Source organism: Corynebacterium lipophiloflavum DSM 44291 (genome assembly GCF_000159635.1).
In the GTDB taxonomy this organism is placed as follows: Bacteria; Actinomycetota; Actinomycetes; order Mycobacteriales; family Mycobacteriaceae; genus Corynebacterium; species Corynebacterium lipophiloflavum.
This window is the reverse complement of the sequence record NZ_GG667192.1, coordinates 317,003-374,545: the sequence shown is the minus strand read 5'-3', so window position 1 is coordinate 374,545 and position 57,543 is coordinate 317,003. Positions and strand designations below refer to the sequence as shown.

General features: G+C 65.5%; 52 protein-coding genes (1 of these 52 running past the window's edge). 17 read left to right on the top strand and 35 right to left on the bottom strand.

The window, feature by feature from the left end:
- The 5 genes in view from HMPREF0298_RS04915 to HMPREF0298_RS04895 are tightly spaced (at most 11 nt apart) and all read right to left on the bottom strand, a layout consistent with a single transcriptional unit that may run on beyond the window.
- Nucleotides 1-9, bottom strand: the 5' end (the start) of a protein-coding gene (locus tag HMPREF0298_RS04915) for an urease accessory protein UreF (protein ID WP_006840013.1). 675 nt of this gene lie to the left of the window's left edge; the window shows 9 of its 684 coding nt (coding positions 1-9); its start codon is at nt 7-9; its stop codon lies off the left edge, out of view.
- Entirely contained in the window at nt 9-500 is a 492-nt protein-coding gene (gene ureE, locus HMPREF0298_RS04910; protein ID WP_006840012.1) for an urease accessory protein UreE, read from the bottom strand. Before ureE ends, HMPREF0298_RS04915 begins: the two co-directional genes overlap by 1 nt.
- Nucleotides 501-511: 11 nt before the next feature.
- Complete coding sequence (gene ureC, locus HMPREF0298_RS04905; protein WP_006840011.1) at nt 512-2,227, bottom strand: urease subunit alpha; 1,716 nt, start codon at nt 2,225-2,227, stop codon at nt 512-514.
- Between the two features lie 5 nt (nt 2,228-2,232).
- On the bottom strand, nt 2,233-2,643 hold the full coding sequence (locus HMPREF0298_RS04900; protein ID WP_006840010.1) for an urease subunit beta: 411 nt from the start codon (nt 2,641-2,643) through the stop codon (nt 2,233-2,235).
- 9 nt (nt 2,644-2,652) lie between these two features.
- The gene (locus tag HMPREF0298_RS04895; protein ID WP_006840009.1) at nt 2,653-2,955 is read right to left on the bottom strand and encodes an urease subunit gamma; all 303 of its coding nucleotides are present in this window, start codon (nt 2,953-2,955) and stop codon (nt 2,653-2,655) included.
- Between the two features lie 240 nt (nt 2,956-3,195).
- On the opposite strand from HMPREF0298_RS04895, the gene pabB reads away from it, so the two are divergent.
- The 3 genes from pabB (at nt 3,196) to HMPREF0298_RS04880 (ending at nt 7,170) form a co-directional block, all read left to right on the top strand.
- Nucleotides 3,196-5,088 (top strand): aminodeoxychorismate synthase component I, encoded by a 1,893-nt coding sequence (gene pabB, locus HMPREF0298_RS04890; protein ID WP_040422517.1) that lies wholly within the window; start codon nt 3,196-3,198, stop codon nt 5,086-5,088.
- A complete protein-coding gene (locus HMPREF0298_RS04885; protein ID WP_006840007.1) occupies nt 5,085-5,783 on the top strand; it encodes an aminotransferase class IV in 699 nt (232 codons plus the stop codon). Before pabB ends, HMPREF0298_RS04885 begins: the two co-directional genes overlap by 4 nt.
- A 205-nt stretch (nt 5,784-5,988) precedes the next feature.
- The gene (locus HMPREF0298_RS04880; protein WP_006840006.1) at nt 5,989-7,170 is read left to right on the top strand and encodes a zinc-binding dehydrogenase; all 1,182 of its coding nucleotides are present in this window, start codon (nt 5,989-5,991) and stop codon (nt 7,168-7,170) included.
- 76 nt (nt 7,171-7,246) lie between these two features.
- Here HMPREF0298_RS04880 and pyk read toward each other — a convergent pair whose 3' ends face one another.
- From pyk to HMPREF0298_RS04860, 4 genes are all read right to left on the bottom strand, one after another.
- Nucleotides 7,247-8,668 carry a pyruvate kinase gene (pyk, locus tag HMPREF0298_RS04875; RefSeq protein ID WP_040422516.1) on the bottom strand — a complete coding sequence of 474 codons (1,422 nt, stop codon included), beginning with the start codon at nt 8,666-8,668 and terminating at the stop codon, nt 7,247-7,249.
- A gap of 25 nt (nt 8,669-8,693) precedes the next feature.
- Nucleotides 8,694-9,659, bottom strand: a complete 966-nt coding sequence (gene lgt / locus HMPREF0298_RS04870; protein WP_083789523.1) for a prolipoprotein diacylglyceryl transferase — start codon at nt 9,657-9,659, stop codon at nt 8,694-8,696.
- A gap of 49 nt (nt 9,660-9,708) precedes the next feature.
- Nucleotides 9,709-10,536, bottom strand: coding sequence for an indole-3-glycerol phosphate synthase TrpC (locus HMPREF0298_RS04865; protein ID WP_040422515.1), 828 nt, complete (start codon nt 10,534-10,536; stop codon nt 9,709-9,711).
- Nucleotides 10,537-10,603: 67 nt separating this feature from the next.
- On the bottom strand, nt 10,604-11,284 hold the full coding sequence (locus HMPREF0298_RS04860; RefSeq protein ID WP_006840002.1) for a TIGR02234 family membrane protein: 681 nt from the start codon (nt 11,282-11,284) through the stop codon (nt 10,604-10,606).
- A 318-nt stretch (nt 11,285-11,602) separates the two neighbouring features.
- On the opposite strand from HMPREF0298_RS04860, the gene HMPREF0298_RS04855 reads away from it, so the two are divergent.
- Both HMPREF0298_RS04855 and HMPREF0298_RS04850 read left to right on the top strand, forming a co-directional pair.
- Nucleotides 11,603-12,121, top strand: coding sequence for a chromosome partitioning protein ParB (locus HMPREF0298_RS04855; RefSeq protein ID WP_157464381.1), 519 nt, complete (start codon nt 11,603-11,605; stop codon nt 12,119-12,121).
- Nucleotides 12,109-12,330 (top strand): hypothetical protein, encoded by a 222-nt coding sequence (locus HMPREF0298_RS04850; protein WP_040422514.1) that lies wholly within the window; start codon nt 12,109-12,111, stop codon nt 12,328-12,330. Before HMPREF0298_RS04855 ends, HMPREF0298_RS04850 begins: the two co-directional genes overlap by 13 nt.
- A 258-nt stretch (nt 12,331-12,588) precedes the next feature.
- Here the strand turns inward: HMPREF0298_RS04850 and hisI are convergent, their stop codons facing one another.
- From hisI to hisD, 10 genes are read right to left on the bottom strand one after another with little or no spacing between them, the layout of a single operon-like run.
- On the bottom strand, nt 12,589-12,942 hold the full coding sequence (hisI, locus tag HMPREF0298_RS04845; RefSeq protein ID WP_006839999.1) for a phosphoribosyl-AMP cyclohydrolase: 354 nt from the start codon (nt 12,940-12,942) through the stop codon (nt 12,589-12,591).
- Nucleotides 12,939-13,712 carry an imidazole glycerol phosphate synthase subunit HisF gene (hisF, locus tag HMPREF0298_RS04840; protein WP_006839998.1) on the bottom strand — a complete coding sequence of 258 codons (774 nt, stop codon included), beginning with the start codon at nt 13,710-13,712 and terminating at the stop codon, nt 12,939-12,941. The genes hisI and hisF overlap by 4 nt, the downstream gene beginning before the upstream one ends.
- A gap of 16 nt (nt 13,713-13,728) precedes the next feature.
- Entirely contained in the window at nt 13,729-14,520 is a 792-nt protein-coding gene (locus tag HMPREF0298_RS04835; RefSeq protein WP_006839997.1) for an inositol monophosphatase family protein, read from the bottom strand.
- 44 nt (nt 14,521-14,564) lie between these two features.
- The gene (gene priA / locus HMPREF0298_RS04830; RefSeq protein WP_006839996.1) at nt 14,565-15,308 is read right to left on the bottom strand and encodes a bifunctional 1-(5-phosphoribosyl)-5-((5-phosphoribosylamino)methylideneamino)imidazole-4-carboxamide isomerase/phosphoribosylanthranilate isomerase PriA; all 744 of its coding nucleotides are present in this window, start codon (nt 15,306-15,308) and stop codon (nt 14,565-14,567) included.
- A gap of 11 nt (nt 15,309-15,319) precedes the next feature.
- The gene (gene hisH, locus HMPREF0298_RS04825; protein WP_006839995.1) at nt 15,320-15,970 is read right to left on the bottom strand and encodes an imidazole glycerol phosphate synthase subunit HisH; all 651 of its coding nucleotides are present in this window, start codon (nt 15,968-15,970) and stop codon (nt 15,320-15,322) included.
- A gap of 33 nt (nt 15,971-16,003) precedes the next feature.
- Entirely contained in the window at nt 16,004-17,290 is a 1,287-nt protein-coding gene (locus HMPREF0298_RS04820; protein ID WP_006839994.1) for an MFS transporter, read from the bottom strand.
- A 3-nt stretch (nt 17,291-17,293) separates the two neighbouring features.
- Nucleotides 17,294-17,482 (bottom strand): hypothetical protein, encoded by a 189-nt coding sequence (locus tag HMPREF0298_RS04815; RefSeq protein ID WP_006839993.1) that lies wholly within the window; start codon nt 17,480-17,482, stop codon nt 17,294-17,296.
- 2 nt (nt 17,483-17,484) lie between these two features.
- A complete protein-coding gene (gene hisB, locus HMPREF0298_RS04810) occupies nt 17,485-18,087 on the bottom strand; it encodes an imidazoleglycerol-phosphate dehydratase HisB (RefSeq protein ID WP_006839992.1) in 603 nt (200 codons plus the stop codon).
- The gene (locus tag HMPREF0298_RS04805) at nt 18,068-19,177 is read right to left on the bottom strand and encodes a histidinol-phosphate transaminase (protein WP_040422695.1); all 1,110 of its coding nucleotides are present in this window, start codon (nt 19,175-19,177) and stop codon (nt 18,068-18,070) included. Before HMPREF0298_RS04805 ends, hisB begins: the two co-directional genes overlap by 20 nt.
- 34 nt (nt 19,178-19,211) lie before the next feature.
- Nucleotides 19,212-20,516 (bottom strand): histidinol dehydrogenase, encoded by a 1,305-nt coding sequence (gene hisD, locus HMPREF0298_RS04800; RefSeq protein WP_040422511.1) that lies wholly within the window; start codon nt 20,514-20,516, stop codon nt 19,212-19,214.
- A gap of 486 nt (nt 20,517-21,002) precedes the next feature.
- Between hisD and HMPREF0298_RS04795 the strand changes: the two genes are divergently transcribed.
- Nucleotides 21,003-22,070: a YbjN domain-containing protein gene (locus HMPREF0298_RS04795; RefSeq protein ID WP_245527444.1), complete on the top strand. Its 1,068-nt coding sequence runs from the start codon at nt 21,003-21,005 to the stop codon at nt 22,068-22,070.
- Here HMPREF0298_RS04795 and HMPREF0298_RS11570 read toward each other — a convergent pair.
- Together HMPREF0298_RS11570 and HMPREF0298_RS04785 are read right to left on the bottom strand one after the other, a co-directional pair.
- Entirely contained in the window at nt 22,024-22,581 is a 558-nt protein-coding gene (locus HMPREF0298_RS11570) for a hypothetical protein (RefSeq protein WP_006839988.1), read from the bottom strand. The genes HMPREF0298_RS04795 and HMPREF0298_RS11570 overlap by 47 nt on opposite strands.
- Nucleotides 22,581-23,276: a nuclear transport factor 2 family protein gene (locus HMPREF0298_RS04785; protein ID WP_040422509.1), complete on the bottom strand. Its 696-nt coding sequence runs from the start codon at nt 23,274-23,276 to the stop codon at nt 22,581-22,583. The genes HMPREF0298_RS11570 and HMPREF0298_RS04785 overlap by 1 nt, the downstream gene beginning before the upstream one ends.
- A 170-nt stretch (nt 23,277-23,446) precedes the next feature.
- Here HMPREF0298_RS04785 and HMPREF0298_RS04780 point away from each other — a divergent pair, with 170 nt between their 5' ends.
- The 6 genes from HMPREF0298_RS04780 (at nt 23,447) to HMPREF0298_RS04755 (ending at nt 32,041) form a co-directional block, all read left to right on the top strand.
- Nucleotides 23,447-24,043 carry a TetR/AcrR family transcriptional regulator gene (locus HMPREF0298_RS04780; protein WP_006839986.1) on the top strand — a complete coding sequence of 199 codons (597 nt, stop codon included), beginning with the start codon at nt 23,447-23,449 and terminating at the stop codon, nt 24,041-24,043.
- A 72-nt stretch (nt 24,044-24,115) separates the two neighbouring features.
- The gene (gene glgX, locus HMPREF0298_RS04775) at nt 24,116-26,299 is read left to right on the top strand and encodes a glycogen debranching protein GlgX (RefSeq protein ID WP_006839985.1); all 2,184 of its coding nucleotides are present in this window, start codon (nt 24,116-24,118) and stop codon (nt 26,297-26,299) included.
- A gap of 22 nt (nt 26,300-26,321) precedes the next feature.
- The gene (locus tag HMPREF0298_RS04770; protein WP_040422507.1) at nt 26,322-27,707 is read left to right on the top strand and encodes a 3'-5' exonuclease; all 1,386 of its coding nucleotides are present in this window, start codon (nt 26,322-26,324) and stop codon (nt 27,705-27,707) included.
- A 35-nt stretch (nt 27,708-27,742) separates the two neighbouring features.
- Nucleotides 27,743-28,363, top strand: coding sequence for a hypothetical protein (locus HMPREF0298_RS04765; RefSeq protein WP_006839983.1), 621 nt, complete (start codon nt 27,743-27,745; stop codon nt 28,361-28,363).
- A 71-nt stretch (nt 28,364-28,434) separates the two neighbouring features.
- On the top strand, nt 28,435-30,993 hold the full coding sequence (gene treY / locus HMPREF0298_RS04760; RefSeq protein WP_006839982.1) for a malto-oligosyltrehalose synthase: 2,559 nt from the start codon (nt 28,435-28,437) through the stop codon (nt 30,991-30,993).
- 19 nt (nt 30,994-31,012) lie between these two features.
- Complete coding sequence (locus HMPREF0298_RS04755; protein ID WP_006839981.1) at nt 31,013-32,041, top strand: GTP pyrophosphokinase; 1,029 nt, start codon at nt 31,013-31,015, stop codon at nt 32,039-32,041.
- Nucleotides 32,042-32,140: 99 nt separating this feature from the next.
- On the opposite strand, the gene HMPREF0298_RS04750 is transcribed toward HMPREF0298_RS04755, so the two are convergent.
- The 3 genes from HMPREF0298_RS04750 to HMPREF0298_RS04740 are packed head-to-tail and all read right to left on the bottom strand — an operon-like array spanning nt 32,141 to nt 33,441.
- Entirely contained in the window at nt 32,141-32,518 is a 378-nt protein-coding gene (locus HMPREF0298_RS04750) for an RNA-binding S4 domain-containing protein (protein WP_006839980.1), read from the bottom strand.
- 9 nt (nt 32,519-32,527) lie between these two features.
- Complete coding sequence (locus tag HMPREF0298_RS04745; protein ID WP_006839979.1) at nt 32,528-32,770, bottom strand: hypothetical protein; 243 nt, start codon at nt 32,768-32,770, stop codon at nt 32,528-32,530.
- Between the two features lie 11 nt (nt 32,771-32,781).
- Nucleotides 32,782-33,441 (bottom strand): IMPACT family protein, encoded by a 660-nt coding sequence (locus tag HMPREF0298_RS04740; RefSeq protein ID WP_006839978.1) that lies wholly within the window; start codon nt 33,439-33,441, stop codon nt 32,782-32,784.
- Nucleotides 33,442-33,472: 31 nt separating this feature from the next.
- Here HMPREF0298_RS04740 and treZ point away from each other — a divergent pair, with 31 nt between their 5' ends.
- The gene (gene treZ, locus HMPREF0298_RS04735; protein WP_040422691.1) at nt 33,473-35,224 is read left to right on the top strand and encodes a malto-oligosyltrehalose trehalohydrolase; all 1,752 of its coding nucleotides are present in this window, start codon (nt 33,473-33,475) and stop codon (nt 35,222-35,224) included.
- 44 nt (nt 35,225-35,268) lie between these two features.
- Here the strand turns inward: treZ and ilvA are convergent, their stop codons facing one another.
- Nucleotides 35,269-36,552 carry a threonine ammonia-lyase IlvA gene (gene ilvA, locus HMPREF0298_RS04730; protein ID WP_006839976.1) on the bottom strand — a complete coding sequence of 428 codons (1,284 nt, stop codon included), beginning with the start codon at nt 36,550-36,552 and terminating at the stop codon, nt 35,269-35,271.
- 181 nt (nt 36,553-36,733) lie between these two features.
- Here ilvA and HMPREF0298_RS04725 point away from each other — a divergent pair, with 181 nt between their 5' ends.
- The gene (locus HMPREF0298_RS04725) at nt 36,734-38,512 is read left to right on the top strand and encodes a choice-of-anchor I family protein (RefSeq protein WP_006839975.1); all 1,779 of its coding nucleotides are present in this window, start codon (nt 36,734-36,736) and stop codon (nt 38,510-38,512) included.
- Between the two features lie 50 nt (nt 38,513-38,562).
- Here HMPREF0298_RS04725 and dnaE read toward each other — a convergent pair whose 3' ends face one another.
- The 7 genes from dnaE to lspA all read right to left on the bottom strand — a co-directional run bounded on the left by dnaE (nt 38,563) and on the right by lspA (nt 47,930).
- Nucleotides 38,563-42,123, bottom strand: coding sequence for a DNA polymerase III subunit alpha (gene dnaE, locus HMPREF0298_RS04720; RefSeq protein ID WP_006839974.1), 3,561 nt, complete (start codon nt 42,121-42,123; stop codon nt 38,563-38,565).
- 68 nt (nt 42,124-42,191) lie between these two features.
- Nucleotides 42,192-43,469 carry an ABC transporter permease gene (locus HMPREF0298_RS04715; protein ID WP_040422687.1) on the bottom strand — a complete coding sequence of 426 codons (1,278 nt, stop codon included), beginning with the start codon at nt 43,467-43,469 and terminating at the stop codon, nt 42,192-42,194.
- On the bottom strand, nt 43,466-44,182 hold the full coding sequence (locus HMPREF0298_RS04710; protein WP_006839972.1) for an ABC transporter ATP-binding protein: 717 nt from the start codon (nt 44,180-44,182) through the stop codon (nt 43,466-43,468). The genes HMPREF0298_RS04715 and HMPREF0298_RS04710 overlap by 4 nt, the downstream gene beginning before the upstream one ends.
- A 22-nt stretch (nt 44,183-44,204) precedes the next feature.
- Entirely contained in the window at nt 44,205-45,860 is a 1,656-nt protein-coding gene (locus HMPREF0298_RS04705; RefSeq protein ID WP_006839971.1) for an efflux RND transporter periplasmic adaptor subunit, read from the bottom strand.
- A 108-nt stretch (nt 45,861-45,968) separates the two neighbouring features.
- Nucleotides 45,969-46,505, bottom strand: coding sequence for a hypothetical protein (locus HMPREF0298_RS04700; protein ID WP_006839970.1), 537 nt, complete (start codon nt 46,503-46,505; stop codon nt 45,969-45,971).
- Nucleotides 46,502-47,428, bottom strand: a complete 927-nt coding sequence (locus HMPREF0298_RS04695; protein WP_006839969.1) for an RluA family pseudouridine synthase — start codon at nt 47,426-47,428, stop codon at nt 46,502-46,504. The genes HMPREF0298_RS04700 and HMPREF0298_RS04695 overlap by 4 nt, the downstream gene beginning before the upstream one ends.
- Nucleotides 47,418-47,930 carry a signal peptidase II gene (lspA, locus tag HMPREF0298_RS04690; protein WP_006839968.1) on the bottom strand — a complete coding sequence of 171 codons (513 nt, stop codon included), beginning with the start codon at nt 47,928-47,930 and terminating at the stop codon, nt 47,418-47,420. Before lspA ends, HMPREF0298_RS04695 begins: the two co-directional genes overlap by 11 nt.
- A gap of 43 nt (nt 47,931-47,973) precedes the next feature.
- On the opposite strand from lspA, the gene HMPREF0298_RS04685 reads away from it, so the two are divergent.
- Entirely contained in the window at nt 47,974-48,939 is a 966-nt protein-coding gene (locus tag HMPREF0298_RS04685; RefSeq protein WP_157464379.1) for a DUF6263 family protein, read from the top strand.
- A 1-nt stretch (nt 48,940) separates the two neighbouring features.
- Entirely contained in the window at nt 48,941-50,626 is a 1,686-nt protein-coding gene (locus tag HMPREF0298_RS04680; RefSeq protein ID WP_006839966.1) for an ABC-F family ATP-binding cassette domain-containing protein, read from the top strand.
- Nucleotides 50,627-50,953: 327 nt separating this feature from the next.
- On the opposite strand, the gene HMPREF0298_RS04675 is transcribed toward HMPREF0298_RS04680, so the two are convergent.
- Complete coding sequence (locus tag HMPREF0298_RS04675) at nt 50,954-51,556, bottom strand: WKL family lipoprotein (RefSeq protein WP_006839965.1); 603 nt, start codon at nt 51,554-51,556, stop codon at nt 50,954-50,956.
- 86 nt (nt 51,557-51,642) lie between these two features.
- On the opposite strand from HMPREF0298_RS04675, the gene HMPREF0298_RS04670 reads away from it, so the two are divergent.
- Entirely contained in the window at nt 51,643-52,578 is a 936-nt protein-coding gene (locus HMPREF0298_RS04670; RefSeq protein WP_006839964.1) for an asparaginase, read from the top strand.
- On the opposite strand, the gene HMPREF0298_RS04665 is transcribed toward HMPREF0298_RS04670, so the two are convergent.
- Together HMPREF0298_RS04665 and ileS are read right to left on the bottom strand one after the other, a co-directional pair.
- Nucleotides 52,564-53,931, bottom strand: a complete 1,368-nt coding sequence (locus HMPREF0298_RS04665; protein WP_006839963.1) for a DNA polymerase IV — start codon at nt 53,929-53,931, stop codon at nt 52,564-52,566. The genes HMPREF0298_RS04670 and HMPREF0298_RS04665 overlap by 15 nt on opposite strands.
- Before the next feature lie 123 nt (nt 53,932-54,054).
- A complete protein-coding gene (gene ileS, locus HMPREF0298_RS04660; protein ID WP_006839962.1) occupies nt 54,055-57,243 on the bottom strand; it encodes an isoleucine--tRNA ligase in 3,189 nt (1,062 codons plus the stop codon).
- Nucleotides 57,244-57,543: the final 300 nt, after the last annotated feature.

Below are 57,543 nucleotides of genomic sequence, written 5' to 3'. Positions count from 1 at the left end.
ATCCGCCATCAGTGGGTGTGCTCCGCGTGGCGGAAGGGCACTTCCATGACGCGCTCGCGGCGCTCGTACGCGACGCCGTGGTGGGCGAGGAAGTCCTCCACGGTGTGGTCGTAGAGCACCACCATGACCTCGGCGCCGAACTCGCTCTCAGCGCCGAAGAACTGGGCTTGCAGGTGGCGGTTTCCCAGCGAGTGCGCGACAAACCCCATCTGGCGGATGGAGTCGGGGCGGATGACGATGACGTCGCTCGGAAGCGTCGCCACCACCACCGCGTTGAGCCCGCCCTCGTTTTCCTCGAGAAGCAACACGTCGCCGTCTTTCAGGTCGGGCGCGCCCGGCACCAGCCGGATGCCGAGCTCGCGCCCGTGGTCCGTACTCACCCGCTGGATGCGCTTGACCAGGTCCTCGCTCGGCAGCGAGACCTTTTCCACGTGCGCCCCCTCGAGGCGACGCGCCATCTCGGGGTCGTCGATGGTGCCTGCAATCTCGGTGATGATCATGAGACTTCCTCCTAGAACAGCATGTAGCGCTGGGCCAGCGGGACCGTCGCCGCCGGCTCGCAGGTGATCCGCTCGCCGTCGACCGTGACCTCGTAGGTCTCCGGGTCCACCGCGATCGTGGGAGTGGCGTCGTTGAGCTTCAAATCCGCCTTGGTCAAGTTCCTGATCCCGTGGACGGGGCGCACCTTTTTGCGCAGCTGCAGGATCTCCGGCACGCCGCGCTCGATGGCGGCCTGGGACATGAACGTGATCGACGAGCGGTAAAGCGCAAGCCCGTGGGCGCCGAAGGATTCGCGGTACATGTTCGGCTGGGGCGTCGGGATCGAGGCGTTGGGGTCGCCGAGTGCGGTGTAGACGACCTGGCCGCCCTTGATCACGGACTCGGGGCGTACGCCGAACATCTGCGGCTCCCACAGCACGAGGTCGGCGAATTTGCCCACCTCGACCGAACCGACCCAGTCATCGATGCCTTGCGCGATGGCCGGGTTAATCGTGTACTTGGCAATGTAGCGGCGGATGCGGAAGTTGTCGCCGAAGATTCCCTCGTCCTCGGCGAGCTTGCCGCGCTGCTTCTTCATCGAATCAGCGACCTGCCAGGTGCGGATGATGACCTCGCCGACGCGCCCCATCGCCTGGGAGTCGGAGGAGGTAATCGAGAAAATCCCCATGTCGTGCAGCACGTCCTCCGCAGCGATCGTCTCGGGACGGATGCGCGAATCAGCAAACGCAACATCCTCCGGCAGGTTGGGGTTGAGGTGGTGGCACACCATGAGCATGTCGAGGTGCTCGTCGGCGGTGTTGACGGTGTATGGAAGCGTCGGGTTGGTCGATGCCGGCAAGATGTTGGATTCCCCGGCGAGTTTGATGATGTCCGGCGCATGCCCACCGCCGGCGCCCTCGGTGTGGAAGGTGTGGATGACGCGGCCCCCGATGGCGTTTCGGGTGTTTTCCACGAAGCCAGCCTCGTTGAGGGTATCGGTGTGCAAGGCGACCTGGATGTCGAACTCGTCGGCGACCTTGAGCGCGGTATCGATCGACGCCGGTGTCGCACCCCAGTCCTCATGAACTTTCAGGCCCGCAGCACCTGCGCGCACCTGCTCTGCGAGCGGGGCGACGGATGAGCCGTGCCCTTTGCCGAGGATGCCGAAGTTCATCGGGTAGTGCTCGAAGGAGCGCAGCATGTTGAAGATGTTCCACTCGCCCGGGGTGATCGTTGTGGCGCGGGTGGATTCGCTCGGGCCGGTGCCTCCGCCGAACATGGTGGTTATCCCCGATGCGAGTGCGGTGGGGATCTGGTCCGGGCTGATGAAGTGAATGTGGGTGTCGATTCCGCCCGCGGTGAGGATTTTGCCCTCGCCGGAGATGATGTCGGTGGCCACGCCGATGGTGATGTCGACACCGTCCATCACGTCCATGTTGCCGGCCTTGCCGATCTGCGAGATGTAGCCGTCGCGCACCGCGACGTCGGCCTTGTACACGCCGGTGTAGTCGATGACCAGCACGTTGGTGATTACCAAATCGGGCACGTTGTCACCGCGCACGTGGCGGGAGTTTTGCCCCATGCCGTCGCGGATGACCTTGCCGCCACCGAAGGTGGCTTCCTCGCCGTAGGTGGTGTAGTCGTGCTCGACGGTGGCGAACAGGTCGGTATCCGCCAAACGGACGGAGTCCCCGGTCGTCGGGCCGTAGAGTCCCGTGTAGTTGTCGCGGTCCATTGTGAAGCTCATGGGCTCTAAGCCTCCTTATCGACGATCTTCGGATCCGAGAGGTCGGCCCCGTACTCGGCGAAACCGTATCCGGCTTCCCCCATCACGTTGACGCGCGCGGGCTTGCGCACGTCAAGCGGCCCGTTGACCAGGTTGTGGAAGCCGTAAACCTTGCGCTTGCCGCCGAGTGCAATGAGCCGAACCGTCCTGGTGTCACCCGGCTCGAGGCGCACGGCGGTGCCCGCCGGAATGTCGAGCCGGTGTCCGAGCGCGCGATCCCGGTCGAAAACCACGCATGGATTGATCTCGGCGAAGTGGTAGTGGGACCCGACTTGCACGGGACGATCTCCGGTGTTGGTGACTTCTAGTTCGATTGCCTCCCGGCCAGCGTTGCACTCAATGGGCTCGCTGTCTAGGACGTATTCTCCTGGGCGCATCGTGACTCCTTAGCGGATCGGGTTGTGGACGGTGACCAGTTTCGTTCCGTCGGGGAAGGTCGCCTCCACCTGCACGGATTCAATCATTTCGGGCACCCCTTCCATGACGTCGTCGCGGGTGAGGATCGTTGTTCCCCAGTTCATCAGCTCGGCGACGCTGCGCCCGTCCCGCGCGCCTTCGAGAAGCTCGTAGGTGATGATCGCCGTCGCCTCCGGGTAGTTCAGTTTTAGCCCGCGCGCTTGTCGACGCCTGGCCAGATCTGCCGCGACAACAATCAGCAGCTTCTCCTTGTCCCGTGGCACCAAGTACATCCAGCGTCACACTCCTTTTCACGTGATTCTTCGGAACTTCAGCGGCGCGTTTGTTCACTGCGGTGCGGGGAGCAAAAGCGTCGTGCGAATGCGTTAGAAAAAACCCTACTCCTCCCCGCCCGCTCTAAGGCGCCTGTGCTGCTGTCTCGCTGGGCAACTGGGCTACACTTTCCACCCAACCACGGACGGCGCACGGCGAGCTGCGCTGCCGCGACGTCAATGAAAGGCGCGTGCCCGCATTTGATCCTGCTTATCGACAACCGCGACTCCTACACCTTCAACCTCGCCCACCTCATCGCCAAAGTCTCCGGGAGCGAGCCGGTGGTCGTGCGCGCGGACGATGTCACGGTCCTCGACCTCCCCCGCCGCATAAAGGCGGGTGAGTTCTCGCACATCGTCATCTCTCCCGGTCCGGGGACCCCTTCGTGCGAAGCCGACTTCGCGGGCTCGCGCGCCGTGATCGAGGCGGCGGGCGGGATTCCCGTCCTCGGGGTCTGCCTGGGCCATCAGGGCCTCGCCCACCTCGCCGGGGCCGAGGTCGGGCGCACCGACCCCAGGCACGGATACACCAGCACGATCACCCACTCCGGCGAGGGCATCTTCGCCGGGCTGCCGCAAGGTTTCACGGCCGTGCGCTACCACTCGCTGCACATCGACAACGTCTCGGACGGGGTGGTTGTCCACGCCCGCAGCGAGGACGGTGTGGTCCAGGGCCTCGAGGTGGCAGGCCAGCCTCACTGGGGTGTGCAGTTCCACCCCGAGTCGGTGCTGACCGAGTACGGCGCGGAACTGCTCCGCAACTTCCTCGCCCTCAGCGCGTGGAGAGTGCACCACGAATGCGTCGCTGAAGCAATCGACACTGAGGCCACCGCGCGAGCGCTCATGGGATCGAGCGGAGACGCCTTCTGGCTCGACTCCGCAACCGGCGACGGATTCAGCATCATCGGCTCGACGGCTGGGTCGCTGTCGAAAACGCTGAGCTACCGCCTGACGGATCCAGGAGCAGACGTGTTGAGCCTGCTTGCCGACGAGCTCTCCGCCGGCGTGGCTGCCAGTACGCTCCCCGACCTGCCGTTTCGCGGCGGCTGGGTCGGCTTCATCGGCTATGAGTGCGCCGCGCTGACCCTGCCGGGGCTTTCCCCGAGCCACGCCAGAGCGCACCCGGACGCGTACTTTATCCGGCCGCAGTCCTTCATCGTCTACGACCATGTCCAAGAACGCGCTCACCTCATGGTCTGCACCCGGGGAGACGAGAAGACGGCTGAGGTTGAACACCTGATGGCCGCTCTGCGCAACGCGGTGACAACCCGGTCCGCGCACCGCGGGCGGGCGTCGATAAGCGAAGGCTCGTGGCGGCTCGCGGGTGGCGAGTACGACGCGCGCTTCACTGAGGTCAAGCGGGCGCTGGAGCGCGGCGACTCCTACGAGGTGTGCCTCACCGACACCTACGAGGCCCGCGTTGAGGGTCGAGGAATCGACCTGTATTCGCGGCTGCGCACAACCAACCCCGCGCCCTTCGGGGCGTACCTGCGCCTGGGCGACATCGAGGTGCTCTCCAGCTCGCCCGAGCGTTTTCTTCGCGTGCGCGGCGACCGGGTGGAAACGAAACCGATCAAAGGCACTCTGCCGCGCGAGCGCCGAGCCCAGGAACTGCAGGAAGACGCCAAGACGCGGGCGGAAAACCTCATGATCGTCGACCTGCTGCGCAACGACCTCGCGCGCGTGTGCGTCCCCGGCACCGTGGACGTTGCGCAGCTCATGGCCGTGGAAACGTATGCCACGGTGCATCAGCTCGTCTCCACGATTACCGGGCGGTTGCGTCCCGACCGCGGGCTGATCGACCTGGTGCGCGCGACGTTTCCGCCGGGTTCGATGACGGGGGCACCGAAGGAGCGCACGTGCGCGCTTATCGACGCCCTCGAGCCCGGCCCGCGCGGGGTGTACTCGGGCGCGATCGGTTATTTCGGTTTCGACGGCAACGCGGAGCTCAGCGTCGTCATCCGCACCGCGGTCAAGCAGGGTGAGCGGCTCACAGTGGGCGCCGGGGGCGCGATCGTGTGGGAATCTCGCGCCGCTGCGGAATACGCCGAGCTGCAGCTCAAGGCCAACGCTGTGATCGCGGGGCTGACGTGACGTCCTACGTGTGGCAGGGCCGCTGGGTTCCCGCAAGTGATACGCCGCAGGGTTTCGACTGCGCGGACTCGTGGCGCCACGAATATGGCCGCGCCCGCGGGCTCGAGCTGCACCGGATGCGCTTCGCCGCAGGGGCTGGCCCGCTTCCGGCCGGGATGTGGGAAAGCGCGCTCGCGCTTCTCGACGCCTCCTCCGATCTGTTCCCCCGCATCTCGGTGTGCGAGGAAAGATTCCGCCTCGACATCCGCCCAGCGCCACCGGTGCGGGAAACAACTGACCTGACTCTGGTGTCCGCACCGGATCCCAGAACGATGCCGCTGCTCAAGGGCCCCGATCTGATGCGGCTAGCCGAGCACCGGCGCGCGCACGCCATCGCGGGGACGGACGACGTCATTCTCGGAGACTTCGCGGAAACCACCACCGGCACGCTCGTCGGCTGGAATGGCCGGACCCTCGTGCTACCCGAAGCCACGCGCCTGCCCAGCACGACCGAGGCGCTCGTCGTCGAGCGAGCCAAAAAGCTCGGCTGCGATATCGCGCACGGTGTCCTCGATCCGGCCAAACCGATGTGGTTTCTCAACGCCCTGCACGGGATCAGCCCGGTGCGCAGGATCGTCTCGCACACCGCGACAACACTTCTTCCCCGCCACCCCGGTGAGGCGGCGTGGCGCGGCTGGTGGCGGTTCGAACTATAGCGTTTTCTGAATGCGTCGGCGCCGAAACATAATTTTTTTGTAACTTTTAACGGGTCGCTGAGCAGCGGAAATGGCTTAGAGAGCGCGTTCGGCACCCCTAATTGAAAACGATTACTGACACGTCACACACATCGGCGGTAGCGTCACTTACATACCCAGCGGGCGCACCGACCACGCGCTTTGCCAACGACGAAAGGATCAACAAATGAAGGCATTGACATGGCAAGGGGCCGACAAGGTCTCGGTTGAAACAGTCGACGACCCCACGATTGAGCAACCCACTGACGTGATTATCGAGGTCACCTCGAGTGGCGTCTGCGGCTCCGACCTCCACCTCATCTCCGTTTTGGCCCCGTACATGAACGAAGGCGACATCATGGGCCACGAGCCGATGGGCCGCGTCGTTGAGGCCGGATCGGAATCCGGACTCAAGGTCGGCGACCGAATCGTCGTGCCGTTCAACATCTCCTGCGGCCACTGCTGGATGTGCGACCACAGCCTGTACTCCCAATGCGAAACCACACAGGTGACCGAGAAGGGCACTGGTGCCTCCCTGCTCGGGTTCTCCGAACTCTACGGTTCGGTCCCCGGCGGTCAGGCCCAGTACCTGCGCGTGCCGCACGCCGACTTCGGCGCCATCAAGGTCGGCAACGAGCATGAGGATCACCGCTACGTGTTCCTCAGCGACGTCCTCCCCACCGCATGGCAGGGCGTCAAGTACGCCGATGTGGGCGAAGGCGACACCATCGCCGTCTACGGCCTCGGCCCGATCGGCCAGATGGCGGCCCGCATGGCACGGCACATGGGTGCGCGCGTGTTCGGCATCGACCCTGTCGCGGAGCGCCGCGAGATGGCCGCACGCCACGGAATCGAGGTCTACACCGACGGCGCGGATACAATTGCCGAGCTCAAGGACCTCACCGGAGGCCGCGGCCCCGATGCGGTGCTCGACGCTGTCGGCATGGAGGCCCACGGCTCCCCGGTTGGAGGTGCCATACAGACCGCGGCCGGGTTCCTCCCCGACGCTGTGGCGCAGAAGGTCATCGAGACCGCGGGCGTTGACCGCCTCAGCGCGCTGCACGACTCCATCGACCTGGTGCGCCGCGGTGGCACCGTCTCCATCAGCGGCGTCTACGGCGGCGCCACCAGCCCGATGCCGCTGATGACCATGTTTGACAAGCAGATTCAGATGCGCATGGGCCAGTGCAACGTGAAGAAGTGGATCTCCGACCTCATGCCGCTGGTGGAGGATCCTTCCGATCCGCTCGGTGTCGACGACCTGGTGACCCACCGCGTGCCGCTGTCCGAAGCGCCAGAGGCGTACAAGAGGTTCCGCGACAAGGAGGACAACTGCATCAAGGTCGTCCTCGACCCCGTCGCTGGATAGCACCCTTCATCCGACGTCAATAGTTCCCGGCCCCTGATGGGTGCCGGGAACTGTGTTTATGGTGCGTAAACGCCCGCTACGGGTTGCGCGTGTCCTCGCCCAGCTGGTGGACGTGGATCGTGTTCGTCGTGCCACTGACTCCGGGCGGGGTGCCGGCGACGATCACCATCGTGTCGCCCTTGCTGTAGGTTCCGATGCTGAGCAGGTACTCGTCGACCAACCGGACCATCTCATCAGTGCCGTTGGTCTGCGGGCACAAGAAGGTCTCCGCGCCCCACGTCAGCGCCAACTGCGAGCGCACCTGTTGCACCGGGGTGAACACCAGCAACGGGTGGTCCGGGTGCAGGCGAGCGACGCGGCGCGCGGTGTCGCCGGACTTGGTAAACGTCACGATCGCGCGCGCGTTCAGGCGCGTTGCGATGTCGTGCGCGGAGTACGCGATCACGCCGCGCTTGGTGCGCGGGATGTGGTTGAGCGGGGGGACGGTGCCCATCGACTCCGCCACCCGCACGATGCGGCTCATCGTGCGCACGACGTTGTGCGGGTCGACACCGACGGAGGTCTCGCCGGACAGCATCACCGCATCTGCGCCATCGAGCACGGCGTTCGCCACGTCGGAGGCCTCCGCGCGAGTCGGGCGGGAATTCTCGATCATCGAGTCGAGCATCTGCGTTGCGACGATCACCGGCTTCGCATTCTCACGCGCAATCTGGATCACGCGCTTTTGCACGAGCGGCACCTGCTCGAGCGGGATTTCCACACCCAGGTCGCCGCGAGCCACCATCACCGCGTCGAACGCCAGGATGATGGACTCGAGCGCGTCGACAGCCTCGGGCTTTTCCAGTTTCGCAATCACCGGTACGCGACGACCCACCTCGTCCATCACCTCGTGCACGAGGTCGACATCGGACGGCGAGCGCACGAACGACAACGCGATGAAATCGACGCCCAGGTTGAGCGCGAACTTGAGATCGTCGATGTCTTTCTCGCTCAGCGCCGGAACAGAGATGTTCATCCCCGGCAGGGACACGCCCTTGTTGTTGGACACCGGCCCGCCCTCAGTGACGCGGGCGACGACGTCGTTGCCGTCGACCTCGGTGACCACGATTGCGACCTTGCCGTCGTCGACAAGCAGGCGATCGCCCGGCTTCGCGTCCTCCGCGAGCTGCTTGTACGTGGTGGAGACGCGGTCGTGGGTGCCCACGACGTCCTCAACGGTAATGCGGACCTCTTCGCCGGCGTCCCACTGCGTGGAGCCCTCCTCGAAGCGGCCGAGGCGGATTTTCGGGCCCTGCAGATCGGCGAGGATCCCGACCGCGTGGCCGGTTTCGTCGGTGGCCTCGCGCACCCACCGGTAGTTGCGTTCGTGGTCCGCGTGGTCGCCGTGGGAGAAGTTGAGGCGGGCGACGTTCATCCCATCACGGACGAGACCGACGATGGCTTCCTTGCTGGCCACGGCTGGGCCAAGCGTACAAACAATTTTGGTTCTTCTATCCACTTCGTGCACCAGCTTCGCTCGAGGTTCAATAAGTGCGCGGCTTAGAGCCGTCGTGCGCTTCCCCACCGTACCGCGTCGCGGGCGGGTTCGCTGAGTCGGAAACGGCGCTGGTCGGCTCTCCCTCCCGGTCGTTGCGGGGGTCAACCTCGTCCGCCGTTTCCTGCCCCCGCGGCAGCCGCAGAAAGACAATCAGCGCGATGACGAAGAGGATTCCGGACACCCACGTGTTCACGCGCAGCCCCAGGATGAGGTTGGCCTCGTCGGCACGCATGAGCTCGACGAAGAAGCGCCCCAGGGCGTAGCCGGCCAGGTAGAGAGCGAAAACGCGCCCGTGGCCGAGGCGCCAGGCCCGCTCTGCCCACAGCAGGAAAGCAAAGACGGCGAGGTTCCAGAGCAGCTCGTAGAGAAATGTCGGGTGCACGCTGGCCACGATCTCACCGGTGGAACGCCCGGTCAGCGGAGCGTAGTTGCCGGCTTCGTCGACGCGGTAGTAGATGTCGAGCGCCCACGGCACATCCGTGGGGCGACCGTAGAGCTCCTGGTTGAACCAGTTGCCCAGCCTGCCGATGGCCTGCGCAAGAATAATTGTCGGCGCGGCCGCGTCGGCGAACGGCGCCAGCGGAACCTTCTTGAAGCGAAACAGCGCCGACACAGCGAGCGTGCCCAGCGCCACCGCACCGAGGATGCCCAAACCTCCGCCGGCCACGTTGAACGCCTGCCAGGGATCCCGGCCCGGCCCGAAGTACTTGTCGTAGTCCGTGATCACGTGGTACAGGCGCCCGCCGATAATCCCGGCAGGAATCGCGACGATCGCCGCGTCCCACACCACGTCCGGGTCCCCGCCCTTCGCCTTGTAGCGCTTGAGCGTCAGCCACAGGGCGATGATGATGCCGGTGATGATGCACAACGAATAGGCGCGGATGGGCACCGGCCCAATGTGCCAGACGCCCTGCGGCGGCGAAGGAATGTTGGCCAAGATCATGGTTTCCACGCCCATTAGTGTGCCCGATAAGGCCGCCGAAGGGGAAACGGAAACGCGGTTAGCTGCGCGAAGGGCAGGCCGGGTGTTGGCCCGCCGCCGCGAGTCGGCGCGTGGCCGCCGTGACATCTTCCGAGCTCATCACGGCCTCGGCGGCTAAGACGGCGTCGGCGCCGGAGGAGGCGGCGTCGATGAGGTCGCGCGCGGTGCGCACCCCGCCGAGGCTGATCTTGATCACAGCAGACGGCAACCCCGGTGCGATCTCAGCGAAAGCAGCGGGGTTGAGGGAGTTGGTATCGAAGGTCCAGGAGTTGACGGCGATGACGGTGGCACCGGCGTCCAGCGCCCTGTCGGCCTCCTCGCCGGTGCGCACTTCCGCCATCACCACCATGCCTAAGGACTCAGCGCGGTCTATCAGCGCCTCGAGCCGGTTTTGGTCGAGGATGCCTACCTGTAAGGGGATCATGTCCGCACCGAAACAACGCGCCTCGTGGATTTGGTACGGGTCGACGATCACATCGCGGCACACCATGGGAAGCTCCACGGCGTCGCGGGCCTTCGCCATGTCCGTCAGGGAGCCGTCGAAACGCAGCCGCTCCGTTTGGCAGGCGATGAGGTGAGCGCCACCAGCCTCGATCGCGCGGGCCACATCCTCGACAGGGGTTTCGCTCTGGGCGAACGGGGCCGTCGGGCCGAAAACGGGCGAGTTGCGCTTGATCTCGACGATCACCCCGCAACCGTGGCGCAACAGCGCGGCGCGCACATCACGGGTCGGCTCCATCTCCCGCGAGCGCGCCTTGATGTCTTGAAAAGGAATGACGGCTTCACGCTTTTCGACGTCGCGCAACACGGCGGCGACAACGCCGTTCGCGACTTTTGCCGTATGCATAACCGTCTCCCTTCCGCTGCGCATAAGGGTAACCGCCCAAGCGCGCCGACAAAAAATCGGGCGCGCGCTAACGCTGCTTATCGACGCCCTCCCCAACACCACCGGCCGGATCCGTCGGGTCGATGTCCGCGTCCAACGCATCCCACAACACTCTGCCCGAATCCGGGTTCTCCTCGAGATCGGAACCGATCTTCTGCCTGCGCACCGCCTCGGTTTCGTACTTGTTCTGCTTCGCGGAATCCACACCGGGGCGCGCCGCCACCGCCACCCCGCCCGCCGCGGCGAGCAGAAAACCGAGCAGTGTCAACACCAGATACACGGGGTTGACCTGGATGGAGGTTATCTCCGCCATGGCAGAGATCGTGCCCTCGCGCGCCTGCGCCTCCCCGGCGCCGGCGGTAAGCAGGGTGCGCACCCGCTCGGGGTCCGCGCCGGAAACAAGGAGGTTCAGCGGAGATAGTGCCGCGCCCACGGCGGCAACGGCCGCGATTGCGCCGATGATGCGTCGGGGGAGGCGTCGTAAAGCAAGCGCGGCGACTCCCGCGGCCAGCAGAAGAAGCGCAACCGCCGAGGCTTCGGTGGACCACTGCGCCCCCGACAGAGCGCGGACCCCGCCGCCGACGCGGTCGTCGAAGTAGCTGACGTGCATCCACGGCGCGCGGGCGAAAGCCGCCACGATGATCCCGCCTAAACCGATGCCGGCTGCGCCGATACGCGACAGGCCCTTATCCGCTGATCGCTGTGCCATGAGCTCGATCCTAGAGCAGAGGCTGGGAGGCGACGTGCGCGGGTTTGTTGTTGTTGGCGTCGAGGATGGAACGAAAGTACCGAATTCGTTGAGGACCCATGAAGCTCACGAATGGCTTAGATAGCGTCCGCAGTGGAGATGGCAGTGTAGATGACCGACGTTGAAGTTGTGATGGCTTGACAGGCTCATTGCGAGCCTCAGCTGTCGCCTCAGTCGATCCCTCTGTTGATTGCCCCTATTCCATCGAATCCCTTGAGCTCGAGAACGCTAAGAGAAGTAACATTGTGCAAAGCACGCTCCGCTATAACCTCGCTCGCTGTGGACGCGTCTTTCGCTCTTCCGCATATCGCACCCTCACCGTTAGCCCAGGCACACGAGCAGCATCAGAATCCCCACATCAAGGGCCCACTAGTACTGGCAGAATCGATGTACTACGATGCATTGGCCGACGAGATCCGCCTCGACACACGGGGGCTCGATTACGAGCGCGTCACTCCTGCCGAGGTTGAACAAATCCGCTCTGGGCTGGAAAAACCGTCCGACAACGGCTACAACCCTAAAGAACTTCGCGAATCCACTAACTCAAGAGTTTCCTTCCGGATCGCACCCGCGATCATCTGGGGCGGCGTGGCCATCTTGGGAATTATCACTGGCGGTGGGCTGATCTTCTATGCGATGTACACCTCCCACGCTGAAAAGCAGAATCCCATACATCAGTGTTTTGCCAACGGCGGGAACCCGGTTGTAGATAGTCGAGATTCGGCCGGTGTGGAAGGAACAACAGATTCCGGAGCCGCAAGCCGGGAAGGAGGGTACCGGTTCGAATGCCAGAAGTAAACGAAGCAAAAGCAGCAGCACCAACGCTGTTCGTCGCGATTCTTGTAGTGGGAATATTTCTTCTACTGCTGCTATATCTAGAGTTGACCCGTTACTACAACGGCCAAGAGCTAAAGACTTTCGTGGAGGGCGCGGAAGCCACTGGGCAGAGCTACTCCGTTATCATTCACAACGGCCTGACCGGCCGGTATTCGTTCAACGTAGGTTAGAAAATGGTTTGAATGATAATCGCGTTCGGGCAACCCCGGTTTCCTCAACTGCTCCCTGTGAGAAGTTTGGCTGATTTCTCAGCCCCACTTCCGGGGAGTAGCTCACTTTTTCAGCGGCGGTTCGGTCGCTGAGGTATAGCTACTAGACCTCAACGCGACACCCCCGCAAAACCCCAGGTCGCTTGTGACGCATGGGACGCCCCACCCGCTGAGGTATAGCTACTAGACCTCAGCGATCAGAAAGTAAGTGCAAGAAGCTCACAGCAACTCGTCGTCATCGAAGCAGGTGCGATCCCCTGTGTGGCACGCCCCGCCGACCTGCTTGACGGTGACCAACAGGGTGTCCCCGTCGCAATCGAGGCGAACCCCCGTGACTTCCTGGGTGTTTCCTGAGGTCAGACCTTTGATCCAGTACTCCCCCCGCGACCGCGAGTAGTAGGTGCCCTGGCGTGTGGCCAGGGTGTGGGCCAGTGCGTGGTCATCCATCCAAGCCATCATGAGCACCTCGCCGGTGCCGTGGGCCTGCACGATCGCGGGCACAAGGCCCGCGCTATTGCGCTTCAGCCGCGCCGCAATCGCGGGGTCGAGAGTGAAATCGGCGGGGTTTGTCACCGGACCTCCTGTCCCTCAGCACGCAACGAATCTTTCACCTCAGCAATGGAAACTTCCCCGAAGTGAAAAATCGAGGCCGCCAAGACCGCGTCGGCGCCGGCTGCAACGGCGGGTGGGAAGTGCGCCGCTTCGCCGGCACCTCCGGAGGCGATGACGGGAACGGTCACTGCCGCGCGGACCTTCTCGATCAGTTCGATGTCGAAGCCAGCCTTGGTGCCGTCGCCATCCATGGAATTCAGCAGAATCTCGCCCGCACCGAGCTCCTCGCCCCTGCGCGCCCACTCGATCGCGTCGATGCCCTCCGAGCGAGTGCCGCCATGCGTCGTCACTTCAAAACCGGATGGTTGGGGCGTTCGACCTTCCGGAACCCGCCTCGCGTCGACGGAGAGAACAACGCACTGGGCGCCGAAGCGCTCGGCAAGCTCGCGGATCAGATTGGGGTTGGCGATCGCCGCGGTGTTGACGCTGACCTTGTCGGCGCCGGCGCGCAGCAGCTCGCGGACGTCGTCAACCGAGCGCACTCCCCCGCCCACGGTCAGCGGGATAAACACCTTTTCCGCCGTGCGCCGCACGACATCGAGCATGGTCCCGCGGCCCGCTGTTGACGCGGTGACGTCGAGAAACGTCAGCTCGTCGGCGCCCTCGTCGCCGTACCGCTTGGCCAGCTCGACGGGGTCGCCCGCGTCACGCAGGTTCTCGAAGTTGACTCCCTTGACCACGCGGCCGTTGTCCACGTCGAGGCAGGGAATGACCCGTATCGCGACACCCATGTTTGACTTTGCCCTTTCACTTGGAGGAAACGGATCGCATCGTGCTCAGTGCGATCTTGTGCGCCCGGCGGGTGCCCGCGATGACGCCAACGGCGTCCATCGTCCACGGTTCCCCGTCCGGACCTGTGACCACGGCACCCGCGCAGCGTGACAGCAAAATCCCCGCGGAATTGTCCCACAAATGCGGCGAGAAACTCACCGCTGCCTGGTAAATCCCCTGAGCGACAAAAGCGAAATCCACCCCCACCGACCCGGAGATGCGGGGCCGCAAGTCGGTGTCCGCCAGCGTGGCAATCATGTTGAGGCGAACGTCCGCGGGGAAGCGCTCGGAGTCGGGCGAGCGCACCGAGCCAACCCCGACCTGCGACGCGGCGGTGTTATCGGTGCCAATCGCCGGAAGCGCCTGGCCGTTGAGGTAAACCGGCGAGCCATCCATCCCGGTCAGCCGCATGTTCATCAGCGGGATATCGGTCACGGCGACCACCGGCTGGCCGTTGAGAATCAGCGAAACCAGAATGGAACAGTTCGGGTTCCCGGACGAATAGTTCGAGGTGCCGTCAATGGGGTCGACTACCCAGCACGCCGAGGAGTTGAGGTCGCCGCCTTGTTCCTCACCGTAGACGGGGATCCCAGTTTCCTGGGTCAGCCGGGAACGCATGAGCTTTTCAATCGCGAGATCCGCTTCCGTGGCGAAGTCACCCGACGCTTTGAAAAGCGCCGGTGCCGCGCCAAGGTGGGAGATGAATAGCTCGCGCGCCTCGTCCACGACCGACTCCGCGATCTCGAGGTAGTGCTCGTTGCTATCCATATCGCTACTTTACTCAAAAATCCTTATAAAAGAACGGCGCGGTATCAGCCCTCGGCGCGCCCCAGCGCGTCAAGAGCTTCACGAAGGGTGAATTTGTGCTCGTAGAGCGCCTTGCCGATGATGACCGAGTCGATCCCCTCGTCCGCGTACTGCGCGATCTCGAGCACATCGCTTATCGACGACACCCCGCCGCTCGCCGTAACGAGAGCGTCAGTTGCCGCCGAAACGTCGCGCAGCAAGTCAACGTTCGGCCCGCTCAGCGTTCCGTCGCGGCTGACATCGGTGACCACGAAGCGCGTGCACCCGGCGGCGTCGAAAAACTCGACAACCTCCCACAGGTCGCCGCCGTCGGAGGTCCAGCCGTGGCCCTTGGTGCGCCACTGCCCGTCCTCCTCGCGCACCGCAATGTCGATGGCGATAGCCTCGCCGTGGCGCTTGATAGCTTCCGCGGTCCACTGCGGGTTGTTCAGCGCTGCGGTTCCGATGTTGACCCGCTTCGCGCCCGTGGCGAGGGCGCGCTCGAGGGAGGCGTCGTCACGAATGCCCCCCGTCAGCTCGACGTCGATGCCGAGGTTGCGCGTGATCTCGGCCATCAGTTCGTGGTTGGAACCGCGGCCGAAGGCGGCGTCGAGGTCCACGAAATGCAGCCACTGAGCTCCCTCGTCGCGCCACCGCTCGGCCGCCTCGAGTGGGGAGCCGTAGCTCTTTTCGGTGCCGGCCTCGCCCTGGTCGAGGCGCACCGCTTGGCCGTTGACGACGTCCACGGCGGGCAGAAGTGTGAAACTCATAGCGCCCAAGTCTAACGCAGGGTTCCCACCCAGTTTCGCAGCAGCGCCAGGCCCGCCTCCCCGGACTTCTCCGGGTGCAACTGGGTGGCCCACAGCGGGCCGTTTTCCACCGCGGCGACGAAGCGGTCCCCGCCGTGCTCGGCCCACGACACAGCTGGAGCGGCGATAAACTCGTCCGGCTGCATTTCCCACGAACGCACGCCGTAGGAGTGCACGAAGTAGAACCTCGTCTCCGGGTCCAGCCCGGCGAAAAGCTCCGAGCCCGGCGCGATGTCCACGGTGTTCCACCCCATGTGCGGCAGCACCTTCGCCTGCAGCTTATCGACGACCCCGGGCCACTCCCCGATCCCCGAGGCATCCACCCCGTGCTCAACCCCGCGTTCAAAGAGCACCTGAAAACCGACGCAGATGCCGAGCACGGGGCGAGAACCCGCCAGGCGTTGACCGATTACGCGCGGGGCGTTGACAGCGCGCAACCCCTCCATGCACGACGCGAACGCCCCAACACCGGGAACGACAAGGCCATCGGCTTCGACAGCCAGCTTCGGGTCGTCGGTGACGGTGACGCTCGCCCCGACGTGCTCGAGCGCGCGCTGGGCCGAGCGGATGTTTCCGGCCCCATAGTCGAGCAGAACAACGGAAGGCGAAATCGGTGGCGTCATGGTGGTTAAGTCTAGCGCCGCTTGCGCCCGCTGCTATCTGCCGGGCGCGCGCACCGATTTCAACCGCACGGCCAAATTGTTGACCTCGACGACGCGGTTGCGGCCCAACACGAGGTCCGCCACGGTGACCGCGATGCCGACGGCGACAACCACGCCCGCAACGCCGAACATGGGCGCCATGGTCATCGATGTGAGCAGCGCGCCGTAGGCGGTCGAGCCGAGGCCGGTTCCGCTGTCGAAGGCGACGTTCCACATCGCGGAAGCCTCAGAAGACTTGGACTTGGGCAGTCGGTAGAACAGCATGGTGAGGGACTCGTTTTGCACCGCGCCGAAGCCGGCGCCGTACAAAAACGCGGCGAGCAGCAGCCACCACACGCTGGCTTCAGCCCAGATGACGACCGCGATGAGGACAATGCCGGCTGCGGCGGACACCTGGAACGGGATGAGCACCGTCCCGGGCACTCCGCGCCTGTCCAGGACAACGCCTGCGTAGTAGCGCGAGAACATCGCCGCGAAGTTCATCACCGCCAGCAGCACACCCCCGAACGCCGCGCCAGCTGTGGGGTCGAGCTCGCGCACGCTGATCGGCAGGAAGTTCGTCACTGCGCCGTAGGCGGTGGTGACCAGCGCCAGTGCGATCATCGGAACCGCCACCAGGCGCCACAGGGGCACCCGCACCGAGCTCAAGTCCGCTATCGAGGGGGCGGCCGCGGGGATGATCGGGATGCGCACGCACACGACCAGCCCAACTAACCCGATTGCGGCGGCGAGGGCGTAGACCGGCTCGTATCCCACCCGATCCGCCAGCGCGAGACCCGAGGGCAGAGCGATCATTTGGGAGAACCCTACACTGAGGCCAAAGATCCCCGCGGTGCGGCCAAGCAGGCGCAGCGGCACGAGCTCGGTGATGATCGCGGCCTCCGCAACCGAAAGTGCGCCGAAGCCGATGCCGCGGATCACGCTCACGGCGATCACGATGACCGGATCCATCCCGAGCGCGTAGCCCAGGGCGGGCAGGCCGAGCAGCAACGAGGCAACGGCAATGACCGCGCGGTAGCCGAAGCGCCGCAGCAGCTTTGGCACGAAGATCTGGGTGATCACGGTCGCGGCCATGAACGCGCCCGTAGAGCCCCCGGCGAGTGTCTCCGAACCACCGGCGTCGAGCACCGCGGTGGGCACGACGGGCAGAAGCAGCGACCACGCCCCGAACGCCGCAGCGACGGCGATCAGGGTCGGAACAAGCCCACGCGCCTTCCACGGTGAGGCAACTGCGTTGACTTCCTCGAGGGTGAGCACCTGAGACGAGCTCGCTCGGATCATCTCCTACCCCACTACCCCCAGCATGGAAAGCACCGCGAGGCACAGCGCGGCGGCGGCTGCGATGGCGAGCACGACGGTGGCTACCTTGGATCCGTTTTGGTAGGCCGACCACACCCCGCCGAGAAGCAACCCCGCGATAAGGAAGCTGATGAGCACCCACATCCCGCTTGCCACACTGAACTCCTGCGGCATGCTTAGAGGGCCCCCTTCGTCGACGGCACGCCCGTGATGCGGCCATCGAGCTCGGTGGCCTGGCGCAGCGCGTGGGCAACTGCCTTGTACTCGGCCTCGGTGATGTGGTGCGGGTCGCGCCCGTAGCGCACGTTGATGTGCAGCGTCACCCTCGCGTTGGCGGCGAGAGTCTCAAAAAAGTGACGGTTGATCACCGTGGCGTAGTGGCCGCCAATGATCTGCCACTGCAGGTGGTCGGGCTCGCCGTCCATCACGAAGTAGGGCCGGCCGGAAAAGTCGACGACGGATTCGACGAGGGTCTCGTCCATCGGCAGCAGTGCGGAGCCGAACCGGCGGATCCCCGCTTTGTCGCCCACGGCGTCGGCAAGCGCCCAGCCGAGCGTGATCGCGGTGTCTTCGACGGTGTGATGCGCATCAATGTGGGTATCGCCCTTGGCGTTGATCGCCAGGTCGAAGGCGCCGTGGGTGCCGAAAGCGGTGAGCATGTGGTCGAAGAACGGCAGGCCGGTGAAAATGTCCGTTTTTCCCGTGCCGTCCAGGTTGATCTCCACCGTGATGTCGGACTCGCTGGTGGTCCGAGAGGCGCTACCGAGCCGTTGACTCATTGATGATCTCCTTCGCTGCAGCGAGAAACTGGTCGTTTTCCTCATCCAATCCGATGGTCACCCGAAGGTGGCCTGCGACACCGACGTCGCGGATGAGAACACCGTAGCCGAGGAACTTTTCCCACGCCTCATGCGCGTCGTCGAAATGCCCGAAGAACAGGAAGTTGGATTCGCTGGGCACGACGGTATAGCCCATCTCCAGCAGCGCCGCCTGCACCCGCTCACGCTCGCGCGCAAGCTTGTCGACGCCCGCCAGCGTCTCTGCACTGTGGCGCAGCGCCACCCGGGCCGCCGCCTGGGTGAGAACGGAAAGGTGGTAGGGCAAGCGCACGAGCATGACCGCCTCGATAAACGCCGGGGCCGCCACGAAGTACCCCAGGCGCGCGCCCGCGAAGTCGAAGGCCTTGGACATGGTGCGGCTGACCACCAGCTTCGTCGGGTAGCGCTGCACCAAGCTCACCGCCGACGGGGAGGGCGAGAACTCGGCGTAGGCCTCGTCCACGATCACGATGCCCGGCGCAGCGTCGATAATGCGCTCGATGTCCGCGAGCGAGGTGACGTCCCCAGTGGGGTTGTTCGGGGTGGTCACGAACACGATGTCCGGCTGGTGCTCGCCGATGGCCTTCAACGCCACGTCCATGTCGATGCGGAAGTCCGGTCCGCGCTCAACCCCGATGAACTCGGTCTGAGTGCCGCTGGACAAGATGGGGTGCATGGAGTAGCTCGGGATAAAGCCCATTGCCGTGCGCCCCGGCCCACCGAACGCCTGAAGCAGCTGCTGGAGCACCTCGTTGGAACCGTTCGCCGCCCAGAGGTTGTCGCGCGTGACCTCGACGCCGGTTTGGCGGGTTACGTACTCGGCGAGATCGGCGCGCAGCTCGACGGAGTCGCGCTCTGGGTAGCGGTTCAGTGTGGAGCCGGACGTGGCGATTTCGGCCACGAGGTCGTCGATAAGCTCCTGCGATGGCGGGTAGGGGTTTTCGTTGGTGTTCAGCGCCACGGCGACGTCGAGCTGGGGTGCGCCGTATGCCTGCTTGCCGCGCAGCTCCCCGCGCAGCGGAAGCGCGTCGATGGCAGTGTCCGCGGCGATGGTGTTGTCGAGGAAGTCCACAATTAGTTTCTCCTTAGATTCCGCGGGCCTTGATGGCCTCGCCGTGGGCGGGAAGCTGCTCGTCGGTGGCGAGAACGACGATGTGGGAGCCGATCTCTTTCAGCGCGGCCTCGTCGTATTCGATGAGGTTGACTGGCTTGAGAAACGTGTGCGTCGACAACCCGGCTGCAAAACGCGCCGTACCGGAGGTCGGCAGCACGTGGTTCGACCCGGCGGCGTAGTCGCCCAGCGGGACCGGCGAGTAGGGGCCGACGAAAATCGCCCCGGCGTTGGTGAGCCGCTCCGCCACCTCACGGGGGTTCGCGGTGTGCACTTCGGTGTGTTCGGAGGCGTAAGCGTCGGTGACCGCGATGGCGGTCTCGAGGTCGTCGACAAGCACGATGCCCGACTGCGCGCCACCGAGCGCGGAGGAAGCCCGTTGCGTGTTGAGGGTTTGTCCCGCGAGCCGCTCGACCTCCGCGCGAACGGCGTTGGCGAGCTCTTCGGAAGGGGTGATCAGGACGCTCGCGGCGTTTTCGTCGTGCTCGGCCTGGGAGATGAGGTCGTAGGCGACGAAGGTGGCGTTGGCGGTGTCGTCGGCAAGCACCGCAATCTCGCTCGGACCGGCCTCGGAATCGATACCCACAACCCCGTTGACCAGGCGCTTTGCCGCGGCGACGAAGACGTTGCCGGGGCCGGTGACCATGTCGACCGGCTCCAGGCCGAACTCGTCGTCGCCGTACGCCAGAAGCGCGATCGCCTGCGCCCCGCCAACGGCCCACACCTCCGTCACGCCGAGCAGCGCGCAGGCCGCCAGGGTGGTCGGGTGCGGCCAGCCGCCGAACTCCTTTTGCGGCGGGGTGCACACCACCATCGACGTCGCCCCCGCTTCCTGGGCGGGAATGACGTTCATCAGCACGCTCGACGGGTAGACGGCCTTGCCACCGGGAACGTAGAGCCCCACCCGGGAAATCGGAATGAACTTCTCCGTCACCGTCGCGCCCGGGGCCAGCTCTATCGTGCTTTCTTTGGGCTTCTGCGCGGCATGGACGGTGCGAATCCGGCCGATCGCCACCCCCAGGGCCTCGCGCACCGCGGGATCGAGGTTGGCCAGGGCGGCGTCGAGACGCTCGGTGGGCACCCGCACAGACCCGGGGCGTATCCGGTCGAACTTCTCGCCGTACTCCAAAGCGGCGGCCGCGCCGCGCTCCCTGACCTGCTGCACGATGGGTTCGACGGTAGGCAGCACCGCGTTGACATCCATACCGCCCCGCGGCAGGGCACGGCGCAGCTCGGAGGTTGAGGGCGTGCGCCCCCGCAGGTCAGTCACATGCAACATCGTCGGCTCCTCGCGGCATTAAAAATCGGCTTCTCGGCCCCTCATTGTATTCCCCCGCCCGTCACCGCCGGTGCTTTGCCCGCTTCGAGTCGCCGCACGAGCTCGCCTGCGGATCTACACCCCGGCGCCGGCTTCAATGTGGCGGTTAATGCTTCGGGATGTCACGGTCACGTGTTTGGACGGAAGGCCGACCTGGGGTTTTACACCCCGGTGAACGCTGACCTTGACATCTGGCGCTGTGAGATGTCACGGTCAGACACTCGGACAGAAGGCCGACCTGGGGTTTTACACCCCACAACCCACTGACCGTGACATCTGACACCAGGCGAGAGGTCGCAGGCACCCCAAACACCAGTGCCCCGGCGGAAGGTCGATGCACTCGCCGCCGTGACGAGTCGCTTAAGCTCGACTGTATGCTTTGAGCGCCGCCCGCCGGCGCACAAGCGACGACGAGTACCAGTTTTTCAGCACCACAGGGAGGTGGCCGTGGGTAGGCACAGCGCGCAACCGCACCACCCGGACGAAACCGCCTCCTCCAGCGAGGTCACTCTCGATCGCATCGTTGCCGCCCTCGACGGTCTGGGCCTTACCCCCATGCACCACCCCGACCGCCCGGACCGCGCCGTCGTGCCTGCGTACGCGTTTGTCAGCACGGTGTGGATCTCCTACGACAAGCCTCTGATGCTGGTGGCGGATTTCGCCGAGCGCGTGCCCATGGAGTTTGAGCGCTCGGCGGAGCTGGCTGACTTCATCAACGAATGGAACCGTGACAGGGTCGGGCCGACCGCCTCCTACAGGCTGATGGACTCCGGCGACCTCGCCGTGAGCCTGCGCGCTGGGGTGCGCACGAGGTGCGGGCTGACGGACGAGCAACTCATGGCCGAGCTTGCCGACGCCTTCGAGCACGCCGCGGCCTTTTTCACCCAGCTGCGACAGCGCTTTCTGCCGGTAGAGTTTGACCACCCGTTACCGCCGGCGCTGGCCCGCGCACAGGACGCCGATGTACTTTTGGGCCGCCACCCCTCCGAACGCCACCTGCCGCGCGGCGAGCACCGGCAGTTTTCCGACATCCACGACGTGCCTGATGTCTACGACAACGTCGACGACGAGTTTGTTGAGCCCGTCGATCTGGGATCGTTAACGGATACGTTGGATATGCTCGACTTCACCTACGACTTCCCCGTCGAGGACCTCATCACCACTGGGGTCAATTCCATCGCTTTCGCAGTCTGCATCGATGCCGGCGAGTATGCCCGGGTCACCGCGATGTGGGATACCGGCTTGCGCAGCGAGGATGAGTTTCTCGCCTTGTGGCTGGTCTGCAACGATCTCAACGAGCAGTCCGCGGGCCTGCGCGCGTACCTGCTCGACCTCGACGGCGACCTGCACCTGCACGTGGAAACAACCTGCCTCGTCTCCCAGGGCTTGTCCCCCGCGCAAAGGCACAACTACGTGATCTCGTCTTTTGTCTCCATTCTCGGCGCGGTCGACCAGATCAGCACCCAAGTCAAGGGCGCGTCGGCGGTTCACTGGCCAGGGCGGGCTGAAGGCTAACGGGCGGCGCTTCGCGCAGGGGGGCCTGCAGCTCGGCGGCGATCGTGAGCAAGTAAAACATCAAGGCCGCAACGAACGGTCCGGACAGCCAGCCCACGCCCGGGTCCAGCGGAGGCACAACGCTGAATCCTGCGCCATCCACAAGCGTTGCGTCGTGCGGCGAGGGGTGGGCACAAGCAGCCGACCAGCTGCCGAAGGTGTGCACTGCAAAAGCCGCTGCGCCCGCGCACGCAATCACCCAGAACAGCGCGCGCACCCCCACCAAACCGCGCGCGAAAGCGAAGCTCGCGATGACCAACCCAAGGACGGCGCTGACCAGGACAAACCCGCCGAGCGAGGCAAACTCCACGCTGGGCGGGCTGGCCACCTCATCGACGACGTACGAGCCCTCGCTCAAGGAGCCGACATAGCCGGGCCGCGTCAGACCCCACACGGCCCCGGCGACAGAGCCGAGGCCCAAGGAAAGCGCGAGGATGCCCGCCGCCGCGCCGGCGCCGGTGGAAAACCTCATTAATTGCAGAGCTTCCAGCGCCCGTCTTCGCGTTCGAAGATCAGGGTCTGCTCCTCGGTGCCGTTCTGGTTGGTCACGGTCGCGGTTGCGGAGGCCCGGTTGCCGTCCACCTTGGCGTCGGTAAGCGAAACTGTGCTCTGCGGCACCGTAACTGCCTGGCCGGCCTGGGCCTGCAGGCGCGCCGCCTGCTCAATCTGATCCAAGGTGTAGCCGGAGCGGTTCATCTCCTCCTGCACCGGCTCCGTCACCTTGCGGCAGGAGTTTTCCATGAGCACGCGGGTCCACTTCTCCGGGCTCGGTGGGTTGAGCGCCGCGTGCATCGTCTGCTCCATTTGCTGCTTGTCGGCGTCGGAGGCCTGCGTGCCGCCCTGCAGTGGTTGCTGGGTCGGCGGCGTGAAGTTCGGGTCCTCGAACGGGTTAGTCAGGGCCGCACCGCCGGCCGCGGGGGCCTGGGCGTTCGCACCCGCGGAGTCTGCCGCCGACTGCGCGGCAGACGACTCAGCAGGGCTGGGCTCCGTGGCCTCGGTCGTACCGGAGGGCGCAACACTCTGCGTGGTCGCGGAAGTGACCGTCGAGGTGGAGGAGGCGACGTCGGCGGCTTCTTCCTCGGAGCCGCAGGCTGTGAGCGAGATGGACAAGGTGGCCAATGCGACGGTTATCGCGGCCACCTTCGGGGAACCGGATGAAAACTTCACTGCTACAACTCTCCTCGGAAAAAATGCATTGTGTGGCCGTTTATGGCTTTTGTGGCTTTGTCAATACTAACAATGTAATGCTTAGTGGGCTGTGGGCCTCTAGTGACAGTAGTTTGAGAACTTGCTGTGAGAATCACGGTACGGTACGGTGCTGGGTAATGTCATAAGGCATGCATTCGTCGTTGTCGCGGGAGTCGATTAGCCGCCAGGGCTTGAAGATCCTCGACGAATACGGCCTGGCAGATGTGACCATGCGCCGCGTCGCCTCCTCCCTCGGGGTCGCCCCCGGCGCGCTGTACTGGCACATCAGCAACAAGCAGGAACTTATCGCCGGCATTGCCGCGCTGATCGTCGCCCCGCTTGTCGACGCCCCGCCTGCCGACGCACCCACCCCCGCCGCGCTGTGCGCCGCGTTGCGCGCCACCCTTCTACGGCACCGCGACGGCGCGGAGGTGGTCACCACCGCGATGAGCCAGCCGGGGTCCACGGTGGCGCGCGAGCTCACCCGCATCATGCGTGAGGCCATCGCGCGGGAGCTGGTGGAAGCGCGGCGTGAGGCGTCGACAAGCAATGTGCACTCGGTGGCCGATGGGCTGCTGTACATGACCCTCGGCGCGACGGGCGTCCACCAGGCCGCCGCGCAGCTCGCTGAGGCGACCGGCGCGACCACAACCGACGCCGCGGATACCACCGACGTCGCCGCCGCGATTTCGCTGCTGCTCAAGGGCCTGCGCGACGGAAGCGATCCGGCACCGACAACACCCTGAGCGCCCCACCGCTTCCGCTGCCCGACCCGCACCGCGCGAGCAACGGCGGCGACTGCGATACGATTGGCTCCCATGACTGACGAGAACGTTGTGGTGTGGCCCGGTTCGGCCTACCCCCTTGGATCGACCTACGACGGAGCCGGCACCAACTTCGCGATCTTTTCGGCTGTCGCCGACAAAGTCGAGCTGTGCCTGATTGACAAACAGGGTGTGGAAACGCGCGTCGCTCTCGAAGAAGTGGACAACTTTGTGTGGCACGCGTACTTGCCCGGTGTCACGCCCGGACAGCGCTACGGCTACCGCGTCCACGGCCCCTGGGACCCGCACAACGGCAAGCGCTGCGACCCCTCCAAGTTGCTCGTCGACCCCTACGCCCGCGCCTTCGCCGGCGAGTTCGACCAGGACTCTTCCCTGTTCTCCTACGACATCCACGCCGAGGAACCCGGCACCGGCCGCAACGAGGAAGACTCGCTCGGCCACACGATGCTCTCGGTCGTGATCAACCCCTTCTTCGACTGGGGCGACGATCGTTCCCCGCGCATCCCGGACGAGGAAACCGTGATCTACGAGTGCCACGTCAAAGGCATGACGCAAACCCACCCCGACGTGCCCGAAAGCCTGCGCGGCACCTATGCCGGCATGGCGCACCCGGCTGTGATCGACTACCTGAAAGACCTCGGGGTAACCTCCGTCGAGCTTTTGCCCGTCCACCAGTTCCTGCAGGACGACCGCCTGCGCGACCTCGGCCTGCGCAACTACTGGGGCTACAACACCTTCGGGTTCTTCGCACCCCAGCAGGACTACGCGGCTTCGGAGAAGCCGAGCGACGTCGTCGCCGAGTTCAAGGGCATGGTCCGCGCCTACCACGAAGCCGGCATGGAGGTCATCCTCGACGTGGTCTACAACCACACCGCCGAGGGCAACCACCTGGGCCCCACCATCGCGTTCCGCGGCATCGACAACGAGGCCTACTACCGGCTTGTCGACGGCGACAAATTCCACTACATGGATTACACGGGCACCGGCAACTCCTTTAACGTGCGCGACCCGCACTCCTTGCAGCTGATCATGGATTCGCTGCGCTACTGGGTCTCCGAGATGCACGTCGACGGCTTCCGCTTCGACCTCGCCTCCACCCTGGCCCGCGAGTTCTCCGACGTCGACCGCCTGGCCACGTTCTTCGACCTGGTGCAGCAGGACCCGATCGTCTCCCAGGTCAAGCTCATCGCCGAGCCCTGGGACGTCGGTGAAAACGGCTACCAGGTGGGCAACTTCCCGGCGTTGTGGAGCGAGTGGAACGGCAAGTACCGCGACACCATGCGCGACTTCTGGCGCGGTGAGGCCTCCACGCTGGGTGAGTTCGCCTCGCGGCTGACCGGCTCCTCCGACCTCTACCAGCACAACGGGCGCCGCCCGACGGCCTCTATCAACTTCATCACCGCCCACGACGGGTTCACCCTCAACGATCTGGTCTCCTACAACGACAAGCACAACGAGGCCAACATGGAGGATTCCCGCGACGGCGAGAGCCACAATCGCTCGTGGAACTGCGGCGTGGAGGGCCCAACGGATGATCCGGAGATTTTGCAGCTGCGTGCCCAGCAGCGACGCAACTTCCTGACCACCCTTCTGCTGTCCCAGGGCACCCCGATGATCGCCCACGGCGACGAGTTCGCGCGCACCCAGGGCGGCAACAACAACGTCTACTGCCAGGACAACGAGATCGCCTGGATGAACTGGGACCGCCTCGACGAGGCGGAGGAGCTGCACGACTTCACGCGCCGCTTGATCGCGATTCGCAAGCAGCACCCCGTTTTCCGCCGGCGCCGCTTCCTCGAGGGTGGCGCGCTGGGCAACGACGTGGTCGACCGTGAGATCGCGTGGCTGGTTCCTTCGGGCAAGCTGATGAAGCGCGAGGACTGGGACTTCGCCTTTGGCAAGGCGCTGATGGTCTACCTCAACGGCAACGCGATTACGGAGCCGGATCGCCGCGGCCAGCGCGTCTCCGACGATTCGTTCATCCTCATGTTTAACGCGCACTTCGAGGCCATTGAGTTCACGTTGCCGGACAAGTGGCTGGGTTCGAAGTGGGAGGTGCTCATCGACACCACCGAGCCACTGGGCTACCCGGTGGACAAGGAGGCGCTCGACGCGGGAGCGACCATCAGCGTTCCGGCGCGTTCCACGGTCGTGCTCAAGCAGATTGAGCCCCCGGTGCTCGACTCCGACAACGAGCACGCTGAGGTTGCTCCCTAAAATCTCGGCGAAGGAGAGTTACGTGTCCCAGGTTCATTCAGGTTCAGCCCTTGACGCGCGCGGTGTCACGGTAACGGTGGACGGCACTGCGCTCGTGCTCAGCCCGACGCCGCTGGAGGCGTCGTTAAGCGGCTCGAGCGAGCCAGTGCGTATCGACGCCACCTCCATCACAAAGCTCAACGTCAGCGACGCGGATGCCTGGAGCGGCGGGGTGTGCGGCATTGTAACCCCCGAGCGCACGCACGAGTTGTCCTTCTTCCCTGGCGATGTCCACGCCCCGGCGCGTTTGCGCGAGCTTGTCGACACCGCCGCACGCGGCGAGGCCGCCAGCGCGCGCATCGCGGGATTCGACTTCGTCGGCTTCGACGTGGAAACGGCCAACCCGGCGTGGGGCTCGATCTGCCAGATCGGCCTCGTGCGCGTCATCGATGGCCGAGAGGTCGAGCGTGTGACCTGGCTGTGCACTCCCCCGCCGGGCTTGGATGAGTTCGACCCCTCAAACGTAGCGATCCACGGCATCTCCGCCGAGACTGTTGAAGGATCGCCGCCTGCCGCGCAGCGCATCGACGAACTGGTCGAGTTCGTCGGCGAACTGCCCGTGGTGGCGCACAACGCGCAGTTCGACGCCACCGCCCTGCGCGAAGCCTGCCGCGCCGTTGGGCGCGACATTCCGAACATCATGTTCGCCTGCACGCTCGCGCAGTCGCGCGCGGCGAAGCTGAAGGTGCAAAACCATCGCCTGCCCACGCTCGCCGAGCACTTCGGCGTGCAGCTTGAGAAGCATCACGACGCCGGTGAAGACGCCGCGGCGTGCGCAGGGATCTTGGTGGGTCTCGCCCGCGATGCCGGCCACGAGGGAAGCGTGATGAGCTTCGTCCACGCCACTGGGTTCACACTCGGCGTGATCAACGACGAGCGCGTCACACCCGTGCTGCGCGACCGCTCCGGTACGGCGCGGGCGCTGCAGGCTGCTTCACGCGACGGCGCCGCCGTCACCCCGCGCGGCAGTAACCAGCACGAATCACCCGCGCCCGAGCAAGAGAAACAGGAAGAAACCCCGCGCCGCGGGCCCGCTCCCTGGCAGTCCGTTGCCACCCCGGACACCATCCCGGAACCCGACCCGCAGGCCGATCCGAATTCACCGCTTTACGGCCACAACGTCACGCTCACCGGCGAGTTCGAGCCCTTCGACAAGGGACAACTGTGGTCCGGCATCGCCGCCCAAGGCGCGCAGGTGGGCAAGAACGTGACCAAGAAGACGACGATTCTTATCACCGGCGAATGGGCCACGATGACCTCGAAGGAAAAGCGCGCCCGCGAGCTGATGGACAAGGGCCAGGACATTCAGATCTGGTCGGCTGAGCAGTTGCTTGATGCCCTGGGGCTCAACGAGCAGCCGCCGTTTTAGGGAACCGAACCCGTCGCGCGGCAGTCTAATACTGTATGACTGCCGCGATGAGCGCCCTGTCCATCCCCCGCTCAACCCCCGTGCCCTGCGCACTGACGCCCCGCCTCCTGCGCCGGGCCGCACTGCCCGGCGCAGCCGGCTCGACAGCGGGATGGTCGAGCGGCGAGTTCTCCGCCAGCACCGCCTTTGTCACTCTCTCACCCGAGCTGGTGTGCGTGTTCGCGGATCACACCGGCCGGCCCGCCAGCCACCAGAGAATCGGGGAGATGGGCCGCAGCGTCACCGGAGTGTGGAACTCCGCGGCGCGCGGTGTGATGGACGAAGCCGTGCGCGACGGGCAGGTGGAAATCTGGGTCAGGGACGCCACCTTAGTCCTCGGCCCAGACGTTCCGCGCGGCTTCCAACTGCGCGATGACCACCTCGTTCCCACAACGTGGCTGACCCACCCCAAGCTATTTACCATCCTGGATTCGCACTTCACCCAGGTATTGCGTCCGCGCTTCGGCCTGACCTACGTCACCCGCGACTACCGCGAACTGTTTGTCTTCGACGCGCTCGCGAGCTCGTTCGCCAGGCGGTTCACCTCGGCGTGCGTAATGCGCTACTCCATCGGCTTCCCCCTTGTGGAAAACAGCGCCCACCCTGCCGCCCGGTAAAAAATGATTACGCTGGAACGGGCACGTACGACTTAGGAAAGCACGACAAGATCTATTTCTCAGGAGCCCTATTGCGACGCCCGATCACATCCACCTACCGCCTCCAGCTGCGCGGACCCCACGCCGACCCCACGGGGCGCCGGTACGGGTTCGCGGAGGCCGCGGAGCAGATTCCGTACCTGCGCACGCTCGGTGTTTCGCACCTGTACCTCTCCCCGATCTTCACGGCAGTCAAGGAATCCAACCACAACTACGACGTGACGGACCCCACCGTGGTCAACCCGGAACTCGGCGGCATCTCCGGCCTGCGCGAGCTCGCCGCGGCTGCCCACGACGCGGGCCTGGGCATCGTCGTGGACATCGTCCCCAACCACCTCGGCGTGGAAACACCGCTTCTGAACAAGTGGTGGTGGGACGTGTTGAAGCGCGGCCGGGGCTCGGAGTACGAGTCCTATTTCGACATCGACTGGCACGAGGACAACGGCGCCGGCGGCAGGCTCGGCTTGCCCGTTTTGGGGGCGGAGGGCGACGAGGACAAGTTCGAGCTCGTCCACCTCGACGAGATCGACGAGGATGTGTTGAAGTACTACGACAAGTACTTCCCGCTCGACCCGGACAGCTATGGCTCGCTTGACGACGACCCCCTCGACGTCTATGCCAAACAGCACTATCGTCTGATGTTTTGGCGCGACGGCGTGATTTCGTACCGCCGCTTCTTCTCCGTCAACGGCCTGGCCGGAATCCGCCAGGAAGATCCTCTGGTGTTCGAGCAAACCCACCGGGTTCTGCGCCAGCTCATCGCCGAGGACTTGATCGACGGTGTGCGCGTGGACCACCCAGACGGGCTGGCGGACCCCTTCGGGTACCTCACCCGCCTGCGCGGACTGATTGGCGACGACCGCTGGCTCGTGGTGGAAAAGATCCTCGGCGTCAACGAGCCGCTTGACCCGCGCCTCGCCGTCGACGGCACGACCGGCTACGACGCGATGCGCGAGTTCGACGGGGTGTTCATCTCCCGGGAGGCCGAGGACTCGCTGAGCATGCTGGCCATGCAGCAGTCGGGCTCGACCTGGGACGAGGCGGCCATTTCCGCAGCGGAGCACCAGCTCAAGCGCGACGTCGCCTCATCCGAGCTGGGCGCGGAGATTCAGCGTTTGACCCGCGCGATTCGCCGCGACAATTTCTCCACCGCCGGCTCCACGGTCTCCGACGAGGACCTGCGCTCCACCGTGGTCGAGCTTGTCGCGGCCATTCCGGTGTACCGCGCTGACTACATCTCCTTGTCGCGCATCACCTCCTCGGTGGTCGCCGAGATGGCGCGCCGCTTCCCGTCCCGTCGCGACGCGCTGGATCTGATCACTGCAGCGCTTTTGGCCAACAGCGAGGCCAAGACCCGCTTCGCCCAGGTGTGCGGCGCAGTGATGGCCAAGGGCGTCGAAGACACCCTGTTCTACCGCGCGAGCCGCCTCGTCGCTCTGCAGGAAGTCGGCGGCGCACCCGGCCGGTTCGGTGTGTCCGCGGCCGAGTTCCACCTCCTGCAGCAGGAGCGCGCGAACCTGTGGCCGCACGCAATGACCTCGCTGACGACGCACGACACGAAGCGCACCGAGGACACCCGCGCCCGGATTATCGAGATCACCGAGGTCGCGAACGATTTCGCGGAGCTGGTGCGTCAGGTGGGCGCGATCGTACCGGCTCCCGATACGGCCACGGCGCACTTCATCATCCAGAACCTGCTCGGCGTGTGGCCGCACGACGGGGAGATCACCGCATCGCTGCGCGCTCGCCTGCACGACTACGCGATCAAGGCGGTGCGCGAAGCCGGGGTGAAGACCAGCTGGTTCGACCAGGATGAAACGTTCGAGCAGGCCATCACCGACTGGATCGACGCGCTGCTTTCCGGCCCGGTGACCTCCGCGATCACGCAGTTCGCCTCGCGTTTGCACAGCGGCGCGATCCAGGTCTCGCTGGGCCGCAAGATGCTCCAGCTCATCGGCCCCGGCATCCCGGACACCTACCAGGGCCAGGAGTACTTCGACCTCTCGCTTGTCGATCCCGACAACCGGCGCTTCGTCGACTACACGCAGCGCGCGCAAACCCTGGAGCAGTACCTCGACTTCAAGGGCGGCGCCGATCGCTCACTGGCAACGTACCTGGCGCTCGGCGCCGACTCCACCGACGCTGCCGGATCCGCCGAATCCAGCGAGTCGCCGTCGTCTCCTGCTCTCTACCCGCATTTGCCGGAGATCATCGACCGCGCGAAGCAGGCCGTCGTCCGCGAGGCGCTGATGCTGCGCCGGGAGTACCCGGACGTGTTCCTGGCCGGCGAGCACCAGCCCGTCTTCGGGGTGGGCGAGGCGGAATCGCACCTCGTGGGCCTCGCACGCGGCGATGGAGACGTGCACGGCGCGGCGGGACTGTCCGTCATCGCGCTGGCGACGCGCCGCCCCCTGCTCCTGGAAAGTCGCGGCGGCTGGGGCGACACCACCGTGACCCTGCCGGAGGGCAGCTGGGTAGATCGCGTGTCGGGCCGCACCTTCGAGGGCACCGTACCTGTCGCCGAGGTGCTCGAGGTGCTTCCCACCGCCTTGTTGGTTTCGCGCCGACTGATCAACTCTGTGGCGCTGTAAACCAGTTATCCTTGGCCCCGTGAAAAACGAGCGCAGCGGGAAGAAGCGCAAACCCTCCGACGACACGATCGCCCGGCTCGGGTCGACCTACCACGCCTGGGTGGCCGCGCACCCGGACGCCGCCACGGCGTTCCAGCAGGCGCTCGTGGAGCTGCTCGGCGACGCCGGCGTGAACTTCGACCGCGTCGACGTCCGCATCAAGTCGTGGCCTTCGCTCAAAGCCAAGGCCCGCAAGCAGCGCGACGGCGTCTATGTCTACCCCGACCCCTGGAGCGACATCCGCGACGTCGTCGGGGCGCGCATCACCGTACTGCACTCCACGGAAATTCCGGCGGCGCTGACGCTTTTGGCGGACGAGTTCGAGGTGCTGCGCAGCGTCGATAAGGCCCAGGAGACTCGCATCGCTGGCGGCTTCGGGTACGGCTCGCACCACGTGGTGCTGCGGGTGACGGACAGTACGGAAAACCTAGAGTCGTACGCGGGCACGCAATTCGAGGTGCAAATCCGCACCGTGCTGCAGCACGCGTGGGCCGAATTCGAGCACGACATCCGCTACAAGCGCTCCGGGGAGGACCCCGACCCGCAGATCGACCGCGCGTTCACCCTCGCCGCCGGGCTCATCGAGCTCGCCGACCAGCAATTCGACCAAATCGCGAGCATCAACAACCCCCACCACTTCGTGGACACGGGAGTCGATGCCGAGCTCGCGCCGGAAACACTGCCCGGCGTGCTCACGGTACTCCTGGGTAGCCGCTTTCCCCTATCGCGCCCGGGCGACTACCGCTTCCTCATGGAGCTTCTGCGCGCCCACGACATCGAGGCCGTGTCCCAACTTGCAGAGCTGGTCAACGCCGCCGACCTGGAGGCCGTCAGCGGCGCGATGAAGTACGCATTCGTGCCCGGGCAGGTGCGCATCATCGACGATGTCCTGCTTAACCGTTTTGCCACCGAGCACATCGCGCGCACCGCGGAGCTGGGAAACCGCCCGAAACTGCGCCGCGACCGCCTGGGCACGCGTTTGGCCGCATTGCGCGCTGGCCGCGGGTAGCAGTTTGTCCTTCAACCTAAACCCGCACGCCTCAACCTGCGCCGAGTTTAGGCGGAACACCCGCACTCTTACCCGTCCGAGTTGAGGTGGAAGCGAACGCTAGAACCCGCGGAGCCGATCGATGGCGCGGCGATCCTTCTTTGTCGGACGGCCGGCACCGCGGTCACGCACAGGCAGCGTGGCAAAGATGTCGCGCGGCGGCGGGGGCGGCGACTTGTCAACGTACATCGTGCGCGCCACCGGAGCCCCGACCCGCTTGCGCACCGTGCCCGTGACCTCGAACTCCAGGTAGCGGTGGTCCTTCCAGACCCGGATGTGGTCGCCCGGAACCACTTGGGCAGAAGGCTTGGCTGACACCCCGCCGAGCTTGACATGCCCGGCGCGCACCGCTTCGGCCGATTGCGAGCGAGTCTTGAAAATGCGCACCGCCCACAGCCACACGTCGAGGCGGACGGGTGCACCGTCGGGTTCCGTCATGGGCGCCTTTTAGAAGTTGTCCTTGTGGTTGACGATTTTCTGCACCTTGTTGTAGTTCACAAACCCGCCGACCACGCCGATGATCAGGCCGAGGATGAGGATGGTGAAGGAAAACGGCGAGCCGAGGAGGAAACCGAGCGCGACGCCTCCGACCACGCCGCCGCCCGCAAAGGCGATGGCGTTGCGGGAGTAGCGGCGTACGGCCTGCTTGCGCGCTTCGATCGGGTTGTTGGGGCGGGGCTGCAAAGTCATGGCTCTTAAGTCTAGCCACGCGCGGTTGCTTCCACCCACTGGTGGCCGACGCTGCGCGTGATGGCGGTTCCGTGGGTGGCGGCGGCGAGGATGGCGTCGACACGCTCGCGCTGCCCGGGGGTGAACGCGAGGGTGTATTCCGCGAGGCTGCCGTAGGTGACGTCGGCGATGTCGATGCCGGCGTGGCGCAGCTCGGCCTCGATGCGCCCGGCATCGGCGTGCGGCAGCGCCACGGTGGCCAGCTCGGCGACGTGGCGCCGCACCCTGGGGACGTGGGTCAACGCTTCGGATACGGCGTTGGAGTAGGCGTGCACGAGCCCTCCGGCACCGAGCTTGACGCCGCCGAAGTATCTTGTCACCACCGCCGCGATGTCGCGCATGCCGGTGCCGCGCAGCACGTCGAGCATCGGGGTGCCCGCGGTCCCGGAGGGCTCGCCGTCGTCGGAGGAGCGCTCGATCGGGTTGGCCGCCGCCCCGTCGACGATGCAGGCGAAGCAGTGGTGGCGCGCATCGGGGTATGCGGCGCGCGCGGCGTCGACAAGGGCGCGCGCGGCGGCCTCATCGCTGGCGCGGGCGATCCAGGCGATGAAGCGCGAGCGTTTAATCTCGAGCTCTGCGGTAACCGGGTCGCCTTCGGCGGGGAGGTCGTATGGGAGCGGAGTAGTTGACATGGTTGCCTTTGATGTTACTACTGTGGGTTTCATGGCTTCTGTCGAAATGTTCGAGGTGTGGGCCCCGTTCGCCCACGATGTCCGCCTGCTTGTCGACGGCGCCGAGCATCTCATGTCAAGGGACGACACGCGCACCGGGTGGTGGGTTCTCGACCCGGCCGTCGTGACCCCGCGCGATGGCCAACGGTACGCGTTTCGCCTGTTCGACGGCACGGATTGGTCAAAGCCGCTGCCGGATCCGCGCAGCCGCGCCCAGCCCGACGGCGTGCACGGCACCTCGCAGGTCGTCGGTGCCGACTTCGACTGGACCGACGAGTCGTGGTCCGGACTGCACCTTCGCGGCCAGCTCATCTATGAGCTGCACGTCGGCACGTTTACGGACGCCGGGACGTTTGAGGGGGTCGTCGACAAGCTTGATTACCTGCTCGGCCTCGGCGTGACCACCATCGAGCTGATGCCGGTGCAGCCGTTCGGCGGAATGCGCAACTGGGGCTACGACGGGGTCGAGTGGTTCGCAGTGCAGGACTCCTACGGCGGGCCCAAGGGGCTAAAAAAGCTTGTCGACGCCGCCCACAACAAAGGCATCGCCGTGATCTTGGACGTGGTTTACAACCACTTCGGGCCCGACGGGAACTACAACGGCTCCTTCGGCCCCTACACCACCGCCGGGCACACCGACTGGGGCGATGTGGTCAACCTCTCCGGCCCCGGCTCCGACGAGGTGCGCGCCTACATCCTCGACGCTGTGCGCCAGTGGCTCGACGAGTTCCACCTCGATGGGTTGCGCCTCGACGCGGTGCACGCCTACGACGACAGGCGGGCGTTTTCCATCATGGAGGAAATCCGCCGCGTCTCCGACTCTGTGGCGGAAGCAACCGGGGTGCCACGCACGATCATCGGCGAGACAGACCAAAACGACCCCCGCATTGTCAACGACGAGTCCGTCGGCGGTTACGGCCTGAGCGCGCAGTGGCTTGACGACGTCCACCACTGCGTCCACACCCTGGTTAGCGGGGAGCGCCAGGCGTACTACGTGGACTTCGGCACGGTGGACATCCTCGCGGACACCCTGCGCTACGCGTACCGCTTCCGCGACACGTGGTCCGAGTACCGGCGGCGCACGCACGGGCGCCCCCTGGACCTCGACGCAATCGGGCCGTGGCGCATGATCACCTACACAACCACCCACGACCAAACCGGTAACCGGGCCGCGGGTGATCGCCCCTCGCAGTACCTCTCCCCCGCCCAGCAGGTGCTGAAGGCGGCCGTTGTGTTGTGCTCGCCGTTTACCCCGATGCTGTTTATGGGCGAAGAGTTCGGCGCCCGCACGCCGTTTCCGTTCTTCTGCTCGCACACCGACGAGGAACTCAACCGGCTCACCCGCGAGGGCCGCTTCCACGAGTTCGCCCGGCTGGGGTGGGACCCGGAGGACGTGCCCGACCCCTCAGCCCCGGCAACCTTCGAGTCGGCTCGCCTGAAGTGGGAGTTCGACCGCGACCAGGACGAAATCTTCGAGGCCTACCAAGCTCTCATCGGCCTGCGCGAACGCTACGGCTTCGCCCGCGACGACCTGCGGGAGATGACGGTGGACAATTCCGAGACCTGGCTGACCATGAGCTACGACTCCCCCGTGCCCGTGGTCCTCGCCTGCAATTTCAGCGACGCCCCCGTCACCGTGCCCGTCGGCGGTGAATTGGTGTACTCGTTTACCAACCCGCAGGTCACCGCAGACTCTACGACATTGGAACCCTGGGGGTTTGCACTGCTCGAGCGCGCGGTGTAGGGGTTTTCTCCGCCGCCCTGTCTGGCGCGCAGCGGCACCGCGACTTAGCCTGAGACGATGAAGTCGTATTCCTGCGTGCCGGGCTGCAGCCTGCGGCAGTCGATGGGGGACGCGTCCATGCGCTTCATCAGCGGCTCCAGATCGCGCGCGCGTGTCAGCTCGATGCCGACGAGCGCGGTGCCGGTTTCGCGGTTGTTCTTCTTCAGGTACTCGAACAGCACAATGTCGTCGTCCGGGCCGAGGATGTCGGTGAGGAACGTGCGCAGCTGCCCGGGCTCTTGCGGGAAGTTCACCAGGAAATAGTGTTTCAGGCCGCGGTGGATCAGGGAGCGTTCCATGATTTCCGCGTAGCGCAGCACGTCGTTGTTGCCTCCGGAGACGATGCACACCACCGTGCTGCCCGGCTCGAACTTCACGCCGCTGAGCCCGGTAACCGCCAGCGCACCCGCCGGCTCGGCGATGATGCCCTCATTCTGGTACAGGCTGAGCATTTCGGTGCATACCGCGCCCTCGTCGGCGATGACCGTGTGGATTCGGCTCTGGTTCGCGTCGATAGTGTGAAACGGCAGTGCCCCGATGCACTTTACTGCGGCGCCGTCGACGAAGGGGTCGATCGCCTCGAGGGTGACCGGCTCGCCGTGGGCGAGCGCCGCGTGCAGGGATGCCGCGCCCTTCGGCTCTACCGCAATGATGGATGTCAGCGGCGACATATCGGCCAAGTACGAGGTGACACCGGCGAGCAGCCCGCCGCCGCCAACGGGCACCGCGACGCTGCCGAGCTCTCGGCCGAGCCCGGTGAGCTGGCTGAGGATTTCCGCTGCCACGGTCCCCTGGCCGACGATGGTGGCGCGGGCGTCGAACGGCTCAACAACGGTCGCTCCGCGCTCGATCGCGTCGCGGCGTGCGGCCTCTGCCGCCTCGTCGAAATTGTTGCCCACCACGACCAGTTCGATCGCGTCACCGCCGTGAACGAGGATGCGGTCGCGCTTTTGCTTCGGCGTCGGCTTGGGCACGAAGATCTTGCCGCGAATCCCCATCGCTCGGCAGGCGTACGCCACCCCCTGGGCATGGTTGCCTGCCGACGCCGCCACGACGCCCGCCGCCTTCTCTTCCGCCGTGAGGTTGGCAATGTTGTAGTAGGCCCCGCGGATCTTGTACGAGCGCACGTCCTGCAGGTCCTCGCGCTTGAGGTACACCTCCACCCCATGCTGCTGGGAAAGACGGGGGCAGTACTGCAAGGGGGTGGGCTCAATGACGGACGAAATCTTCGCCTGCGCCGCCTGGATGTCGGCTGCGTGCACGGGCTGGAAGTTCGTTGTCTCGCTCATGGACAGCCAGTTTATCCGCAACGGTTCCAGCCCGAGGGCGCGAGGCACCCAAGAGGGGCCGTTTACCGGGCCTTAACCAGACCTTCACCCAAACCTGCCTCCGATTCCATCTTGGGGCCACACGGCCCAGTTAAAAATAACCTGTCAGTTACATCCATTATTCGTGAAAGGTGCCCCTTAAGTGAGCATCCCCCGCCCCGCAGCGCTCGGTGCTGCTGCGACCGCACTTGCCTCCGCATTCGCCCTCGCTACTCCTGCCCACGCGGCGATTGTCACTGACCCGGTCCACGACAGCGCTCCCGACGCCACCGTCTCGATTAAGCCCATCGGCTCCTACGACACCGAGGTGTTCGACAAATCCGCCGCTGAGATTGTCGCCTACCACGCCGCATCGAAGCGCCTGCTCACGGTCAACGCCAACGCGGGCGTCATCGACGTGCTCGATGTCAACGACCCGGCCAACCCAACCCGCATCGGCTCGGTGTCGGGCGGCGAGGGCACCACGATCAATTCCGTCGCCGTGCGCGTCGACGGCCTCGCGGTCGCCACCGTGGAGCCCGCCACCAAGACCGACGAAGGGGAGCTGATCTTCTTCAACGCGGGTGCTAGCGAGTTGGCTTCTGAGCCGCTCGGCCGCGTCCCCGTCGGCGCGTTGCCCGACATGGTCACCCTCACCGCGGACGGCAGATACGCCTTGGTCGCGAACGAGGGCGAGCCGGCCAGCGACTACTCCGTCGACCCCGAGGGCTCCGTGTCCGTTATCACGCTGCGCAGCGGCATCGAGGCATCCGAGCAAGAGGATGTGCGCACCGCGGACTTTTCTGCCTTCAACACCCCCGGCGAGCTGCCGGACGGTGTCCATGTCTTCGGCCAAGTCGACGACTCCGCCACCGTCGCGCAGAACCTCGAGCCGGAATACATCACCGTCTCCGGCGGCACGGCATACGTCTCGCTCCAGGAGAACAACGCCATTGCGGTCGTCGACATCGCATCCGCCTCCGTGAAGCACATTATCCCCCTCGGCTACCAGGACCGCATAACCGTGGCGTTCGACGCCAGCGACAAAGACAATCGCATCAATTTAAGGAATTGGCCCATCAAGGGCATCCTCCAGCCGGATGCCGTCGCGTCGTACTCGTCAGCGGGCGAGACCTACATCGTTACCGCAAACGAAGGCGACTCCCGCGACTGGGACGCCTACTCCGAAGAAGAGCGCCTGAAGAACTTCGGCGAGGACTCCGTCGCCCCCGTCTGTGAAGACCTCGGCAGTCTTTCCTCTGAAGAAGCAACCGAAATGATCTCCGACACCGGCGCCGGCCGCCTCAACCTGACCACCGCGTTCGGCCGCAACGATGAGCTCGACTGCTACGACGAGCTCTACGCCTTCGGCGGCCGGAGCTTCTCCATCTTCTCCGCCGACGGCACCCGCGTGTTCGATTCCGGCGAGGACTTCGAGCGCATCACCGCGCGGGCAATCCCCGAGTACTTCAACTCGAACCACAAGGAGGCCGACTTCGATGGCCGCTCCGATGACAAGGGCCCCGAGCCCGAAGGTGTCACACTCGGCACTATCGACGGCCGCACCTACGCCTTCATCGGCTTCGAGCGCGTCGGCGGGGTCATTGTCTACGACGTCACCGACCCCCAGAATGCGAAGTACCAGACCTACCTCAACAACCGTGACTTCGCGACCAATGCCGGCGACCTCGGCCCGGAGGGGTTGACCTTTATCCCGGCGAGCGACTCCCCCAACGGCGAGAACCTGCTTGCGGTGGGCAACGAAGTCTCCGGCAGCACCACCATCTACCAGGTCGATTCGCTCGTCGCTCCGCCCGCTGTGGGTTCGTCATCGTCGAGCTCTTTCGGCCTGGTCGCCGGCATCCTCGCCGCGCTTCTCGGCGCCATCGCGGCATTTGCAGGCGCCGTAATGGCGGGAATCCTTCCTAACCCGCTGGGCTAGGCGGCGTCAGGTGCGGACGTGATTGGCGCGGGTGGGGCGTCGGCAAGCGACTAGCCCACAATGCCCGCGCCGAGGTTGGCCTTCAGGTCGCTCATCAGTCTGGCCGAGCGCTCTACGCGCAGGTGGTCGCCGAGAACCATCAGCTGCGAGTGGTCGCCGTGGACAAGGTTGAGGTAGACATCGGAGTCACCCGGGTTGTTCGACAGCACGTGCTTGAGCTTGCGGATGCTGTCGATGGTGCACTGCTCCGTACGCATCGTCAGACGCAGCGGCAGTCCAGCGCCATTGCCCGGGCCGAGTTCCGGCACCTTGACGTCGTCGCCGAACAGGCTCATCCGCTCGTCGCGGATGGACACGTGCGCCTTGACCAAAATGATGTTGTCCTCCACAATCTGCGGGGCAACGAGCGAGTAGACCTTGTTGAACATCAGCACCTCGACCTGGGCGCCGTGGTGATCCTCGATGGTGACAATCGCCCAGGGCGATCCGTCCTTCTTGGAAAACCTGCGGTCCACGCTCGAGATCAACCCGCCGATGGTGACCTCGGCGCCGTCGCGCATCTCACCCGACAAAATGTCGGTGAGCGCCGTGTTCGTCTGCGCGTCGATAGCCTCCTCGTACCCGTCCAGCGGGTGGCCGGAGACGTAGAGCCCGAGCATCTCCCGCTCGAGAGCCAGGGTGTGCTTGCGGTCCCACTCGTCGTCGGGCACATCGATGGTAAACACCGCCTGCTCCGCACCGTCCTCGCCCGCGAAACTGGCGAACAGGTCGAACTGGCCCTTGTCGGCGGCCTTCTTCGTGGTCAGCACCGAATCGACCGCATCTTCCTGCACGAGCATCAGCCCCTTGCGCGGGTGGCCCAGCGAGTCGAAGGCACCTGCCTTGATCAGGGACTCCGTGATGCGCTTGTTGCAGGCAAGCAATTCGATCTTGTCCAGGTAGTCGGAGAAGCTCGTGAACGCCCCCTTCGTGCGGCGCGTTTCCTTGATCGACTCGACCACTTCCACACCCACGTTGCGCACCGCCGCGAGCCCGTAGCGGATGTCGCTGCCCACAGCCATGAAGTTTTCCTCGGACTCGTTGATATCCGGTTGCAGCACGCTGATCCCGAGGTGCCGGCAATCCGCGAGGTAGATGGCGGATTTGTCCTTCTTGTCACCCACCGACGTCAGCAGCGCGGCCATGTATTCAGCCGTGTAGTTGGCCTTGAGGTAGGCCGTCCAGTACGACACCAACGCGTAGCCTGCGGCGTGAGACTTGTTAAACGCATACGACGCGAACGGCTCAATCGTACCCCACAGTGCGTCCACCGCGTCCTTGGAGAACCCGTTGGAGAACATGCCCTCGGAAAACTTCGAGTACTCTTCGGCCAGCACCTCGGGCTTCTTCTTGCCCATCGCCTTGCGGAAACCGTCTGCCTCGCCGGCGGTGTAGTTCGCCACCTTCTGCGAGATCCTCATGATCTGCTCCTGGTAGACGATCAGGCCGTACGTCTCGTCGAGGATCTCCCGCAGCGGCTCCTCCAGCTCCGGGTGAATCGGTGTAATCGGCTTGCGCCCGTTCTTCCGGTCCGCGTACGCCTCGTGCGCCTTGACGCCCATCGGGCCCGGGCGGTACAGGGCGAGGGAGGCGACGATGTCGTTGAACCCGGTCGGCTTCATGCGCTTGAGCAGGTCCTGCATGCCGCCGGAATCGAGCTGGAACACACCCAGGGTATCGCCGCGCGAAAGGAGCTCGTAGACGGCTGCGTTATCGATGTCGAGGGTTTCCAGGTCGATGGTCACGCCCCGGTTTTTCTCGATGTTGGCCATCGCGTCACCGATGACAGTGAGGTTGCGCAGGCCGAGGAAATCCATCTTCAGCAGGCCAATCGCCTCACACGCCGGGTAATCCCAGCCCGTGATCAGGGCCCCGTCCGCCGGGCGCTTCCACATCGGGATGTGCTCCATCAGCGGCACCGACGCCATAATCACCGCGCAGGCGTGCACACCGGCTTGGCGGACCACGCCCTCGAGGCCGCGGGCGGTTTCGTAGATTTTGGCCACGTCCGGATCCGTCTCAATGAGAGTGCGCACCTCCGCCGCCTCCGGGTAGCGCTCGTGCTCCGGGTCCGTGATTCCCACCAGCGGAATGTCCTTGGCCATGATCGCAGGCGGCAACGCACTGTTGATCCTGTCGGCCATCTGGAAACCGGGCTGCCCGAACCAGACCTTCGCCGCATCCTTGATGGCCTGCTTCGTCTTCACCGTGCCGAAGGTGATCACCTGCGCGATCTTGTCCTCACCCCAGCGCTCAGCCGCATAAGTGATCATCTCCCCGCGGCGGCGGTCGTCGAAGTCAATATCGATATCCGGCGCGGACGGGCGCTCAGGGTTGAGGAAGCGCTCGAAGAGCAGCCCGTGCTCAATGGGGTCGATGTTGGTGATTGTCAGCGCGTACGCGACCAGCGCGCCGGCAGCGGAGCCGCGGCCCGGTCCGACGCGGATGCCGATCTCGCGGGCGTGCTTAATAATCTCCGCGACGATGAGGAAGTACGAAGGGTAGCCCTTCATGTCGATCACGTCGACCTCGTAGTTGGCGCGATCGATGTACTCCTGCGGCACCTCGCTGCCGGGGAAGCGCTCCTCCAGCCCGCGCATGACCTCCTTGCGCAGCCACGTTGTCGGGGTCTCACCCTCAGGCACGTCCGCAACCGGCATGCGGTCGTGCGGGTGCTCTTCCCACAGCTCGGAGTAGTCACCGACGCGCTCGGCGATCCACAGCGTATTGTCGCAGCCATCGGGCACGGTCGAGTCCCAGATCTCGCGCATCTGCGCGGCGGACTTGATGTAGTACCCGGTGCCGTCGAACTTGAAACGATCCTGGTCCATCATGGTTTTGCCGGTTTGGACGCACAACATCGCCTCGTGCGCCGGGGCCTGGGACTCCAGCACGTAATGGCAGTCGTTGGTCACCAGCGGCGGCAGTTCGAGGATCTCGCCGATCTTGAGCAAGTCATCGCGCACCCTGCGCTCGATGTGCAGGCCGTGGTCCATCAGCTCGAGGAAATAATTGTCCTTGCCGTAGATGTCCTGCCACATCGCGGCGGCTTCTAACGCCGCGTCGAACTGCCCGAGCCGCAGGCGCGTTTGCACATCCCCCGATGGGCACCCGGTCGTGGCGATGATGCCGTCGGCGTGCTCGGCAATCAGCTCTGCATCCATGCGCGGCCATTTGCCGAGCTGGCCTTCGTAGGACGCGAGCGTCGAGAGCTTGAACAGGTTGCGCAGGCCCGTGGCGTTTTCCGCCAACATGGTCTGATGCAGGTAGGCACCGGACGCGGAGACGTCGTCACGCTTTTGGTCGGGGGTGCCCCACAGCACGCGCTTTTTGTTGAAGCGCGACTCGGGCGCCATGTAGGCCTCGATGCCGATGATCGGCTTCACACCCGCCTCGACCATGCGGCGGTAAAACGCGTTCGAGCCGAACATGTTGCCGTGGTCGGTCATCCCCACCGCGGGCATTCCCTGACGGATCACCTCGTCCGCGAGCAGATCCACCTTTGCCATGCCGTCCAACATGGAAAATTCCGTGTGGTTATGCAGGTGGACGAACGAGGAGTTTTTAGCCATGCGGCTATCCTAGCCCGCGCGCCGACACAGCAAAACCGCCCGAATCACAAGGGTGTGACCCGCGGGTACTACTCGTAGCGCAGGGCGTCGATAGGCTGCATCTTGGCCGCCTTCGATGCCGGGTACGCGCCGAAAAACACGCCCGTGGCCAGCGAAAACGCCAGGGACATGAGCACCGCACCAAGCGGTGGCCAAACGAACGCGTCGAACGCGGAGGTGGCAATCATGCCGATCGCCGAGCCCAGCACGATGCCGATGACCCCGCCGACGAGGCAGACCAAGATCGCCTCGACGATGAACTGGGTGCGGATGTCACGTTGCGTCGCGCCCAGAGCCTTGCGCACACCGATCTCCCTCGTACGCTCCGTGACGGTGATGAGCATGATGTTCATCACGCCGATGCCGCCGACGATCAGGGAAATGCCGCCGATGGAGGACAGCACCTTGGAGATGATTCCGAACACGTCGGTCAGCTCCTCCAATCCCTTGGAGAGGTCAACCACCGTGATTTGGTAGTTGGAGTTGCGCTCGTACCAGCGGTTGACGTAGCGCTGCAGCTCCGATTGGAACGACGCAGTGTCCTCGCCCGCGCTGGACTGGACGGAGAACCCGGTGAGGGCGGTGACGGGCATCCCGATCCGGTCGGCGGCACCCATCGGGATGTAGGCCTCGGCGTTGGCGGGCCCGCCGGAGAACATCCCCGCGTTGCCCTCGTCCTCCAACACGCCAACCACGGTGAAGACGGCGGTCTGGCTCCCGACGGCCACGTCGATGCGTTCGCCGAGGGCGGACTGCGCGTCGCCGCCGAACAGGGCGTCGATAAGCGGCTTCGACACCACGGTCACGGGCCTTCCCTGGGCGATGTCGTCGGCGCTGAGCGCGCGCCCGAACTGCACCTGCTTGTTACGCATTGTCAGCGAGTCCGCTATCGAGGGGTAAATGGTTGCTGAGGTGTCAGTTTGCCCGCGGGTGACCTGGCCGGTGCCGGAGACGGAGTTGGCCACATCCACACCCTGGATGCGGGGACCGAAGTAGGCGCGCATATGCTCGAGTTCCTCGAACGAGACCTTGTCCTGATCGTCCTTCGGCGGCGCCGAGCTGGGACCCACGACCGCTTCGTTCGGGTCAGCGTCCTGCTCGGAGCGCTCGTGCACCAACACCACGTGGTTGGTCGCCCCGACGCCCTCGAGCGAGGACATCACCTGGTTCTGCAGGCCGGCGCCGAGCGTCATGATGATGATCACCGCCATGATGCCGATGATGATGCCGAGCAGCGTCAGCAGCGAGCGCAACTTGTTGTTGTTCAAGCTGGACGCGGCCAGGCGGAGGGATTCGCGTAGGTTCACCACTGACCCCCTGCCTGGGGGCGGCGGATCTTGGCGATGTTGCCGTCGCGCATCTCGACGATCCGCTCCGTCTCCTCCGCCAGGTCGGGGTTGTGGGTGATGAACACGATTGCCTTGCCCAGCTCTTGGTGCAGCTCGTGGAACAGGTCCATGACCATACGCCCGGTGGAGGAATCGAGGGCGCCGGTGGGTTCGTCGGCAAGCAGCAGGTCTGGGTCGTTGGCGAGACTGCGTGCGATGGCGACGCGCTGCTTCTGGCCGCCGGAAAGCTCATTGGGCAGGTGCTTGAGCCGATCCCCCATGCCCATCTTCTTCAGTAACTCGGCGGCGATCTCTTCGCGCTCTCGCTTTTCGACGCCCGCGTACATCATCGGCATGGCCACGTTCTGCAGCGCGTCGATGCGCCCCACCAAGTTGAAGTTCTGGAAGATGAAGCCGATGTTCTGGCTGCGGTAGGAGGCCAACTCCTGGTCCTGCTTGGCGTAGACGGGCTCACCGTTGAACGCGTACGCACCCTCCGTCGGCCGGTCGAGCATGCCGATCAGATTCATCAGGGTCGATTTGCCGCAACCCGAGGGGCCGACGATGGAGACGAACTCGCTTTGCTCCGTGTGGAAGTCGATGCCGTGGAGGACCTTGACCTCGCTGGGCTCGCCGGGGTTGTAGGTCTTGACAATGCGGCGCATGTCAATCAACAGGCCGGTGTCGGCCATGGAGGTAGGTGCGCTCACGGCCTTACCCCTCGTTCTGTGCGCTCGTGGCGGGCGCGGGCGTCGCGCTGGCGCGGGCCTGGGTCACCTCGTCGGGGTTGAAGCTCGGGTCGACCACTGCGACGCTGTCTCCGATCCGTTCGCGGTACTGGTCGGGCCAGTTGATCACGATGTCGCCCTGATTGAGGTCTCCGCCGGTCACGGCGACGTCGACCTCGTTGGCCGTGCCCGTTTCCACAGTGCGCTCCTCGACGGTGCCGCGTTTGTCACCCTCGTCGGTGTTGAGCACGAGAACCTTCTTGGTGCCTGCGTCATCGTAGACTGCATCGAGAGGTACGGACAGTGAGTCCGGGGTCTCCTGGGTGATGATTTCCGCCCGCGTGCTGCCGCCGAGCAGCAGCCCCTCCGTATCCCCCGTGACCTCGATGTCGACGGGGAACATCACAGCGGCGTTAGCCTGCTGACCACCCTGCGGGTTTGCCTCCCCAGCGGAGCCGACGGGAGAGATCCACGACACCCGGCCCGTGTACTCCTTGGAGCCCGTTGCGGTGCTGGTGAACGTGACGCGGTTGCCGGTCTTGATGCTGGGCATGTCGCCCTCGCGCACGCGGGTACGAATCAGCAGCCGTGAATCGTCGGCGATGGTGAGCAGCTTGCCCTGGGGCACGTCGCCCTCTGTGACGTCAACGCTGGTGACCAACCCGCCCATCGGGGCGTAAACGGTCGCAGACTGCACCTGGTATTCCAGCGAACCGTCACCGGTGGCGTTGCTCGCCGTTTCGGCCTTGCGCCACGCAGAGTCGGCCTGGAGCTTGAGCTGGTCGCGCTCCTGTGCTGCCTGTGTCCGCGCAACCTCCAGCTGTGCGTACGCCTCGCGCAACGCGGCTTCGGCCTGAGCAACGCTGAGCTGCGATGCCGCCTGCTGCTGGGCCTGGACGGCCTGTTCCTGCTCGGCGATGCGCTGCTGGATCAATTGACGCTCTTCAGGCGCCGGCTGCGGCACTGGCACCGGCACAGGCCCCGGTTGCGGCGCGGGTGCCGGTTGCGGCACAGGCTGCGCCCCACCGGAGCTGATATCACCGATGAAGCGCTTGATCTGGTTGACAGAGGCGTCCATCGCGACCGCCCCCTGACCAGCGACGGCGGCGTCGTAGGCTGCCTGGGCCTGGTTCACGGCTGCCTGCGCCTGGGCGATGGCCGGGTGGGTGCCGCGGTTGATCTGGTCCCGCACGGCGTTGAGCTGCGACTGGGCAGCTTCCGCCGCCTGCACGGCGTCCGCCTGCGCGTTGGCCTGTTGTTGCTGCTGCTGGGCTAGTTGGGCTTCTGCTGCGGTGGAGTCCATCTCCAGCAGGAACTGGTCGACGGACACGCGGTCGCCGACGGCGACAGCGACGTTTTCCACCTTCGTCTGAAGCGGGGTGGTCATGTTCATTGTGCGGACGGGAGATATGTTGCCGTTGACGACAATGCTGTTGGTCACGTCGTCTTCGCGGGCGACGGTGTAGTCACCGGCGGCCAGGCCGTCCTTCTTCTCGTCCCCGCCGGCACCGCACGCCGTGGCGAAAAGCAGCGACGCGACCGCCAGCGCGGTTGCCGCCTTTGCCCTGCCGAGCCCTCGCTTCCGGCCGAGCCGTGCAGTCGTACGGTCACGGGACGTGTCGATTTCGGGGACGAAAACCAATGTTGCTCCTCACGGGCGTGTCAACTCTAACTCGGAAAACTATACACTCCGCCACGACAGGCTTCCTGAGCGCTAAGTGGACATTGGTGGAACGTCGGATGAAGCGGCTTAGTCGAAGCTGGGAGGTGACACGGGTGAAATCCCGAACGTGCCGACGCGCGCGTCCGGCGCCAACGCCTCCACAGCAAATACCCGCCTGTCTGCGGCAATGCCACGCAGTACTGCGGGTTCATCTTTGACCAACACCGACTGCGGCGCGGAGCCGGCGGCGACTCCCCCGGCACGGGCGCGGTCGGCCTCTGCGACAAACACGTCGGCGCGGCTCTGCCCCGCCACGGGCTCGGGTATCGCACGCGGCGGGGCCCCTTGAAACACCACGGCGCTGACGCGTCGCGCCGGCTTGACCGCGTCTGCGGCTTCGGCGGGGCTGAGCTCCCCGGTAAAGGTCACCAGCGCCCATGCTGCATCGCCGCCGTCGCTTATCGACGCCCGAGCCCGCGCCGCGTACTCCTCGGGCGTCTCCCCCTGCTCCATGCCCAACTGATCCCCCTGGTAGGTCGGGGCGGGTGGTGCCACTATCCCCAGCGTCCACAATCCTGCCACCAGCGCAACGACAACGAGCGCGGCGATGGCTGCACGCCTCACGCGCGCAGCACCTCTAACGCGTGCGCCAGATCCGCCGGGTAGGGGGATTCGACCTCCATGTAATCGCCGGTGCGGGGGTGCGTGAAACCGAGCTTGGTGGCGTGCAGCCACTGGCGGACTAACCCGACGCGCATGGTCAGGTTCGGATTAGAGCCGTACATCGGGTCGCCGACGCACGGGTGGCCCACCGCCGACATGTGCACGCGGATCTGGTGGGTACGGCCCGTTTCCAATCTGATTTCAAGCAGACTCGCCTCGCGAAACGCCTCGACGAGTTCGTAGTGCGTGACCGCGTGGCGCCCGTCCGAGGTCACGGCGAACTTCCACCCGGAGGATGGGTGGCGACCGATCGGCGCGTCGATCGTGCCCGCGATCGGATCTGGCAGCCCCTGAACCACGGCGTGGTACAGCTTCGACACCGTGCGCTCCTTGAACGCACGCTTGAGCACGGAGTACCCCTGCACGCTGTTGGCCACCACCATCACCCCGGAGGTGCCCACATCGAGGCGCTGGACGATTCCCTTGCGCTCGGGCGGGCCGGCGTCGGGAAGCGTAAAGCCCATCGCCGTGAGGCCGCCGACGACGGTGGGCCCCTCCCACCCCAGCGTGGGGTGCGCGGCGACGCCGACCGGTTTATCCACTGCGATAACATCGTCGTCGCTGTAGATGATGCTGAGTCCGTCGACGAGCTCGGCTTTTGGCGCCGGTGCTTGCCGCGGCTCCGGCAGGGTGACTTCGAGCAGCGCGCCGGAACGCACGCGGTCTGACTTGGCGACCCGGGAGGCGTCGATAAGCACACTGCCCTCGGCGACGAGCTCGGCGGCGACGCTGCGGGACAACCCGAACAGCTTCGACACCGCCTGGTCCACCCTCATCCCCTCAAGGCCCTCCGGCACGGGCAGGGCGCGGAACTCACCGCCCATGCGAGTTCTTCCTCTCGGCGGCGAAGACCGCCAGGACAAACACGACCACACCGACTGTGATCGAGGCGTCGGCAATGTTGAACACCGCGAAACGGCCCACGGAAATGTAGTCCACCACATGCCCGAACCAGAACCCGGGCTCGCGGAGCAGGCGGTCGATGAGGTTGCCCAGGGCGCCGCCCGCGATCAGCGCGATCCCGACCGCCTCCCAGCGGTTTGTGATGCGCGGTGCGACGATCAACGCGCCCACCACAAACACCAGCTGGATGGTGGTGAACAACCACGTCGAATTCTGCCCCATGGAAAACGCCGCGCCCGGGTTGAACAGCAGGTACAAACGGAACCAGTCGCCGATCACCGGCACGGGTACGCCTTCAGTCAGCATGCTCAGCATGAGTTGCTTGACCACCTGGTCGACCGAGGCAACCGCCAGCATGATGCCCACGATGTACCAGGTCCACCGAACGCGGGGGCCACTTTGCACTGTCACGTTGTCCTCCATCGCCTGACAACTTTAGCCGTGCGCCGTGCGGTAAGTTCAAAGGGTGATAGAAAAGCGTCGACTCCTCGCAGGGGCCCTCACCGGGATGCTCGCCAGCACCGTGGCGCTGACGGGCTGCAGCCGAAGCGCACCCGATCCCGTCGCCGAGGTCCCCGCGTTCGTCGTGGATGCCCCCAGCGTCACCCTCGTCGAGTCGGGCACCGACCCGCGCCTTCTGCAGTTCGATGACTCGGACGACTCCCAGCCATGGCAAACCGAGGTCCGCGTCTTAGGAGGCATCGACCAGTCAGTCCAGGCAACGGACACCGTGGATGAGCAGGCGCCGGCCGGTGGCGACGTCAATCGAACGTCGCTTCCGCTGAGCGTGACCGCGCAGCCCGCCCCGGCGCCGGGCGAGGGTGAAAACGACGTCGCGCGTCGCATCGACTTCACGGTAGGGTCCGGCTCCGACTCCGACCTGGGCATCGGCCAGGACGTCGCCACGGCGGAAGGGTTCCTCATGAGCTGGCGTGCCGACGCCTCCGGCCGCGTCGACACGCTCAAGCTCTTCGCCCCGCCGGAATCCTCATCCACAGGCCGCCAGATCGTCGAATCCTCCCTGCTCGCCGCGACCTCGACCAACGTCGTCTTCCCCACCGAGCCGGTCGGTGTCGGCGGGTCGTGGACTGTGACCAGCCGCATCACGGGCGAGGCAAGCATGCGGCGCACCACCACATACACCGTCACCGGCATCGACGGCGATACCGTCACCCTCGACATATCCGTCGACGAACGCCCCACGCAGCAGGAGGTCACCATCGACAACGAGGTCGCCGGCGAGCTCAACGGCGCGAGCTTGCGCGTCGACGCGACGTCGACCACCTCCGAAGGCGAAATCACCGTGGACCTGCGCCACCCCCTGCCCGTCGCTGGCGCCGTCAAGGCGACCACCCGGGTCATCTACGCCGGCCCCCGACCCGAAACGCGCGTCGTCCAAGACATCACGAGCGCCGTCGAGTACGGGGGTTAACATGGTCGCCCCCTTGCACATTGGCCTGGACGGGATTTCCTTTTCCTACCCCGGGGGCCAGCGCGTGCTCACCGACATCTCATTTGCCGTTCCTTCCGGCTCGGTCACCGGGCTCATCGGGGAAAACGGCGCGGGCAAGTCCACGCTGCTCGGCATCATCTCCGGCGAGCTCAGCCCTGACGCGGGCACGCTTGTCACCCCGCCGTTGACCGGGTTCATCGCCCAGGAAACCTCCCTGCCGTTTACCGAGCCGGCCTCGGCGCTTATCGACGCCGCCGTACACGAACTCCGCCTCATCGAACGCGACATCACGGACTTCGCCGAACGCATGGCCAGCGAGCCGGACAACGACTCGCTGGCGGCATCGTTCGACCGCGCCCTCGCCCGTGCGGAGAACTCCGGGGTGTGGGAACTCGACGCGCGCATCGCGACCGTATTGGCTGGTTTGGGCCTTGCCAACGTTGCGTTGGCGACCCCGCTGGGTGAGATGTCTGGTGGCCAGCGTCGCCGCTTCGCCCTGGCGACGCTGCTGTTGCGCCCCGTCGACGCGATGGTGCTTGACGAGCCAACCAACCACCTCGACGACGAGGCCGTGGACTTTCTCATCGACGAGCTGCGCGCGTTTGACGGCCCCGTGCTCGCCGCCTCGCACGACCGCTTCTTTCTTGATGCCGCCTGCGACGGGCTCGTCGACCTCGACCCCTCGCTCGGGGCAGAGGGTGGCTTCGGCGAAAGCACGCGCCAAGGCGCGCGCTTTTCCGGGTCCTTCACCGACTACCTGGCCGCGCGCCACGCCCGCCGCGTGCGCTGGGCCAGCGACTACGCCGCCCAGGAGCAGGAAAGGACGCGGCTGGCGGCCGCGACCCAGCAGAGTGCGGATGATGTCTTTCATTCCCACGAGAACAAAACGGAGTCGCGGATCGCGGCTAAGTTCTACGCCGACCGCGCGGCCAAAACGGTCGGCAACAGGCGTCGTTCCGCCGAAAACAGGCTTGAGGCCCTTGAGCGTTCCGAGATCCCCGCGCCCCCAGCGCGGCTTGAGTTTCGTGGCCTGCCGCCGCACACGGTGACCAGCCTCGGTCTGCCCGCTGTGGTGGCTAATCAGCTCAGCGTCGCCGATCGCCTCTCTCCCCTTGACATGAAAGTGCAACCCGGCGACCAAGTGCTTGTGGAGGGGCCGAACGGGTCCGGCAAATCAACACTGCTGAAGATCCTCGACGGCACCTTGCCCGGTTACGACGGTGAACTCATCATGCCCGAAGAAATGACAATTGCGCGGCTCGAGCAGGACGACTCTTGGCCCGACCTGACCCGCAGCGCCGAAGACGCCTTCGACTCCCTTGTGCCCGGCGGCACGCCATCTTTAGTCAGCCTCGGGCTGATGAACGAGGAGCAGGCGGCGAGACCGCTCGAGGACCTTTCGTTGGGCCAGCGCCGCCGCGTCTCCCTCGGGGTCATCCTCGCCTCTCCTCCAGACTTGCTGCTGTTGGACGAGCCCACCAACCACCTCTCCTTGGTTCTCGCTGAGGAGCTCGAGGTTGCGCTCGCCGATTTTGAGGGCACAGTGATTATCACCAGCCACGATCGGTGGCTGCGCAGGCGGTGGCGCGAGCGCATTAGTAAGGGGGACTCGCGCGCTCGAGTGTTGACGCTGTCCACGATGTGGACGGATGAGGTGTGGCGTTAGTTTCTTGGGTGGTTGGTGACAAAAGTTGTGCCCCTGCTGCAACATTTGTCATTATCCCTGGTCGAATTTAGGGGTCGTGCAACATTTGTCACTCGTGGGCGCAGGGCCTCGCCCTAGACGCGAGGTAGTGACAAAAGTTGCAACCCCGCTGCAACATTTGTCATTTCCTCAGGTCGAATCTAAGGGTTGTGCAACATTTGTCACTCGTGGGCGCAGGGCCCCGCCCTAGACGCGAGGTAGTGACAAAAGTTGCAACCCCGCTGCAACATTTGTCATTTCCCCAGGTCGAATCTAAGGGTTGTGCAACATTTGTCACTCACATGCGCTCTACAGTGCCGGTGCCTCCGCAGGAGCAGGCAATTCAGCAGGAGCAGGCAATTCAGCCGGAGCCTCAACAGGCGCCTGCGCCGGTGCCGCCTGGCACATCGCCGGAATTTGCTCCGGCGGCAGGGTGTGGGTCACCAGGGTGCAGGCCCAGGTCTGGGAGAGTTTCCAGTTGCCATCCTCGAAGACGAATTCAACGTTGTCGGCGAGCTCCGTGGCCTGGTTTGGCTGGGTGAAGCTTACGCTCGCGAGCACGGTGTTCGGCTCGTAACCAGGAAGAACAGGGTCGACCACCTGGAAGTTGGCGCCGGATTCCTGCTGCGACTGCGCCATCACATCGAACAGCTCGGGCGCGGTCTCACCCCCTTGAACCGTGTTCACGCGCTCTTCCATCGGGATGTTTGGGTCGGTTGCGCGCATGAGCACTCCGTTGAGCTCTGCGGCGGTGGGAAGCTGGGCCGCGGGAGCTGCTTCGGCGGAACCTGGGGCGGATGCCGTGGTGGCCTGGGTGGTGGTGGGGTCGGTTTCCCCGTCGGTTGAGCATGCTGCCAAGCTCAGGGCCGCGCCGAAAGCTGCGACAGCGGCGGTGAGTTTCCTTGCGTTCACTTTGTCTCACGTCTCCTTAATACGGGTGTAACCTTGCCGAGGTTACCGTTTCATAACGACAAATCCCAACCGACACTCTGGTACTCATGACTCTTCCTCAGCCAGGCGAACCCTTCGTCCTCGTCATCTCCACCGGCGGCACCATCGCCTCCACCACCGACTCCTCGGGCACCCGCGTGCCCACGCTCTCGGCCGAGGAGCTCGTCACCGACTGCGCTGCTTCGGTGCCCACGCGCGTCTACGATTCGGTGCTGCTCGATTCCTCTTCAATGGGGCTCGGGGACGTCGATACGCTCGTTGAGCTCGTGAGCCGCGCGCTTGCCGACGCCCTCATCACCGGCATCGTCATCACACACGGTACCGATTCCATGGCGGAAACGGCACTCGCGCTCGACCTCGTCCAGCGCGATCCGCGGCCCGTGATCCTCACCGGCGCCCAGCGCCCCGCCGACCACCCCACTGCCGACGGTCCCGCCAACCTGCGCCGCGCCATCGAGCTGGCAGCTGATCCGTTGGCCCGGGGCCGCGGCGTGACTGTGCATTTCGGTGGTGACACCCTCGCCGCGCGCGGGCTGTACAAGCGCGACACCGAGGCGCTCAACGCATTTGCTCTCACCGCGCCTTTGACGCTGCCTCGCCCCGCCGCTGTCGCCGCCGCCCCCTTAGCCGGGTACAACGTGCCCATCCTGCGCGCGTGGCCCGGCGCCGGCACTGAGCTCGTCGACTTCGTCATCGACAGCGGTGCTGACGGAATCGTTGTGGAGGCCCTCGGCTCTGGCAATGTCTCCGCGGAAATGGGGTTCGCCCTCGGGCGCGCAGTGGAGGCCGACATTCCGGTGGTGATGAGCACCTCGGTGCCTTCCGGCGAAGTCAGCCTCTCCTATGGCGGCGGCGGTGGCGGCGCGACGCTGGCGCAACGCGGGGTCCTCTCCGCAGGCTGGTTGCGCGCCGGCCAGGCCCGCATCGCCCTGCTCACCGCGATTGCCACCGGTACTGATCCACGCCAATTACTCGGGGGGTAGCCAGTCCTCCCACGCCAGGGAGTCAACCGGATCCGCGGCACTGAGGTCAGCGTCGTCGACACGCAGCGTGCGCGTGCGGCCCGGGCCCGTCGCCCTGGTCTCGAAACGCACGGTCACCCACCCGTGCCCGGTTCCCTGGATCCACCCGTGGCCGTATTCGGGGTGGTAGACGTCCTGGGTGGCCCGCCACCCGGAGGGTGCGTCCGTTATCTCGACGTGCACCGGCTCCGCGTGGTCGCTGACCCCGACCTCGATATCGGAAGAGACGCTGCCCGCGGAATTCACTTGGTCCAGCTCTGGGAACAACACGTCTTGAAGCGCGTCCTCCAAACCGGAATACGACACCCCGACAAGACGGATCGGTCCGACCTCATCGGGGTATCGCACCAGTTTGAAGGCGGTGGCCGCGAGCGTTTCGGCGTCATCGGTGGCGTAGGGCAGCGTTGCCGAACGCGTCTCGACGCGAAAGTCCGCCATGCGCAACTTCACGCTGACGGTGCGCGCGCCGCGGCCGTCGTGAAGCAGGCGTCGGTGCGACTCGGCCGCGGCGCGTGTGAGCGCCTCGTTGACCTGGGGCGCAGTGGTCAAGTCCTGCGGGTAGGTGTGCTCCGAGGAAATCTGCTTCGCCTCCGCACGCGGTGCCACCTCGCGGTTGTCGATGCCGCGCGCCAGGGCCCACAGGTGCTTCGCCACGGCGCCGCCGAGGGCGATCTCAACCTCGCGTTCGCTCAGCGCGGCGAAGTCACCGATCGTCTCGATGCCCACCGACGCGAGCTTGGCTTCGGTCACGGGCCCCACGCCCCACAGTTGGCTCACGGGCAGCGGGTGGAGGATCTCGAGCTGCTCGGCACGCGGGATGACAAACACCCCATCCGGCTTCGCCAACCCGGAGCCGATCTTGGCGTACTGCTTGCCGGAGCCCGCGCCTATCGACGACGGCAGCCCCGTCTCCTCCTTGATCGTCGCGCGCAGGGTATCCGCCCAAGCCCGGACCTCCTCCGGACTCGCCCCGGCCAGTTCGGCGGGCTCCATGAAGGCCTCGTCGATGGACAGTTGCTCGACGACGGCCACGTGGCGCGCGATCACCTCGAACACGCGGCGCGACGCCGTGGAGTACACCGCCCGGCGCGGGGCGACAAGCACGACTTTCGGCCCGACGAGCCGTGCCGCGCGGTGCGTGGGCATCGCCGAGCGCGCCCCGTACTTGCGCGCTTCGTAGCTCGCGCCCGCGACCACTCCCCGACCGCTCACGCCAGCGACTAGCACCGGGCGGCCCTTGAGCGTCGGGCGGGTGAGCTGTTCGCAGGACGCGTAGAACGCATCCATGTCGATGTGCAACACCCAGCGCGCCATGCTGCAAGCTTAAAACCCCGGGCAGCCGCGCCGGGCTTTCACCCTCAACTCGGACGGTGCAACTTGCCCCGGGTTGAGGTGGAACACCCGCGCGTTTGCCCATCCGGGTTTCGGGTAAACGCCCTACCCGTTCTTCGCCACCGTCGCGCTGACCCCGGCGACGACCTCGTGCTCAAGCGCCTCACCCTCGACCACCTCGAAGGAGGTCGCCAGCGTCTCGGCGGCGATGTGCTCTGCGTGACGACGCGCCCACTCCTGCTTGTCCCCTGGCACGCTGAGCACAACGGAGATGCGGTCGGAGACTTCGAAGCCGGAGGCCTTGCGCGCGTCCTGCAGGCCACGGATCACGTCCGCGGCCCAGCCCTCCGCCTCGAGTTCCTCGGTGACGGTGGTGTCGAGCACCACGAGGCCGTCGACGCCGGTGAGGGCGTCGATACGCGCCGTGGACTCGGGGTTAACGGCCACGAGCCGCTCGGTGTAGAGCTCAGGGGTGAGCACGATGTCTCCGTCCACTACGACGTTGTCGCCCTGGTGTTCGTAGTTGCCCGCCTTGACGCCCTTGATCGCGCGCTGTACATCCTTGCCCAGCTTCGGACCCGCCACCTTCGCGTTGACCACAACCTCGAACGAGCCGGCGGAGGCGACGTCGTCGGTCAGCTCGACCTCCTTGACGTTGACCTCGTCGCGGATCGCAGACGCGAAGTCGGCGAGCCGCGCCGACTCCGGCAGGGCGACAGTGAGCTTCGGCAGCGGCAGGCGGTTGCGCAACTTGTTGGCCTTGCGCACCGACGACGCCGCGGAGCACACCGCGCGAGTGGCATCCATCGCCGCGACGAGCTCAGCGTCGGCTGGGATCTCCTCTGCCCGCGGGTAGTCCGCGAGGTGGACGGAGCGCCCGCCGGTCAGGCCGCGCCAGATCACCTCGGTGATGTACGGCAGAAGCGGGGCGGTAACCCGTGTGAGTACCTCAAGCACCGTGTAGAGGGTGTCGAAGGCCTCCGGGTGGGCCTCCTGGCCCTCCCAGAAGCGGTCGCGGGAGCGCCGCACGTACCAGTTGGTCAGCGTGTCGGCGAACTGGCGGACCTCGTCGCAGGCGTCGGCGATGCGGGTATCGCTCAGCGCCTGGCCGACGCCCGCCACCAGGTCGTGGGTCTTGGCCAGGATGTAGCGGTCGAGCACGTTACCGGAGTCGACGGACCAGCGCGCCTCATGCGAGGAGTAGAGCTGCAGGAAGCTGTACGCGTTCCAGATCGGCAACAGCGCCTGGCGGACACCGTCGCGGATGCCCTGCTCGGTGACAACGAGGTTGCCGCCGCGCAGGATCGGGCTGGACATGAGGAACCAGCGCATCGCATCCGAGCCGTCGCGGTCGAACACCTCGTTGACGTTGGGGTAGTTGCCCTTCGACTTCGACATCTTCTGGCCGTCGGAGCCGAGCACGATGCCGTGCGCGACAACCTTCTTGAACGCCGGGCGGTCGAACAGCGCGGTGGAAAGCACGTGCTGGACGTAGAACCAGCCGCGCGTCTGGCCCGAGTACTCGACGATGAAGTCGGCGGGCTGGCGCGCGTCGTGCTCGGCGACGTTGTCGAACGGGTAGTGGTACTGGGCGAACGGCATGGAGCCGGATTCGAACCAGCAGTCCAGCACATCCGGCACGCGGCGCATCGTGGACTTACCCGTCGGGTCATCCGGGTTGGGGCGGGTCAGCTCGTCGATGTAGGGGCGGTGCAGGCTTTCGGGGCGCACACCGAAGTCGCGCTCGAGCTCGTCGAGGGAGCCGTAGACGTCGACACGCGGGTACTCGGGGTTGTCGGAGACCCACGCCGGCACAGGCGAGCCCCAGTAGCGGGTGCGCGAGATGTTCCAATCGCGCGCGCCCTCGAGCCACTTGCCGAACTGGCCGTCGCGGATGTGCGCCGGGATCCACTCGATCTCCTGGTTCAGCTCCACCATGCGGTCGCGGAAGGCGGAGACCTTGACAAACCACGCGGGCAGCGCCATGTAGATCAGCGGCTCGCCAGAACGCCAGGAGTGCGGGTAGGAGTGCACGATGGTCTGGTCGCGCACGACGCGGCCGGCGGCCTTGAGGTCGCGGATGATGTCGCGGTTGGCGTCGAAGACCAGTTTGCCTTCGTACTCGGGTACGAGGGAGGTGAACTTTCCATCCGCGTCGACCGGAATCACCAGCGGGATCGAGTATTTCTCGGTCGTCGCCATGTCGTCTTCACCGAAGGCTGGCGCCTGGTGGACCACGCCCGTGCCATCCTCGGTAGTGACGTAGTCCGCGACGAGCACCATGAAGGCATTCTCGGTATCGGCGAAGTGGTCGAAGACGGGGGTGTACTCGAGGCCTTCGAGCTGCGCGCCGCTAAACGTGGCCACCACCTCGGCGTCTTCGCCGAGTTCCTTCGAGTACGCGCCGATCAGGTTGCTGGCCAGCAGCAACGTGGCGCCGACGAAACCCTCCGCGCCGGTCTCACCGACGCGCACGAGGGAGTACTCAACCTCGGGGCCGACGGCGAGCGCCAGGTTTGACGGCAAGGTCCACGGCGTGGTCGTCCACGCGATCGCGGCGGCGTCGTGAAGCTCGGGGTGCTCGGCCCACGTCTGTTCCGCCGGGTAACCCGCGCGGGCGCCGGTAAACGGCATGGTGACGGTCACGGTGGGGTCTTGACGCTCACGGTAGGCGTCGTCAAGGCGTGTCTCCTGGTTCGACAGCGGCGTGTGCTCGGCCCAGGAATACGGCAGGACGCGGAAGCCCTGGTAGATCAGGCCCTTGTCGTAAAGCTCCTTGAACGCCCACATGACGGACTCCATGAAGTCCATGTCCATCGTCTTGTAGCCGTTGTCGAAGTCCACCCAACGCGCCTGGCGGTTGACGTAGTCTTCCCACTCTTCCGCGTAGCTCATGACGGACTTGGCGCAGTAGTCGTTGAACTTCTCTAAACCCATGTCCTCGATCTGAGCCTTGTCCGTGATGCCGAGCTGCTTCTCCGCCTCAAGCTCGGCGGGCAGGCCGTGGCAGTCCCAGCCGAACACGCGCGGCACGTGGTGGCCTGTCATGGTGCGGTACCGCGGGACGATGTCTTTGACGTAGCCCGTCAGCAGGTGCCCGTAGTGCGGCAAGCCGTTGGCGAACGGCGGCCCGTCATTGAAGACGTACTCCTCGCATCCCTCGCGATTGCTTAACGACGCCTGAAACGTGCCGTCCTCGTCCCAGTACGCACCAACTTCGCGCTCCATGTCAGGGAAGCTGCTGCTGCCACCCGTCATATCGACCTTGGGGTACACCCCGCCGACCTCAGTCATACGCCCTACTCCTTCACTCACGATTTCTGGCCTGACGCTGCAGGGACGCGGATGACCGCGCGGTACCACCCTGCTTGGGGCCGGCGAGCCGGCCCCCACTTCGTTTGTGGTGAAGGAAGTAACGTCTCCCCGACAACGTCCGGTTCTACTGGGCCGCAACGCGAGGACGCGGCTGTTCTTCCGGAAACGCTCCCCGGTGATGGCCGGATCAACGCGTGCGTTCAATGCGCTATAGCTTTAACACATCGGCGACGCGGTTTATTCTAGCGCACAGAAAAACACCCCCTGGCCCCGGTAAGT

Excerpts from the sequence above, each read along its gene's own strand:
- ureE (WP_006840012.1), bottom strand. The coding sequence starts at position 500 with ATGATCATCACCGAGATTGCAGGCACCATCGACGACCCCGAGATGGCG.
- ureC (WP_006840011.1), bottom strand. The coding sequence starts at position 2,227 with ATGAGCTTCACAATGGACCGCGACAACTACACGGGACTCTACGGCCCG.
- HMPREF0298_RS04900 (WP_006840010.1), bottom strand. The coding sequence starts at position 2,643 with ATGCGCCCAGGAGAATACGTCCTAGACAGCGAGCCCATTGAGTGCAAC.
- HMPREF0298_RS04895 (WP_006840009.1), bottom strand. The coding sequence starts at position 2,955 with ATGTACTTGGTGCCACGGGACAAGGAGAAGCTGCTGATTGTTGTCGCG.
- HMPREF0298_RS04880 (WP_006840006.1), top strand. The coding sequence starts at position 5,989 with ATGAAGGCATTGACATGGCAAGGGGCCGACAAGGTCTCGGTTGAAACA.
- HMPREF0298_RS04865 (WP_040422515.1), bottom strand. The coding sequence starts at position 10,536 with ATGCATACGGCAAAAGTCGCGAACGGCGTTGTCGCCGCCGTGTTGCGC.
- HMPREF0298_RS04860 (WP_006840002.1), bottom strand. The coding sequence starts at position 11,284 with ATGGCACAGCGATCAGCGGATAAGGGCCTGTCGCGTATCGGCGCAGCC.
- HMPREF0298_RS04850 (WP_040422514.1), top strand. The coding sequence starts at position 12,109 with ATGCCAGAAGTAAACGAAGCAAAAGCAGCAGCACCAACGCTGTTCGTC.
- hisF (WP_006839998.1), bottom strand. The coding sequence starts at position 13,712 with ATGGGTGTCGCGATACGGGTCATTCCCTGCCTCGACGTGGACAACGGC.
- HMPREF0298_RS04835 (WP_006839997.1), bottom strand. The coding sequence starts at position 14,520 with ATGGATAGCAACGAGCACTACCTCGAGATCGCGGAGTCGGTCGTGGAC.
- priA (WP_006839996.1), bottom strand. The coding sequence starts at position 15,308 with ATGAGTTTCACACTTCTGCCCGCCGTGGACGTCGTCAACGGCCAAGCG.
- hisH (WP_006839995.1), bottom strand. The coding sequence starts at position 15,970 with ATGACGCCACCGATTTCGCCTTCCGTTGTTCTGCTCGACTATGGGGCC.
- HMPREF0298_RS04820 (WP_006839994.1), bottom strand. The coding sequence starts at position 17,290 with ATGATCCGAGCGAGCTCGTCTCAGGTGCTCACCCTCGAGGAAGTCAAC.
- HMPREF0298_RS04815 (WP_006839993.1), bottom strand. The coding sequence starts at position 17,482 with ATGCCGCAGGAGTTCAGTGTGGCAAGCGGGATGTGGGTGCTCATCAGC.
- hisB (WP_006839992.1), bottom strand. The coding sequence starts at position 18,087 with ATGAGTCAACGGCTCGGTAGCGCCTCTCGGACCACCAGCGAGTCCGAC.
- hisD (WP_040422511.1), bottom strand. The coding sequence starts at position 20,516 with ATGTTGCATGTGACTGACCTGCGGGGGCGCACGCCCTCAACCTCCGAG.
- HMPREF0298_RS11570 (WP_006839988.1), bottom strand. The coding sequence starts at position 22,581 with ATGAGGTTTTCCACCGGCGCCGGCGCGGCGGCGGGCATCCTCGCGCTT.
- HMPREF0298_RS04780 (WP_006839986.1), top strand. The coding sequence starts at position 23,447 with ATGCATTCGTCGTTGTCGCGGGAGTCGATTAGCCGCCAGGGCTTGAAG.
- glgX (WP_006839985.1), top strand. The coding sequence starts at position 24,116 with ATGACTGACGAGAACGTTGTGGTGTGGCCCGGTTCGGCCTACCCCCTT.
- HMPREF0298_RS04765 (WP_006839983.1), top strand. The coding sequence starts at position 27,743 with ATGACTGCCGCGATGAGCGCCCTGTCCATCCCCCGCTCAACCCCCGTG.
- HMPREF0298_RS04750 (WP_006839980.1), bottom strand. The coding sequence starts at position 32,518 with ATGACGGAACCCGACGGTGCACCCGTCCGCCTCGACGTGTGGCTGTGG.
- HMPREF0298_RS04745 (WP_006839979.1), bottom strand. The coding sequence starts at position 32,770 with ATGACTTTGCAGCCCCGCCCCAACAACCCGATCGAAGCGCGCAAGCAG.
- HMPREF0298_RS04740 (WP_006839978.1), bottom strand. The coding sequence starts at position 33,441 with ATGTCAACTACTCCGCTCCCATACGACCTCCCCGCCGAAGGCGACCCG.
- treZ (WP_040422691.1), top strand. The coding sequence starts at position 33,473 with ATGGCTTCTGTCGAAATGTTCGAGGTGTGGGCCCCGTTCGCCCACGAT.
- ilvA (WP_006839976.1), bottom strand. The coding sequence starts at position 36,552 with ATGAGCGAGACAACGAACTTCCAGCCCGTGCACGCAGCCGACATCCAG.
- dnaE (WP_006839974.1), bottom strand. The coding sequence starts at position 42,123 with ATGGCTAAAAACTCCTCGTTCGTCCACCTGCATAACCACACGGAATTT.
- HMPREF0298_RS04710 (WP_006839972.1), bottom strand. The coding sequence starts at position 44,182 with ATGGCCGACACCGGCCTGTTGATTGACATGCGCCGCATTGTCAAGACC.
- HMPREF0298_RS04695 (WP_006839969.1), bottom strand. The coding sequence starts at position 47,428 with ATGGGCGGTGAGTTCCGCGCCCTGCCCGTGCCGGAGGGCCTTGAGGGG.
- lspA (WP_006839968.1), bottom strand. The coding sequence starts at position 47,930 with ATGGAGGACAACGTGACAGTGCAAAGTGGCCCCCGCGTTCGGTGGACC.
- HMPREF0298_RS04680 (WP_006839966.1), top strand. The coding sequence starts at position 48,941 with ATGGTCGCCCCCTTGCACATTGGCCTGGACGGGATTTCCTTTTCCTAC.
- HMPREF0298_RS04670 (WP_006839964.1), top strand. The coding sequence starts at position 51,643 with ATGACTCTTCCTCAGCCAGGCGAACCCTTCGTCCTCGTCATCTCCACC.
- HMPREF0298_RS04665 (WP_006839963.1), bottom strand. The coding sequence starts at position 53,931 with ATGGCGCGCTGGGTGTTGCACATCGACATGGATGCGTTCTACGCGTCC.
- ileS (WP_006839962.1), bottom strand. The coding sequence starts at position 57,243 with ATGACTGAGGTCGGCGGGGTGTACCCCAAGGTCGATATGACGGGTGGC.